Genomic DNA, 57,671 nt, shown 5'->3' on the forward strand with positions numbered 1-57,671 from the left:
GAGTCGGTCAGATTGGTAGAATACATTGGTGGTTCTTTGTTTCTACCAACTTACTGGCTCCTTACTGTATTGGCAACACCATTTTTAGACAGTCTCTAAACAAAATAAATTCTTATGTAAATCTAAACGATTGAAGGAAGCGTATTTTAGTTTATTTTTGTACGCTTCAATAAATTTTGTGTTATCGATATGTATTCTAACTTACATTTATAGTCAAGATGTGTTACTAATTAGTAATACTGTCTGATATATAGCTAGTTACCGTTTTAGGTTCCAGTTGCTTAGGCGGTGATTGGTGACCAATTCCTACTCCTCTTTTTTAATGCGATTGATCCGCTACTCAAGTAGCACAGATTTGATGCCCGACAACGGTGCATCGACCAACACAATTGATTTGTAGGCACAATATATGCTGTGCTAACAAATCTGTAGAGGGAGTCTAAACCGGATCGCGCTCCTGTACACGTATTTTTTGGCTTGGATGTTCTGCAAAATGGGACTGAAGGGGCGAAGCCATGAAAAATCAAGTAAATCGGTGGCCTAATCATAGGCATTTCCTGGCGTTCATGAAGCGGGTTGCGGACATGAAATCGAACTGTTACGTTTTTCGCTCGACCAGATCGTCTACTTCAAATCGAGTCTGTACACGGCGCGACTCAGGGCGACCCCGGCAGATTGCCAACCTGGTCATCGCGCTGCTTGCGGTCATTCAGTTTTCGGCTTGTACTACGGTAAAACCAACCCAGTTTGAGTACTTCCGAAGCAGAAGCCAATCCTACCCAAAATTGATAGAAACGGCCGTGCCACGGGTTTCCAGAATTCAAAAGGGGGACATTCTTGGGGTGATTGTCAGTACGCTCAACAAAGAGTCTAACGAGATTCTAAATTTTGCTAACGTTAACCAACTGCCGGTTTCTACGTTTTCGGGCGGAAGCGCGGGGAGCGGTAACCAACCCCTGGGCTACCGCGTTGACTCGGCGGGGTATATTTCGATGCCTATCATTGGCCGCCAGAAGCTGGAAGGGCTAACCCTGGAACTGGCCGAAGCTAAACTCCGGACCGACCTTGAAAAAACGATCGTTCATCCGTCGGTGAATGTCCGGTTTATGAACCATAAATACTCCGTGCTGGGGGAGGTGAGACAGGTAGGCAGCTTCAACCTGCTGGATGACGAAACCACTATTCTTGACGTTCTGGCAGCCTGTGGCGATCTGACGGAGTACGCGAAACGCGACAGCATTACCGTAATCAGGAATCGGAATGGCGTGCGCGAAATTGGTAAACTGAACATGCGCAGCCTGGACGTATTTAAGTCGCCCTACTTCTATATCCAGCACGGCGACGTCGTGTACGTCGAGCCCACCAAAGATAAAGTCATTCCACCCCAGCCGTTGAGCTCTGGTCTCCAGAAGGTTACGATTTATTTAGGTCTGGTAACATCAATTGCCTCCCTTATTTTCTTAGGGTCACGACTGTAGAAAGTCGCTGAGTAGCATGAACACCAACAACGACATTTTTTTAGCGGAAGATCAGGATACCGATTTCGACATCCTGAAGTATTTATTCAGTTACCTGCGCTACTGGTACTGGTTTGTGCTGACCATCGCCGTCAGCCTTGTGGGAGCTCATTTTTACCTCGAACGAGTCACGCCAATCTATAAAGTATTCGCCACCCTGCTGATCAAGGATGAGCAATCGCCCAGAAAGGCAAATGATATTGTCGAAGACTTTACGGCCACGGCCAACAAACGGATCGAGAACGAGATTGTGCTGCTGACCTCCATGCCATTGCTGGGAAAAGTCGTCGACGAACTGAACCTGACCGTTTCGTACTGGACCGAGTCGCCCAGCCGCGATATCGAGTTATACGACGACTCGCCGATAACGCTTATCGCCAGGGAGGTTACCGGTTACGCCTACGGAAATCCGATGTTTGTTGTCGGGAAGGGCGGCACTACGTATCAGCTCCTGGACGCTGAAGAAAATAGCATCGGCGTTTTCGAATATGGGGCACCGGTCGCGTCAAAATATGGCAACTTCCGGATAATCCGGAAAGACCCTAAAAAACGGGTGGTTAATACCCGCACGAAAGTAACTTTTGCCAGCCGCGAGGCCATGATCGATATGCTAATTGGCAGTATCGCCATCAGTCGGCTTAACGAATACAGTTCGTTTCTGTCAGTGAGTATCGAAACGGCGCTGATCGACAAAGGCAAGGCCATCTTATCTAAACTGCTGGACGAGTATGCGTTTGCTTCGCTGGAGGATAAAAACCGCGAAGCTACCAATACGCTAAGGTTTATTGAAGAACGGCTGAGGCTGGTTACGTCGGAACTGGGAACCGTTGAACAGAACGTCGAAAAGTACCGCCGGGCTAAAGGCATCACCGATTTAAGCTCCGAAACGACCTTGTTTCTGAAAGAAGAAGAGCAGAATAACGCCAAGCTCAACGAAGTTGATATTCAGCTCAACGTACTGGAAAGTATCGAACGCTACGTGAACGGAGCTAAACTCACCAATGTCGCGCCCGCAACCCTGATGGTGAACGATCCGGTCCTGAATGCCTACGTAACGCAGTTGCTGGATCTGGAAATTGAACGGAGTAAACTGGCGCAGAGCGTTCATCCGGGCAATCCCTATCTGGAGACGGTTCGGTCGCAGATGAATAACGTAAAGCAGGCTATCAAAGAAAACCTGACCAATCAGCGTAACAACCTCCTGGTTACAAAAAACAGCTTATTGGCGACCAAAAAGCGGCTGGAAGCGTCGATTCTGTCGGTGCCCACCAAGGAGCGGGAACTGGTCGAAATAAAACGACAGGCCGGGATTAAAGAAAATCTGTACCTGATGCTGTTGCAGAAGCGCGAGGAAACCGCCTTATCCTACGCGTCGACGGTGACGGATAGCCGGGTCGTGAATACGCCCTACCCCTCGGGTGGTCAGATACGACCCAACCGGCAGAATGTGTTTCTGGCTGCGGGCCTGATCGGACTGCTGCTGCCCATCTTCCTGATTACAATCAGGAACCTGGTCACTACGACTGTGCAGTCGAAGAAAGAAATCGAACGCAAGAGCGGGCTGAAAGTTTTTGGCGAGGTGGGCATCAACCCCAAGCAGTCCGGTACGATTATCGACGTTCGGAACAAAAGCTTTGTGAGCGAGCAGATCCGGACCATTCGGTCCAACCTGCAATACCTGTTAAGCGATTATCACCACACGGGCGGTCGCACGATCCTGATTACGTCCTCGACGGCGAACGAAGGAAAGAGCTTTCTGACGCTGAACATTGCCATATCGCTGGCGGCTCTCAACAAGCAAGTGCTTATTCTGGGGGTAGATTTACGAAAGCCGAAAATCAATCAGTACCTGAACGTCAGCAACCATATCGGCATATCGGACTACCTGATTGGCAGCGTCAATGCGCAGGATATTGTCCAGTCTACGTCGATTGACAACGTCTTTGTTGCGCCCAGTGGTCCCATTCCGGCCAATCCGTCGGAGTTGCTGTCTTCGATCCGCACCCGGAATCTTATCGACGAATACAGGCTCAGTTACGATTTTATTCTGCTCGATACGCCCCCGTTCAGCCTCGTTGCCGATGCCTCGATTCTGGCTCCCTACAGTGACATCTGTTTCTATCTGGTCCGGCACGAAAAGACGCCTAAAGTGTACCTGAACCACATTGCTGACCTGAACAATCAAAAGATATTCAAGTCGGTAAACATCATTTTCAACGCCGTCAATTACAAGACTTCACCTGATTACGGCTACGGCTATGAGTACGGCCCGGACGGATACTACGGGACCGGTTCGGTTAAGAACAAATTTCTCGGTCGACTTTTCGGCGGTCGGCATAGCTGATGCTACGTCCCCCAATCCGGGACTGGCGAATTCTCACGCGCTCAGCATTGCCTCCGATCAGCGCACTAGCTACCAATCGGGGGTAGCGAACAAACTAGGGATGGCTTCCATGAATCTGCCTTTATCTACTGAATTGGTACGTAGCGCTTTGTACAGCGACTACGTCGATTATGAACCGGCAGTCGATAAACTTCCGGATTTTTTACTCAACTACGCACCGGCTACGACCTGGGAAGTGGTTGATCTGGATACAATACTGAACAATGACTGGGCTTTATCCGGGAAACATATTTTTCTCCAGACTACCGTAACGCAACTTGGAGACCCCAATCTCGTGTTCGAGCGGGTACGCAACCGATTGGCTGAACATCAATATTTTGCGTTTAGCCTGGTTACGGCGGAGAACGTAAAGTCCAGCCTGAACAGCCGGTTCAATGCGTCGTTTTTTACCCTGTATTACCCGCTTTATTTTCTGTTAAAGCGGGTACTGCCCAAGCTGAAGAGGTTGCGCAGGCTATTTAAGCGGCTAAATATTGTCCCCGACGTGTCGAAAGCGGAAATTCTGGGACGGCTTATTTTTAAGGGCCTGAAGGTGATCGACATCTGCGAGAAAACCCATGAGACAACGCTTATCGTAAAACACAACCTGAGTCATGATCCCAGTCAGGAGAGTGCTGTTCCCAGCGAAGGATTCATGTTGAAAATGAAGCGCCTGGGCCAGTACGCCAAACCCATTTACGTGTATAAACTGCGCACGATGCATCCGTACGCGGAATACGTACAGGCCTATCTGCACGAAACCAACGGGCTTGACCGGGGCGGCAAGTTTAAAGACGATTTCAGGGTAATCACGGGCGGGAGGGTGATCCGTAAATACTGGCTCGACGAGATTCCCATGCTGTATAATCTGCTGCGGGGCGACGTGAAACTGATCGGCATACGGCCCCTTACCGACCATTACTTTAGTCTGTACCCGGCCTCCGCACAGGCGATTCGGATCAAGCACAAACCGGGGCTGCTGCCGCCCTTTTACGCCGACCTTCCCGAGACGTTCGACGAGATTGTGCAGTCTGAGTTAACGTATCTGGCGGCTTACGAAGCGGCTCCACTAGCCACGGACTTTCGCTACCTGATGCGAATTCTGACTAATATCCTGTTCAGGAAAGCCCGTAGTAAGTAAGCCGATGCTGGCCAGGAAATTTCAGGATCAGGGCGTGTCGGCCATTCAGATGGTTGACTTGAAAGGTCAGTACCTGAACATAAAAGCGGCTGTCGATGGGGCTATTCAGGCCTGTATCGACTCAGCTGCTTTCGTAAAAGGGCCACAGGTAGGCCAGTTTGAGAGCCAGTTGGCGGCTTTTTTGTCAATCGAACATGTGGTTTCCTGCGGCAATGGCACCGACGCCCTGCAATTGGCCATGATGGCGCTCAACCTGAAGCCAGGGGACGAAGTCATTATTCCGGCGTTTACCTATATTGCCGTGGCGGAGGTGATTGCGCTACTGGGTCTGACGCCGGTTATGGTGGATGTCGACCCGCAAACGTTTACCATTATTCCGGAGCAGATCGAGCGAGCCATTACGCCCAACACAAAACTGGTCGTGCCGGTGCATTTGTTTGGTCAGTGTGCTGATATGGCACGTATTCTGTCTATCTGCCAACGCCATCACGTTCGGGTTATTGAAGACGCAGCGCAGGCGATTGGCGCAGCGGTTCGTTTTGACGATGAGACGGTGGTTGCCGCCGGGGCAATGGGCGCGATGGGCATCACTTCGTTTTTTCCGTCCAAAAATCTGGGCTGCTTCGGCGACGGGGGCGCCGTTCTGACCCAGTGTGAGGACCTGGAACGTCAGGTGAGATTACTTGCCAATCACGGCCAGTCGCGGAAGTATCAGCACGAAGTTGTCGGGATGAACTCGCGACTCGATACGTTACAGGCGGCTATTCTGATCGCGAAGCTTCCGCACCTGCCTGCGTATACGCAGGCCCGGCAACTGGCAGCCGCGCTGTATGACGAACGATTAAAGGAGATCGATGCCATCGAGATTCCATATCGGACTACCTATTCGACGCACGTTTTCCATCAGTACACAGTAAAAGTACCGGCTGGCCAACGCGACCGCTTGAAAGAACACCTCCACCAGAGAGGCATTCCGAGCATGGTGTATTATCCCATCCCGGTTCCCGCGCAGAAGGCGTATCAAAACCAGGGTAGGGTAGTTGGTGATCTGGCCGTGACCCGTGAGTTATGCCAGCGGGTGCTTTCGCTGCCCATGCATACCGAACTGTCGGAAAACCAGATTGACTACATCACCGAGACGATTGCCGATTATTTTCAGTAGCATGGCCGAACCCGTTTCCATCCACCCAACGGCCGTCGTTGACGAAGGCAGTCAACTTGGCGAAGGAACCCGGGTCTGGCACTTTTCGCATATTATGCCCGGCTGCGTGATTGGCACTGACTGCAACATCGGTCAGAACGTGGTCATATCGCCCGGTGTGGTGCTGGGGAGTAATGTTAAAGTGCAGAATAACGTATCGATTTATACCGGGGTTACCTGCGACGACGACGTATTTCTGGGCCCGTCGATGGTCTTTACCAACGTCGTCAACCCCCGGTCTGCCATTAACCGAAAAGATCAGTACCAGAAAACCCACGTTGGGAAAGGGGCCACGATCGGCGCGAATGCCACCATCATCTGCGGAAACGACATCGGTGAATACGCCTTTATCGGCGCGGGATCGGTCGTCACCAAACCGGTACCGCCGTACGCCCTGATCGTTGGCAATCCGGGTCGTCAGCAGGGATGGATGAGCCAGTTCGGGCACCGGCTGACATTCGATTCCCAGGGTCGGGCCGTTTGTCCGGAAAGCGGCCAGCACTACCAGTTGGCTGAGAACAACGTGACACCACTTTTCTGAGCCGGCTTAGACCTGGGCAGGATGCTACGTCGGCAACAGATGAACTGAACTTTACGTACTCACGTATGAAACGATTTGCGTTAATAGGGGTGGCTGGCTACGTAGCTCCGCGACACCTGAGGGCGATTCGGGATACGGGCAATACGCTCGTAGCCGCTTTCGATAAATCTGATTCGGTCGGCATCATGGACAGCTATTTTCCGGAAGCCGATTTTTTTATTGAATACGAGCGGTTTGATCGCTGCATCGATAAGCTCCGGCGGCAGAAACAAGGCGTCGATTACGTCAGCATCTGTAGTCCCAATTACCTGCACGACGCTCATATTCGGTTTGGTCTGCGCAATCAGGCCGATGTGATCTGCGAAAAACCGCTGGTGCTGAATCCCTGGAATATTGATGGGCTGCGCGAAATTGAACAGGAGACCGGTAAAACGGTCAACAATATTCTGCAGCTCCGGCTACATCCGAGTCTGGTCGCGCTGAAAGAACGGATCGGCAAATGCCCCACCAAAGTGTATGACATTGATCTAGTGTACATTACGTCGCGGGGGCGCTGGTATAATACGAGCTGGAAAGGCGATACGGCTAAATCGGGTGGTATCGCCACGAACATTGGAGTTCATTTTTTCGACGTACTGATCTGGTTATTTGGCAACGTACGGCAAAACCTGGTGCATGTGCATGAGACCAACCGGGCCGCGGGGTATCTGGAACTGGAAAACGCCCGCGTTCGGTGGTTTCTGAGTACGGATTACGCTACGCTTCCCGAAGTTGTCAGGCTGAAAAACAAGCAGACGTACCGATCGCTACGTATCGAAGGGGAGGAGATTGAGTTCAGCGACGGATTTACGGACCTACACACGCAGAGTTACGAGCGCATTCTGACTGGACAAGGCTTCGGATTAGCCGAGGCTTACCCGTCGATTGAGGTTGTTCACCAGATCCGGAATGCCCGGCTCAGTCCCCTGACCGGCGATTACCACCCGATGGTGCAGGGCAACGAACCGGTAAATTCTCTCCGAAGCGAATAATACGGTGTCCGACGAACAGGCTACGTATACGCACTCGATTACGCCACAGAACAACCTGTTCGACCTGCGGCTGGGCGAAATCTGGCAGTATCGCGATTTGCTCATCCTGCTCGTCCGCCGTGACTTTGTGGCCAAGTACAAGCAGACGATCCTGGGCCCCGTCTGGTTTTTTATCCAGCCCCTTTTCCAGACGGTCGTTCTGGCGGTTGTGTTTAGTGGGATGGCGCGTCTGTCTACCGACGGCACCCCGCCCATCCTGTTCTATCTGTCCGGCGTAACGGCCTGGAATTATTTTGCGAACTGCCTCCGTGCTACGTCGACTACATTCACGGCGAATGCGGCCCTGTTCGGCAAAGTGTACTTTCCAAGAGCCGTGATGCCCTTATCGGTTGTGGTTAGCAATCTGATACAGTTCGGGATCGGTCTTTTTCTCTTTTTGGCCATCTATGCGTACTACAGCCTTAGCGGACAGGCTTTACAGCCGAATACAACGCTGCTGCTGGTACCCGTGCTGGTGATCATCATGGGATTTATGGGGCTGGGATTGGGGATGCTGGTCTCGGCCATGACGACCCGCTACCGGGATTTGTACTACCTGGTTGAGTTTGGCGTACAGCTCCTGATGTATGCCACGCCCGTCATTCTACCCCTGTCGGCGGTACCGGCAAAATACAAGTTGGTTATGCTGCTCAATCCAATGACCGGTGTTATTGAGGCTTTTCGGTATAGCTTTCTGGGAACGGGAGCCTTTTCCAGTTTGCTGGTATTGTATTCGGCGGGGTTCGCGCTGGTCGTGTTTCTGCTTGGTTTGGCGGTCTTCAACCGAACCGAAAAAAACTTTATGGACACGGTGTAATGGTAGCTCAGCTCGTGGGGTTCATGGGGTGCAGCCTTTGTTTCATAAGTATCGGATCTATTGTTAAAAAAATTGCGGCCTGGAACACGTCATGTTTCCATGATTTTTTGCTTGGATTAGCGGTATCCAACGCCTTTTTTACGCTCGTATCGATTGCGTATCCCATCACCAATACCGTTACGTTCGCGTTTATCGCACTCGTTTCGGGCGTAGGGCTGCTTAATGCAGACTATGTACGCCAATACTACCGCACCCTAAGCAGGCAGTTGGTGACGCGCGTACGAACGAATCCGGTGCTGGCGTTCCTGTTGTTTGTATTCATCGGAATTACTTTTTTTCAATCCTTATACAGCCCTTCGCTTCATTATGACGCTGGGTTGTATCATATCCCGGTTATAAAATGGACCGCCGAGCATAAAACAGTACCCGGTCTGGTTCATCTGAATAATTTTCTGGGTTATAATTTTAATAGTTTCTCGCTAAATGCGGCTTTTTACAATTTGTTTTCACAGCCTATCTACCCGATAAATTTTACAATCATTACGTATTACTCGCTGTATATTTTTGAAAAGGTTAGCTGGTCAATCAAGTTGGCTAATTACGTACTGGCAAGTAGTTACGTCTTTATCCTGTATTATTTAATCCAGAATTTCTGGCCCCATGTCTCCACGCCATCAACCGATACGTTGGTGTTTGTACTGATGGTTATTGTTCTAGGCTCTATCGTTGATATAAACAGAAACAGCGATACAATCTTTTCCATCATTGTTTTGTCGGTTTACGCAATTACACTAAAGCTATCGACCGCGCCTGTTCTGCTTGTCGTTTTTTATTTGCTCGGGATGACCTATTTCTGGAGCCGTAAAAAACAAGCGCTGACTACACTACTCATCTGCGGCTTTATCGTCTTTCCCTGGCTGGCGAAAAATGTCATGCTTACCGGCTGGCTATTGTTCCCGTTTCCGGCCATCGATTTGTTTTCGCCCGACTGGAAATTGCCAAAGCCCGACGTTACTCAGCTTCAACAAGCCATTCGTGCCTATTACGTTCCCCATGGCGATTCGGGACATTCTGGGTTACAGGGCTGGTTAGACAATCAGAGCGGGGTCGATCTGATCATGATCGCGAGTAGTGTACTGGCTCTACTCGTAGTTGCGATACGCCTGTTCAGTAACAGGCGCTCATTACCTCGCTATTACGTAGTGGCGTTGGGCGTATCCATCGCAGGCATTGCATTCATGGGCATAAATGCGCCGAGTCTTCGATACGGAGCCGCTTTCTTTGCCGCACTCCTTCTTGTATCCGTTCAGTCACTGAACGCCAAAGACACGATCAGTAAGTATGGGTTTTATGCATTTGGCCTGGTGATTACCTGCCTCTTTTTGAAAGATAACTGGTTTCATCCTTGGCATTTTACGAAACAGATCGGCCACCGATTCCTGCTGCCATATCCGCTGGAAATACCCCGGCAGAACCAGTTTGCTTATTTTCTCGTCGACAACAAAATCAAGTGCTACTATCCAATTGAGTCCGATCAGTGTTTCGATCACCCGTTGCCCTGCGCCAGCAAACGGATCGACGGGCTGCACCTTAGAGGGGAGGGGCTTGAGCAGGGTTTTTACCGAGACGCCCGGTGACGCCCGCTGGTACCACCCATGAGGCCCGTTGTTAAAATAGAAAATCTTTCCAAGCAGTACCGCTTAGGCACGGTGGGGACGGGAACGATCCGCGACGATGCACAACGGTGGCTGCACCGTTTTTTAGGGAAAGAAGACCCCCTGCTAAAAATTGGCGAGCCTAATGATCCGGCTACCAAAGGCACAGGTCAATACGTCTGGGCGCTTAAAGACATCAATTTCGACGTAATGCCCGGCGAGGTGCTGGGCATAATCGGCAGAAACGGAGCCGGTAAGTCGACACTGCTTAAAATTCTTTCGAAAGTGACCGGACCCACTACGGGCCGAATCGACTTTAATGGCCGTATTGGTAGCCTGCTCGAAGTTGGTACGGGCTTTCATCCGGAGTTGACCGGGCGGGAAAATATATTCCTGAACGGGGCCATACTGGGCATGAGAAAACGGGAAATCAAGGCTAAACTCGATGAAATAATCGACTTTTCGGGTTGCGAGCGCTACATCGATACGCCCGTTAAACGCTATTCCAGCGGCATGACCGTCCGGCTGGGATTTGCCGTAGCTGCCCACCTGGAACCCGAAATTCTGGTCGTCGATGAAGTGCTGGCCGTTGGGGATGCGGAGTTTCAGAAAAAAGCCATCGGCAAGATGAAAGCCGTGAGCCAGCACGAGGGAAGAACCGTGCTGTTTGTGAGCCATAATATGGCAGCTGTGAAAAATTTATGCACGCGAGGCATTGTACTCAATAAGGGGCGTTTCGCCTTTGAAGGAACAACCGCCAGCGCCATAGCGCATTATTTCGCTGATCCGAATTCGAGCGGCTCGCAAATTATTGAGAAGATTGCCACCCTGCACCCGGGCCTGTCCATTTCGGAAATCCGGGTCAATGGCTCGCCCGCCGATTACATCAGTATCTCGGGGAAAAGCGCTACGCTCGACGTTACGATCAAAGGTAATTTAGCCCAACCGCTGCCCCTTTGTTTTGAAGCGGTTTTCGTCGATGAGCATGACGTTCCTTTTGCGATTTATAACCCCGATTTCTCGCTCGGAACCCTGAAAACCAGCCCTGCCGGAGCGTTTGAGGTCCGTAAAACCATACAGCTTCCGGCCCGAATGAACAAAGGACGGTTTTACGTCAACTTTCTGTTCGTGGAGCCGCTGAAGGCTGTTTTTATGGCCATACCGCGCGGTCTAGTGGTCGATTGCGAAGGGTATGTGAATGAAGGCGGATACGTTTATTCTTTCCCGGACGGGGGATTGATCAATCTGAGTTAAAGGATAATGGGACGTATCACAGCAACCCTGAAAAAGCTTATTTATGCCGGCATTCCAGCGGGGTATAAAGAGTTTATCCGGCAGGAAATGCTCAATGAGCATTCGTATTACAAGTACTTACGTACGGGTTTTTCGCAGGAAGGCGAAGACCAAATACTTGCCCAATATTTTTACGGACTCGATACAGGGTTTTATCTGGATATTGGCGCGTATCATCCGATTAACTATTCAAATACCTATAAATTTTATCTGCAAGGCTGGCGGGGAATTAACCTGGACGCCATGCCAGGTAGTATGGCCGCGTTTAATGAAGTACGGCCGCGCGATATAAATGTAGAAACAGGTTTGGCCGAACGGGAGAGCACAGCAACGTACCACATATTTAGTCAGACCGGTATCAATACGTTCTCCGAGGAGTTTGCCGCCGAAATGGTCGCGAAAGGCTATACGCTTGTTCAAAAGAAAGTGGTAAAAATGCGGACCCTACAGTCTGTTCTGGCGGAGTTCCTGCCAGCCAACCAATCGATAGACTTCCTGTCTCTAGATGTCGAAGGCTTCGAGCTGGACGTACTTCGGTCGAATGACTGGTCTCTGTATCGACCCCGCTTAATCGTTGTCGAATCGCTGCAATTGAAGAACAAAGCCGCGTTAGACACGTATTTAGGTCAGGTTAATTACGAGCGTGTCGCTAATACCGTCAACAACTTATACTACGCGGATAAGGGGTAAACGCCCTGTACGGATACGTAATGGAAATCAGCGTATTGTTTATCATTTTTAATAAGCCAGACGAAACGCAACGAGTCTTTAACGCAATCCGTAGCCAGAAACCGGCGCGTATGTTTATTGCCGCCGACGGACCACGACCCGGTAAAGAAGGCGAAGCGGAACGATGCCAGCTGGTCCGGAAATGGGTACTGGACCACGTAGACTGGCCATGCGAACTGAAAACCTTATTCCGGGACGAAAACAGGGGCTGCGGGCGGGGGCCGTCGGAAGCGATAAGCTGGTTTTTTGAACACGTAGACGAAGGCATTATTCTGGAAGATGATTGCCTGCCCAACGCCACCTTTTTTCGATTCTGCGCCGACTTGCTCGAAACGTATCGGGATAATCGGCAGGTGTCCATGATCTCCGGGAATAACTTTCAGCTGGTGCAGCCCATGCCCATTGAGGCAGCTTATTACTTCTCGGTTTTCCCGAGTTCGAATGGGTGGGCAACCTGGAAACGGAGCTGGGAAGGCTTCGACTATACGCTTTCCAACTGGCCTCGAATCGACAAGAAGAAACTAAATAAATATCTGTTTGCCGAGAAGCCGTATTCGCGGTGGTGGCTGAACCACTTCGACTGGCTGTACCGCAACAAACCCGATGACATGTGGGATTTCCAGTTTCACTATCTCTGCATGACCCGGAACCAGCTGGCCGTAATTCCGAAAGCTAACCTGGTGTCCAACATTGGGTATGGCCCGTGCGCTACGCACTCACAGAACCCGGACAGCTATTTTGCCAACGTACCAACCCATGAACTGGCGAGTCCTTTTACGCATCCAGACCGGATTGAGAGGCACTACGAAGCCGATCTGTTTATCCAGCGTATGCTGTTCGGACAGGCCGATGTCGATAGTCAGTTCAAGAAGTTTAAACGCGTGGTCAAGAAAGTGATCCGATATAACCCGATGTGATACCGCTTTCGATCATTACGATAAACCTGAACAACGCGGTAGGCCTCAAAAAAACGGGGCAAAGCGTTATCAGCCAAACGTTCCGGGATTTTGAGTACATCATCATCGACGGTGGGTCGACCGATGCCAGCCGAAAGGTTATCGAACAGTTTTCGAGTCACGTTACGTACTCGGTATCGGAACGGGATCGGGGCATCTACCACGCCATGAATAAGGGCATCCGGCAGGCAACGGGTGAGTACTGCCTGTTTTTGAACTCGGGCGACTGGCTTGCTACGCCGACGGTGCTGGAAGAGGTATTCGCCAGCCGTCCGCAGGCGGATATTGTGGCTGGTGACGTTTATTTCTACGACAATCAGAAGCAGGAAATCCGGTGGCACGTGACCTCGCCCGCAAATATTACGGCCCGAACCCTGTTTCGGGGGACGCTGCCGCATCAGGCTACCTTCATCCGACGACGTTTGTTTGGGTCGGTCGGGCTGTATAACGAGCAGCTGAAAATTGCTTCGGACTGGCTGTTTTTCGTGGAAGCGCTGTTGGAACACCATTGCTCGTACGTGCACTTCCCCGGCGTGATCGCTTATTTTAACATGGATGGCATCAGTTGTGACCCGGCCACAAACAACCTGCCCCGGCAGGAACAGCGACTGATTCTGCAACAGCGCTACCCCCTGTTTCTGGCTGATTTCGAGCGGTTGGAAGCCCTCGAAACCGAACGAAGCCAATGGCTGTCCAGTCGGGAGAGCGCCGTCTACCGCTTTCTGGAACGTAACCAGGTTATCAAAGCAGGGGTATTTGTAAGGCGGCTGAAACGCTTTGTGCTTAGAATGATACGGCGTCGGCAGTGAAAGGATTTATAAAAAAGATTGCTCAGTATTTCGGGCATGACATTGTGCATTTACCCGCTGACCCGACCGTTCGGGAGTGGCTGGATCTGATGCGGTCAGCCAATATTGACGTGATCTTCGATGTGGGCGCGAACACGGGCCAATTCGGTAAACTGGTTCGGAAACTGGGATTTGCTGCGCCCATCGTGTCGTTTGAGCCCCTGTCGGAGGCTTACGAGCAGCTTCAACGCACGGCACTGGCTTACCCGTCCTGGCAAACGGTCCATACCGCCATCGGCGATTACAACGGAATGGCCGAGATCAACGTGTCCCGAAACTCGTATAGCAGCTCGTTGCTGAACATTCTTCCGCTGCACGTGGAGAGTGAAGCCAACGCGGTTTATGTCGGTACGGAAACCGTTCGCGTGCAGACGGTTGATTCAATTGTTGACCAGTATTGCCGTCCCCATCAGAACCTGTACGTAAAGATCGATACACAGGGGTTTGAACGTCAGGTGATCAAAGGCTGCGTTCAGTCGCTCGATCGGATCAAAGGGTTTCAACTGGAACTGTCGCTTCAGCCGCTCTACGAACAGGAAACGCTGATGCCCGAAATGATCTACGTCTTGAAGCAAGAGGGATATGCACTGAAACTTATTCAGGGTGGCCATCGCCATTACGAAACCGGCGAGTTACTACAGGTTGACGGTTATTTTTTTCGATGAATCCGGTCGTACTGTCCATCATCACCATCAATCTAAACAACAAAACCGGGTTGGAGACCACCATTCGAAGTGTCTTGAACCAATCCTTCAAAGCGTTTGAATTTCTGATTATCGACGGCGCATCGGAAGATGGCAGCGTTCAACTCATCGAAACGTATTCCAATCAGCTTACGTATTGGGTTTCCGAAAAAGATCAGGGCATCTACCACGCCATGAATAAGGGCATACGCCGGGCCAAAGGAACGTATTGCCTGTTTTTGAATTCGGGCGACTGGTTAATTGACGGTTCTGTGCTGGGAAAAGTGTTTTGCGTAAAGCAAACGGCCGATTTGCTGATCGGCCGCTGCCGGGTTTCGAAAGGCAACGAGCAGGTTTACGTCACTAAGTTACCCGAAACGCTCACTTTGAAGTCGTTTATTGGTAATACCTTGCCGCACCAGGCCACCTTTATCAAAACGGCGCTATTCACACAATTTGGGTGCTACGACGAGAAATACCGCATTCATTCGGATTATGCCTTCTGGATTCGCAGCGTGATCGTGGGGAATTGTTCGACAGCCGCGCTCGATGTCCTGGTTGCCGATTACAATCTCGATGGTATATCCAGCAGCATCGAGCAGCATCCGGATCGGCCCAGCGAAATACCGCTTATTCTGCGCGAGTATTTTCCGGAGCGTGTAGTTCAGGATTATCAGGATTGGGCGGTAGAAAAGCAGGAGCTGGTGTATTTTGACTGGCTGAAATCAAGAAAATACTTGTATGCAGTGCTGAAAGTCCTGTATAAGATTTCAAAAAATATTACGAAGGCGGTTGCCTACTTTAGGCCAGTAAACGATAAAACCTAGCAATTCGGCCGAATGCAGTTGATAAAACGTATAGCTCCTTTCCTTAAAAAGAAACTCGTATTCGCTAAACGATACGAACAAAAAACCTATACCGGCTGGCTGGCGAAAAACTACGATCATACCCCACAAATAAGTTTTGTCATACAGTCGCATAACAAGTCGGAAAACGTCATTTATCTGGTCAATAAATTAAGAACAATTCAGCGCAGCGAGATACTCGTCATCGACGATGGCTCGGAATTCGAGCATACCCTTCGGCTCACTAAATTTCTCAGTAATGCCAATGAATTTTTGCTGCGCTGCAATGACCTGTACGAAATAATAACTTACGGAAGGGCCTTGTATTTCGCCCGAGGGAAATACGTAGTGCTGCTGCAGGACGACGATGATTTTGAGACGACCGAGTGGGTAAATGGAGCCCTGAACTGCTTTGAGCAGGACGATCTGCTGGTTATTCTGGGCGGTCGGGATGGAGCGCGGCTGCGACCTGTGCCCTACGATAGCACCGGTACAAGAGGGCCTTTCATTCAGGAAAACAACAAGGTATACCGGGCCAACTCATTCAAAATAGAACTGAGTAAGGATAGCGAGTCGGCACCGGGTCTAACCTATATTCAGTACGTAGATCGGGCACCGATGTGGCTCCGGCGTGACGTATTCATCAACGTACTGCGTGATTTTGACCCCCAGTTTGCTCCTTTTCAGTGGGACGATGCCGAAGTTTGTCTCCGGGCCTGGACACTTGGCCTGCGCGTTGGGCACTACCCGGCCAAGTTTAAGATTGGCGGATTGGGAACCGGTGGGATGCGAATCTGGAATAACGAGTTGCACCATCGGCAGGACGAAGTGAATATCAAGCGAGTGTATGCTTTATACGAAGACAAACTCGACTACATTGATTCGCTGGTAGATAGCTGCAATCGATCACTGAGCCACCGTTGATGTTCACGACGCCCATTCTGCTTATGGTGTTCAACCGGCCATCGATAACGCAGCAGACGTTCAACCGAATTCGGCAGATAAAGCCCCAAAACCTGTTTGTGGCGGCCGATGGGCCAAGGCCCAACCATCCCCCCGATGCCGAACGATGCCGGGCGACCCGGGCGATCATCGAAACGCAGATTGACTGGGACTGCGAGCTTCGGACGTTGTTCAGAACCGAAAACCGGGGTTGCGGGCGGGGTCCGGCCGAAGCCATTACCTGGTTTTTTGCGCACGTGGACGCCGGTATTGTGCTGGAAGATGACTGCCTGCCCGAACTAAGCTTTTTTGGATTCTGCCAGCAATTGCTGGAGCGATATGCTGCCGACCCGCGCGTGTACATGATTACGGGTACCAACGCTATGAAATCCTGGTTTCCGTCCCGGCAGTCCTATTTTTTTTCGTACATGGGGCACAGCCTGGGCTGGGCTTCGTGGCGCAGGGCCTGGCAGGCGTTTGATTACGAACTGGGCGGTGCTGATACGCTGCCGGTACAAAACCAGATACGGACGACCCTGGCTAATGACCAGCACGCCGATCAGTACGTAGCTCAGTTTATAACGTATCAGAAAACGCAGCCGAGTGACGTGTGGGACTTTCAGTGGCTGTTTGCCCGCTGGACCAACGGTGGCTGCACAATTGTGCCGTCGGTCAATCTAATTTCCAACATCGGCTTTACGGCTGAGGCCACCCATTCGTTCAACGAAGATGATTTGCTGGCGAACCTGCCTGTTTTCCCGATTTCGTTCCCATTAACGCATGCAGCCGTAAAGATTGACCGCTTATTCGACTGGGTGGTTTTCGAGCGATTTGTGAACCCCGCCAAACGGCCGCTCTGGAAAAAACTGCTCTTAAAAAGCATCCGCCTGCTGGCTACGTAGCGCCCGACTATGCAAACCAATCCAAAAACTGTACTGAACTTATCCGCCATGGACTATAGCGGGGCCGGTGCATTTGCGGTTGAGTTTGATGCGCTCTTAAAAGAGAGTGGCCTGCGGTCGTATCTGCTCGTCAAAGAGTCGAAGAACAAGTCGAGTCAGGCGATTGTGTACAACAATGCTCCGTATGAGAACGTAGCAGGTAAGCTGAAGCGCAGCCTGAATAAAAAGCGGTTCTCCGACGCTCGGTTTGCCCACGACTATTATTTCTACAACCGGCACGAACAGTGTACAACCGTCTCGGCCCAAAAAATACTGGCGCAAATTCCGGCGAAACCGGATGTCATCATTACGTATTGGATCACGGATTTTATCAATACCCATACGCTGAGGGAATTGTTCGAACTGACTGGTGCTCAGATCTATTGCTTTCTGGTCGACAATGCTCCGTTGACGGGGGGCTGCCATTACCCCTGGGATTGCCAGGGGTTTAAACAGGCCTGCGCCGACTGTCCGGCTATTCTGGCTGAGGCCGACAAACAACTGGCGTCGGAGAACTTAGCGTATAAGCTGAACTACCTGCCCACGTCGTCCAAAGCGGTGGCGTTTTCGGACAGTGATTTTAACCGGGCCACGCAATCCGCTCTTTATCGGGACAAAGAAGTTTTAAAATGGATCGGCTTTGTCGACGAAACACGATTTGTGGAGGGAGACCGGCAGTCGGCAAGGGATTATTTTTCGCTGCCTGCCGATAAGCGGGTTATTTTTTTCGGCGCTTCGGCGGTACAGGAAAAACGAAAAGGAATGGCGCTGCTGATCCAGGCGATTTCTGTTTTACAACCGGATGCAGTCTGCTTACTGATCGCCGGTGACTGTTCACTGCCCCTGGATGGCTTTCCCATAAAGCAGGTGGGTTATCTGACTGAACCGGAACTTATCCGGGCGTATCAGGCCGCTGATGTGTTTGTCTGCCCGTCGCTGGAGGACTCTGGACCCATGATGGTCAATCAGGCGCTGATGTGCGGCACGCCGGTGGTGGCCTTTAACACAGGCGTCGCTCAGGATCTGGTAATAACGGGCGAAACCGGTTACAACGCGCGACTGGGCAATGTCGCTGACCTGGTGCGGGGTCTTAAATTCGTATTGAATCTCCCGGAAGAGCAGTACGAACGTATGGCCGCGAACTGCCGGAATTTCGCCGAAAAAACCTTTGGTAAAGCGGTTTTTCGCAATCAGTTAACAACGTTTATGCAAGCACTATGACGCCTGAGCTACAGCCTCTTTCCTGGGACACCCGTTTCTTTGGGTATACCGTCGGCCGGATCGATCTGTATCCTTACGACGAAACCAGACTGGCAACGGTTCTGGAACGGGCAAGCCAGCAAGGGGTTAAACTGCTGTATATGTTCACCGACAAGGACGGTATTCCGGGGCAGGCTATTGCCAGTTCGTATACGATCAGGCTGGTTGATACGAAGGTCATATACAGTTACCCGTTAGGTCGATCGGTAGTTCCAGCGCCAGTATGGCCTATCCGAAGGTTCTCAGTTGCTGATAACGTAGCGCAGTTGTATGAGCTGGCGTATCAAAGTGGCGAGTATTCCCGATTCAGGGTTGATCCAGCGATTGGCGAAGAGAAGTTCAGAGCGCTATATCGTCGCTGGGTTGATAACAGTTTATCGGGCCAGGCGGCCGACGATACGTTCGTATACGTAGTGGATGAGGTGATTAGCGGGTTCGTCACCGAAAGCAAACAACCGCCAATTGCGTCTATTGGACTGATCGCTACTGACGAAGCCCAACGGGGGCGGGGTATTGGCAGCGCCCTGCTCAACTACGTCAAACATGAGTTGCAGGCAACGTCGGCGATTCGGCTGGAGGTAGCCACTCAAAAAAGGAATACGATTGCCTGTCGGTTCTACGAACGAAACGGATTTGCCGTCAGCGACGAGACGAACGTGTACCATATCTGGCTATGACGACCTACGCCATTCCGTTCAATAAACCGTATCTGTCGGGTAACGAGACGCAGTACATCGTTGACGCGGTGAGGTCCGGCAAAATTTCGGGGAATGGGATCTTCACGCAGCGCTGCCACGAATTTTTCCAGACCCGATACGCTTTTCCCAAAGTTCTGCTGACGACCTCCTGCACAGATGCGCTGGAAATGGCGGCTATCCTGGCGGATATTCAGCCGGGCGACGAAGTAATCGTCCCTTCTTATACGTTCGTGTCGACCGCGCTTGCTTTCGTGCGTCAGGGCGCTACGATCGTCTTTGCCGATAGCAGTCCGGAAAATCCGAATCTGGACGTAACCCATCTCGAATCGCTGATAACGCCCCGCACCAAAGCCATCGTTCCGGTGCATTACGCGGGTGTCGCCTGCGACATGGACCCGTTAATGGACCTGGCGAATCGAAAAAACCTGCTGGTTATCGAAGATGCCGCGCAGGCCATTGATAGTTATTACAAGGGCCGACCGCTGGGCTCAATCGGGCATCTGGCGGCTTTTTCCTTCCATGAAACCAAAAATATTATCTCGGGGGAAGGCGGTATGCTGGTCGTCAATGACGAGCGGATGTTCAAACGGGCCGAGATCATCTGGGAAAAAGGCACCAACCGAAGTGAATTTTTCCGGGGCGAGGTCGATAAATACGGCTGGGTGGATACGGGCTCCTCGTTTTTACCCTCGGAGATTGTTTCGGCGTTTCTGTACGCGCAGCTCGAAACGCTGGATAAGATTCAGGAGCGACGCCTGGCGCTCTGGAACTATTACTACCAGGCGCTGGAGCCGCTAGCCGGTGAAGGGGCGTTTCGCCTGCCGGTTATTCCTGATTACGCCCGTAACAACGCCCACCTGTTCTATCTGGTTTGCCCGAATACCGCCGAGCGTTCTAGGCTGATTGAGTCGCTGAAACAGGAAAGCATCCTGGCCGTATTTCATTACCTGAGTCTGCACCGAAGCCGCTATTATCAGGACAAGCACGACGGGCGGGACTTACCATTCGCCGATCACTATGCTGATTGTCTTGTCCGGCTGCCGCTGTTTTACGAGCTGTCGTTCGCCGAAATCGACCGCATCGTAGACCTCATCAAGACCCTTTACCGTCGGAATCTCCATGCCGAAACTGTCGATCATTACGGTAAATTATAACAACGCCCAGGGGTTGGCGAAAACGATTGACAGCGTGGTCAATCAGCAAAGCGCTGATTTTGAGTACATCGTGATCGATGGGGGGTCAACCGATGGGAGCAGAGACGTAATCAAACGGTTCGCCGATAGGATCGACTACTGGATCAGTGAACCGGATAGCGGCATTTATCAGGCCATGAACAAAGGTATAGTACGCGCTAAAGGCGAATACTGCCAGTTTCTGAATTCGGGCGATTACCTCGTCGATCCTGGTGTTACCGGGCGTATGCTGGCAGATATACCCGCGACATGCAGCATTCTATACGGCAATAAACTAAGGCGGTACAACGGCGTGGATCGGGTCGAGAAAAGTTACGCGGGTCGGCCGATTACCTTGTTTGATCTGTACGTTTCTACGCTGTTTCACGCGCCAGCTTATATAAAAAGATCGCTTTTCGACCGCTACGGTCTCTACGACGAAACGCTGAAAATCGTGTCCGACTGGAAATTTTATCTCATCGCCGTTGGACTTCATAACGAGTGCGTCGTCTACAAAGACATCAATGTGGTGTGGTTCGATAGTCAGGGCATCAGCAGTACCCAAAAAGCGCTTGATAAACAGGAGCGGGAGCAGGTGCTGGCGGCTGTCCTGCCCGAAAGTATCGGGGCTGATTACCGCGAATTTGCCCAGGATCTGGTTATCGTCAGAACGCTGAAAAAACTGCCCGGCTTCTGGTTCTTTATCCTGAATCTGTACCGGCTCGTTGTCCGGTTCGATCGTTACGTAGCGCAACACCGTTAAACCGCGTTCGCCGACCATGAAAAAGTTCATCGCTGCGTTGCTTGATAAATTAGGGTTTATCCTGATTTCCAAGAAAAAATTGAGGACGTATCAAACGGCGCAACTGGAAGAAACCTACCCTGAATTACAGGATAAAACCGATTTTTTGCGGGCAAGAGCCAACAAAGGATTACGGGAGAAATTGATCCACGAACGGAAAACGAAATGGCTGGAAATAGGCTGCGGAGGTACGTTTGAAGAGAACTTTGTTTACGTCGATTTATTTCCCAAAAGCCTGGTCGATAAAAAAGGCACGTATTATCGGCTGGATATTGTCCACGCGACCGAGGAGGAGTTTGCTCAACTGGGTAAATTTGACTTAATACGTATGCAGCACGTATTTGAACATTTCTCGCCGGAAGATGGGCTAATTGCCCTGAAGAATTGTGCTAATCTGCTGAATCCTGACGGATACATTTTGATTTCTGTACCCGATTTGCGGAAATACATAGGTTTTTATTTAACCGACCAGATTCGGAATAATTATGATTGGGCGTTGAATCGAATAAAAAAAGACAGCCCGAACAGTTTTTATTTTTCCGTCTTTACGCATAGTGTGCAGCACGAACGGCACGAGTGGTGTTATGACGCTGAAGGATTAATCTACCAACTGGAACGAACGAAAAAATTCAAAGCCATTCGCGAGCTCGCACTGACCGATGAACTGGCGAATATTCCTTTCACCCACAATCGCCCAAACGAGGATGTCTGTGTAATTGCACAGCTTTCTTAACCGCTGAAAGGACGTGATTCAGGATTTTATTATTCTTGTTTTTCGGCTTTTAAAAAAGTTGAACTTACTTCACCGCATCGCAGTCAACGTTCCTGTCGTATTTACTAAACAGAAAATAAAACTACCGATACGTAACGGAGTCGGCTACCCAAATTTGTTTCTCGACGAAGATTTTTTGCTCACGTTGTTCCGTCTTTTTCTGCCAAAAAAGCGAGGACTTTTTGTTGACGTTGGCGTTAATATCGGGCAGACGTTACTTAAAGTAAAAGCTGTTGATCCGGGTAGGCCCTATATTGGTTTCGAGCCCAATGCGGTTTGCGCTGAGTACGTAACGGATTTGATCGCGTTAAATCACTATGCGAACTGTACGATTCACAACTACGCACTTTCCGATCAACGTGAGCAGGTTGAGTTAGCGCTGAACGAGGCAACGGATGCAGCCGCTTCGATTGTAGCGAACCTCAGACCCGGTTATTTCAGCGAACGCGTTGCGGTCGACTGTATTGCCTTCGATGAACTAGACCTGAAAATGGCTGTATCGGTCGTAAAAATAGACGTTGAGGGCGCAGAGCTGGACGTCCTAACCGGTATGCGAAACGCTATTGACAGCGCTCATCCCTTCATTATCTGCGAGGTATTGGACAGTTACGGCCCGGACGTGCTCGCGTTTACGCAGGACCGGGCCACCTGCCTGTGTAAGCTGCTGGAAACGCTCGACTACCGCATATTCCGGGTCCACCACGATCACACACATATCCGGAATGTTGAACGAGTTGACGAGATCCGGATACAGCTTTGGTCGAAAGACAGTTATTTCTCGAATGATTACGTGTTTTGCCACGCAGATGACGAGAAAGAACTGATAGAAATGCTGAGCCAGTTGACGTATGGCGAAGGTATTCGTTGATCCGCGTTGCAATATCGAGTACAGTGCTTTTTACCTGGAAGGACTTTATCGCCTTTTTGAGAAACGAAACGTTTCGTTTGACAGTCGTTATTTTCTGGATGCCAGCAATGCCGATAATTTAAATTTTGTTATAAAAGACGTTGAGAAACAACTGCGATTCAGCGTCGATTATAACGATAGCCCTTACATAAATCAGGAGTTGTATAGCTGGTGCACGCATTACGGGAAAGTGAATTTCAGAGCTTCCTTTTTGCCAGCGGGGATAGGTGAAAAAATCATCAATATGACACCGTCTTTTGGTATCCGTATCTGGAGTTTGTCTGAAACAATTTTGACGGCCTTCCGGAATTACGCGCAGGTTAAGCCCAAGCCAGTTGCCCTTAAACGCTTTTTGTCGGGTTACGTCAAACAGCTTCGGCACCTTCCGGTAAGCCGTTATCAGCCAACTCCGCCTTCGACTGATTACGTATTTTCGATCAATACGCTCTGGTTCAGCAATGAATGGATCGATACGGATAAAACCGTTAATTACATGCGCCTTAACTTTTATAAGGCGGTTTCGGCGCTTTCATCTATTCGTTCGGAAATTGGGTTTGTCTACAGCCAGAAGAAGAATGAGAATCCGGTTTTTCAGGAGTATATACTCGAAAAATGGATGCCTAAGAACGAGTACCTGCGAAAAACGCAGCAGTCGGTTGTTGTGTTCAATACACCCGCCTGGGATTTGTGTCATGGCTGGAAATTAGCGGAATACCTGGCGCTGGGTAAAGCCATTATATCGACTCCATTCCATAATGAACTGCCGGTTCCGCTGGAGCATGGAAAACACATTCATGTTGTGGATGGATCGGTTGAGCAGATTCAGGACGCTGTTCAGCGGCTGCTGACCGATACAACGTATCGGCAAAATCTTGAACAGCAAAGCAGGACGTATTACGATGCGTATGTGCAGCCCGCGGCCGTTGTGCGCTATCTGCTCAAAGACGTTACGGTATAACCGCTCAAACCGGGTTCGCTTCAACCTCGCATGTTTTCGGTAATTATTCCGCTTTATAACAAAGCCGATCACATCGAAACCGCCGTGGCATCCGTACTCCAGCAGACCTTTTCGCGGTTTGAGCTTATTGTCATCAACGATGGGTCAACCGACGGGAGCGAACAACGACTGGCGGCTGTCAACGACCGGCGGCTGACCGTAATCAGCCAGCCGAACGCGGGCGTATCGGCGGCTCGAAACCGGGGCGCTTCGGTAGCCCAGTACCCGCTGCTGGCGTTTCTGGATGCCGACGATTGGTGGCACCCGGATTTTTTAAAAGAATTGCACGCCCTGATCACCGACTTTCCTGATGCGGTGCTGTATGGCAGCAATTATTATTACGTCAAATACGGTCAGAACCGGATCGAGGACAAAGGATTGGCGCCTGGTTTCACGGCTGGCTACATCGACTACGTAGCGTTGTACGCATCCAGGTTTTGCGTGCCCATTAACTGTTCGTTCGTAGTAGTTCGCAAAATGGCGTTTGAGGCAGTGGGCGGTTTCAAAACGGCATTACGTATGGGTGAAGATTTTGATTTATGGATTCGGCTGGCGCTGTATGGGCGGGTAGCCTATGTAAACAAGGCGCTGGCGTATTCGAATCAGGATGTTGCCAACCGCGCTACTGGCGAAACTCACCTATACCCGCCACAGGCTCACGTTACGTTTAATCTGTCTTTTCTCCGGCAGACCGAGGAGACATTGCCGGTGTTGAAAAAACTCACCGATGGGCTTCGCGTTCGATCGATGCTTCCGTATTATCTGGCGGGTCAATATACCGAATCGGTAGCGCAGGTACTTCGGCAAGTGAATTTTTCTGAGCAACCTGTTCGGTTTCGGCTGCTATACCGATTGCCCAAAAAGTGGGTACAAGCCTATTTTCAGGCCAGACAACTAGGGGCTGCGGCCAAACGAATCCTGGCCAGTCTAGGTCGGTAACAATATTCTATACATGAAAACCCGACTTCTGTTTGTGTTTGGTACCCGGCCCGAAGGAATCAAATTGGGTCCGCTCATTCAGGAGTTCCGAAGGTATCCATCGCGCTTCGAGCTGATAATCTGCGTGACGGGGCAACACAAAGAAATGCTGGCACCGGTGCTGGACCTGTTCGCGATCACGCCCGATTATGATCTGGCAATCATGAAAGACGGCCAGGATCTGACGGAGATGACAGCCTGTATTCTGGTTCGTATGCGCGATGTGCTGACCGCTAGTAAGCCAGACCTGGTGTTTGTACACGGAGACACCGTTACGTCGATAACCGCAGCTTTGGCGGCATTCTACCAAAAAATAGACGTAGCGCACATTGAAGCCGGGCTGCGAACCGGCAATCGCAACAGCCCCTGGCCGGAGGAAACGTATCGTGAGCTCACCAGTCGGATGGCTACCTATCACTTTGCGCCCACCCAACAGGCACAGCATAATCTGTTGAAGGAAGGTATTCAGCCGCAGCAGATCATCGTTACGGGCAATACGGTTATTGACGCCCTTCAAACGATCGTCCGGCGGATTGATGCCGACAATACAATCGAATCCGGACTGCTGGAAACCATTCGGCAGGCGGGTTATGATGCCGGTCGGCTCAAGCGGGAAAAACGGCTGGTGCTCATTACCGGGCACCGGCGCGAAAATTTCGGTCAGGGAATGCGGAATATATGCTGCGCGCTTAAGGCCCTAGCCACACGCTATCCCGACACCGATTTTGTGTATCCTGTTCACCTAAATCCTGTGGTCCAGCAAACGGTTCGCCAAACCCTGGGTGCGCAGCCCACGGAGAACATTTTTCTTATCAAGCCACTGGATTATCTGGCTTTTGTGTACCTGATGAAAACCTCGTATCTGATCCTGACCGATAGCGGTGGCATTCAGGAAGAAGCGCCGAGCTTGGGAAAACCGGTGCTGGTCATGCGCGATGCCACCGAGCGGCCCGAAGCGGTGGATGCCGGTACGGTTAAAATCGTGGGTACCGATCCTGACCGGATTACAGACGCAGCCCGTCTGCTGCTCGATGATCCATCTGCGTTCGCAAAGATGGCTACGGCGCGTAACCCCTTTGGCGACGGTACAGCCTCCGCAAAGATCGTGGCCTATTTCCAGGATCGTATTCCAACGTGATTCCTAAAATTATTCATTACTGCTGGTTTGGCCGGGGGAAGATGCCCGCCAGCGCAACGTCTTGCCTGGAATCCTGGAAAAAGTTTCTGCCCGATTATGAACTTCGGCTTTGGAATGAAGATAGTTTCGATGTCCAGCAGGTGCTGTACGTAAAGCAGGCCTACGAAGCCCGGAAATTTGCCTTCGTCACGGACTACGTACGGCTTTATGCCCTGTATCATGTCGGGGGCATTTACATGGACACGGATGTGGAAGTGCTGAAAAGCCTTGATCCGTTGCTCCATCTGCCTGGCTTTTCCGGTTTTGAGAGCGATACCGAGATACCGACCGGTATTATGGCGACTGAGCAGCATAACCCCTGGGCGAAAGAACAGCTTGATTACTATTTCGACCGGCCTTTCCTGAACCAAGACCAGTCAATTAATTACACCACTAACGTTGAAATCATTTCCCGATCGATGCAGGCCAACGGCTTCGCCCTGAACAATACGTATCAGGTCTACAACGGCTGTATGCACATCTTTCCGAAGGACTATTTCTGCCCCAAAACCAGAGCGGGCGAGATCATTCTGACGGAGCATACGTACTGCATTCACCATTTTGAAGGGTCCTGGCAGCCCGTCCGGCATAAGCTTAAGAAGTTCATCGTTCGGCGGCTGCTGGGCGTTGCTCTGACCAAGTTCCTCGTCCGGGCCAAACGCCGGCTCGTAAAACGCATTTCATGAACAGCGAAGCCTATAGTCTCGTCACGCACGTTCCGCGCTATTTCACCCGTAAAGGCATTACGGCGTTTGTGGCGATAACGGTTCTGACGATCGTGCTTTTTTTTCATCGGATTATCCCTATACCGTCCCTGGTTTTCAACCTCGTTGAGGTCATTTTTTTCTTTCGGCTGTCTTCGACCTTGTCCGTGCGCTGGGCGGACTTATCGACGCTTACGTTCACGAAGCGGCTCACGAAAGTGGCCTTTGCTATCCGCCTGGCCTGGGTTGTGTTCAGCTATTTCTATTACCAGTTCACTACGGGGCAGCCCTTTGAGTTCCAGAGCGCAGACTCGCTGGGCTACCACAACGAAGCCATCTGGCTGGCGGGTCTGTTGAAAGACAATAAATGGCCGGTTTACGTCGCCTACATTGGCAAGAACTATTCCGATCTGGGGTACCCGACCTACCTCGGAGTTCTGTATTACGCCTTTGGGGATTACGTCCTGATTCCGCGCCTGATCAAGGTGCTGTTGGGGAGCCTGACCTGCCTGCTGGTCTATAAAATCGGCAAGAACAACTTCGGCGAAAGTACCGGACGGATGGCGGGTATAATGGCGATGCTGGTGCCGAATCTGATCTATTACTGTGGCCTGCACGTCAAAGAAACCGAAATGGTGTTCCTGACCGTCTGGTTCGTGTATCTGGGCGATAAGCTGATCCGGAATCGCAAAATAAAAGCGGGTGATCTGAGCCATCTTTTTCTGATCGGGGCGCTGCTGTTTCTGTTCCGAACCGTTCTGGCGGCCTGCCTGATCGGCTCGCTGGGGCTGGCTACGTTGCTGACCTCCCGGCAGGTGTCGATCCTCAGCCGACGCGTCAGCCTGCTCATGGTGCTGGCCGTGGCGTCGCTGCTGATTGTCATTACGCCCGTTGGCGACAACATTACCGAGTACCTGCACGCCAGCGATCAGAGCCAGAGCAAGCAGATGTGGAGTTTTTCGGTGCGGGAAGGGGCCAACAAACTGGCGCACCACGGATCGAGAGGGGTATTTCTGCCGTTTATGCTCATGGCTCCGTTTCCCACTTTGGTTTATATCTACGACCAGCAAAATACGATGATGCTCGGGGGCGCTTACTTTACCCGGAATGTATATGCCTTCTTTGTGTTTGTGGCCTTGTTTATCCTCTACAAACGAAAACAGCTGAAAGGACACGTCTTGCTGCTGGCCGTTATCTTTTCCTATGTGTTCGTGTTAGCGTCCAGCGGGTTTGCCCTGTCGGAGCGCTTTCACCTGCCCCTGGTTCCGTTCCTGCTCGTGCTGGCGTCCTACGGTGTGTCGCAGATGAACCAGCAGAACCGACGCTACTACGTTCCTTATCTGATCCTGATCGGGCTGCTGGTGATAGGCTGGAACTGGTTTAAACTGGCTGGTCGCTCGTAGGGGCGTATGCGTATCTTAATCGTTTGCAGCGGTAATCGGCCTGATTTCGATGTGCAGAAACATCAGGCGTTTATCTACGATCAGGTCGAAGCCCTGAAAGCTGTGGATGCCAACCTTGCATTCGATTACTTTTTTATCACCGGCAAAGGGGTACGGGGGTATCTGAAGTGCTTCCCGCAATTAAAGCGACAACTGACGCGTGGACGTTACGACCTGATTCATGCGCACGTTGGCCTAGCGTCGCTGCTGGCGAATCTGCAACGGCGCGTGCCGGTGGTGTCTACATTTCACGGCTCGGACATCAACGACGCCCGGCTGAGATTCCTGTCGCTGCTGGCGGAGCTGTTAAGCCGAAGCACAATTTATGTCAGCCCGTATCTGAGACAAAAAGCGATCTACGCCAGCCCTAAAACGAGTCATGTGATTCCCTGCGGGGTTAACTTTTCGTTGTTCAGACCGAGGTCGAAACCACAAAGCCGTCAGCGATTCGGGCTATCTCCCGACAAAACGTATATTCTGTTTTCGTCGGACTTCGCCAACCCGGTTAAAAATTATAAGCTGGCGAAACAAGCCATTGACCAACTGGATGACGCTTCGATTGAGTTGCTGGAACTGAAAAATTACACGCGCGAAGACGTAGCGTTTCTGTTGACGGCCGTCGATCTCGCCCTGATTACGTCGTTTTCGGAAGGATCTTCGCAGTTTTTGAAAGAAGCGTTAGCCTGCAACTGCCCGGTGGTGTCGACGGATGTCGGCGATGCCTGGCTGGTCATGCAGGGCATCGCGGGCTGCTACGTCACTACCCACGAGCCGGAGGCCGTAGCGGCTGGTATACGTAACGCCCTGGCGTATACAGGTCCCATACAGTCACGCGACCATATCGCCCGGTTTGATAATCAACACATTGCCCAGCAAATTCGCGATGTCTATTACCAGCGCTGATCACGAGCCTTCTGACCTGGTCATTATCGACTACGGGGCGGGAAACCTGCGCTCGGTCGAGAAAAAATTCGAGCGGGTTCATGGGCGGGTTCGGGTGTCGTCGGACCCGCGGGTCATTGCAACGGCGGGTAAACTGGTTCTGCCGGGCGTCGGGCATTTTGCCAGTGGCGTGAGAAGATTAAAAGAATCGGGCATTTGGGATGCGCTGAACAAAGCGGTGCTCATTGATCAAACGCCTATACTGGGCATTTGTCTGGGTATGCAGCTCATGGCCCGTCATAGCGAAGAAGGAAACGCCGAGGGCCTGGGCTGGTTCGACGCCGACGTCGTTCGGTTTCGGGTGAGCGACAAGCTGACCCACAAAGTACCGCACATTGGCTGGAACACGGCCGAGCCGACCAAACCGTCTGCCTTGTTTGCCAACATCGCCGATGCGGCTTCGTTTTACTTCGCCCACTCGTATTACGTTGTCTGCCACAACCCGCAGGATGTAGTAACGCAAACGACCTACGAAACGCCTTTTGCGTCGGTCATTCAGAAAGGGAACATAGTGGGTACGCAGTTTCACCCCGAAAAGAGTCACGATCTGGGTGAGCAGCTGATCCGAAATTTTGTCGATCTGTAAGCGGATCATTTGCTTATGAGTTGTTAGGGCTTTATCCCAGATGTTCAGACCGCGCGTTATTCCGCTTTTACTGCTTAGAAACAAGGGATTGGTTAAATCGGTCCGGTTTAAAAACTACACCTACATCGGTGATCCGATCAATGCCGTTCGGATTTTCAACGACCGCAAAGCCGATGAACTGGTGCTGCTCGACATTCTGGCTACGAGCCAGAACCGCTTCATCGACCTGGACGTAGTGCGGGCGGTTGGCGACGAAGCGAACATGCCCGTTGCTGTGGGCGGAGGTATCCAGACGATACAGCAGATTAAAGCGTGTATCAACGCGGGTGCCGAAAAGGTGATCATCAACTCAGCCGCCATCCAGAACCCTGCCTTTATTAAAGAAGCCGCCGACGAATTCGGCAATTCAACCATCGTGGCTGCTATCGACGTCAGGAAAAATCTGCTTGGCCGGAAACGCGTGTACGCGGAAGGAGGCAGCCGGTCGACGGGGCTCGATCCGGTTCAGTGGGCGCAGCAACTGGCCGCCAACGGTGCCGGTGAACTGCTGGTAACGTCCATTGACCACGATGGGATGATGCAGGGGTACGATCTACCGTTGATTCAGACGCTGGCGGCTGCCGTCGAGATACCCGTGATTGCGGTTGGCGGAGCGGGTTCGCTGGCCGATCTGAAAGCGGCTACGCAAACGGCTTATGCCTCGGCTGCGGCTGCCGGTTCGCTCTTCGTCTATCATGGTCCCCGCAAGGCCGTGCTGGTCAATTACCCCGGCAACGATACGTTACAAACCTTGTTTAGCCCATCATGAGCGTTTGCGCAAAAGGAGTCTGGGACGAAACCATTCCCGGAATTTCGTTCGACGAACGGGGCGTGTCGAACTTCTGTGTCTTGCAGGAGAAACTCATGTCCGATTACCCACGGGGCGCAACCGGACAGGCCGACTGGGCTGAACGGGTGCGGGTCATGAAGGCCGCCGGTAAGGGTAAGCGGTATGACTGCGTTCTGGGCGTCAGTGGCGGTGTCGATAGTTCGTATTTAATCCACTTAGCAAAGCAATACGGGCTGCGGCCGCTGGCCGTTAACCTCGACAACGGCTTCAGCAGCGAAATTGCCGTGCAGAACATCTTCAACGTAACGTCGGCACTGGGCGTTGATCTGGAAACCTACGTAATCGACTACGAAGAAATACAGGATTTACTGCGGGCGTACATGAAAGCGGGGTTGCCCTGGATCGATGCGCCCACGGACCTGGCCATCAAAGCAACGATGTACAAGGTGGCGCGCTCAGAAGGCATTCAATACATTCTGCGGGGTAATGATTTTCGGTCGGAGGGGAAGCAGCCGAAAGAGTGGACCTACGCTGATGCAAAACAACTGCGGTTTATTCACCGGAAGTTTGGCGTGCCCGTTCCCCTGAAAACTTATCCCCTGCTGACCCTGCCCCGGCTGATTTACGCCGGTCTGGTGAAGGGCATACAAGACATTCGCCCATACTATTACCTTGACTATACCAAGCAGGAGGCCCGCAAGGTTCTGATGGATCGCTATGACTGGAAAGACTACGGTGGACACCACCACGAAAACCTGTTCACCAAGTTCGCGATGACGTACTGGCTGCCCCAAAAATTCGGCATCGACAAACGAAAAATCACGCTGTCGGCCCAGGTGCTGAATCAGGTCATCAGCCGGGAGGAAGCGCTGGCGCAGTTAGCGCACCCCCCCATAACGGACAGCGAAGGAGAACAACTACGGGCGTACATTACCAAGAAGCTGGCCTTGTCTCCGGACGAATTTCAACGCATCTGGTCGGCACCCGTTAAGAGTCCGTTCGACTATCCGTCGGATTACGCCCTGATTTTTGGGCTGGTCAAGCGGTTTCGGCCGCTTATCAAACGAGTTTATGCCTTCACGCCCATGTCGGTTTCAGCTAACGACATAATCGAAGCCAAGGGGTAATGGAGAAAGGGGCAATGAATACCGATAAGGCAGTTTGGGCAGTTTCTAGGCGGGCGATGGGCGAATCCTACCAGTATAGCACCCTAACGGAGCTAACGTCTGAGCTGGAAACGCAGATTTCGGCCTTTCTGGAAACCTGTCCTGGCTTTCATTATTTTCAATCGCCCGCTTTTTTCAACGTTTGCCATGCATCGAAGAAGCTCAGGCCGTACTACGTCATTGCCTGGCAGGACGGGGCCATTACAGGCGTGTTACTTTATTTCAGACAAAGACAAATTGCCCTGCCGGTAGCGGATTTCCTGACGAGCCGAATCCTGATCTGGGGAGGGCCGGTGGTCCGAAACCAGGTCTCGGCGGTAGCGGACGGCCTGCTTCGTCACTACCAGAACACTGGCCCGAACGTCATGTACACGCAGGTCCGGAATCTGGTCGATACGTCTGTCTACCGGGATCAGTTCAGGCGGTATGGCTTTTGCTACGAAGAACACCTAACCCTTATTGTCGATCTGAACCGGTCCGAGACTGCGCTTTGGCAGGACGTATCGACGAAACGGCGTAACCAGATCCGACGGGCTGAGAAAGAAGGCTGCATCGTCGAAAGACAAGATTCGCTCCCCGCGCTGAGGGCCAGTTATGCCATCCTGAAAGAAGTGTATGAACGAGCGAAGTTACCCCTGCCGGATTTTAGCCATTTTGAAGCGTTGCACCAGCAGGCCGATGCTTATTCGGGGTTACAGGTCTTTACGGTAAGCTGGCAGGGCGAAATCATCGGTTGTATGCTTTGCCTAGCGCATGGGAACTGGCTATTCGATTACTACGCGGGTGCCTACCGCCAGCATTATAACAAATACCCCAATGATCTGCTGCCGTGGTGGGTACTGCTGTGGGCCAAGGAAAACGGGTTTACGCAGTTCGACTTCGGCGGGGCTGGCAAACCCGGAGTGCCCTACGGGGTGCGTGATTACAAAAAGCAGTTTGGCGGAGCGCTGGTGAACCACGGCCGATACGAACGTACTACGTATCCCCAGCTGTTCGCCCTAGTTACCAGTGCGTTCAGGCTGTGGCAACGGTTTTTCTAATGATTCCGCGCTTTACTACGTCATTTTCGATTCGCGATGCCTGGGGGGCAGTGGAGGCTTTGTGGGCAGACGAATTGCCGGGGACTCCACTGTATGTGCCTTTATTTCCGGCGGCAGCGACCTATGAGGTCCGCAGCGCCAGAGCCGGAATGACGTACGCGCTAGGGGCGCTGCAGCTCAAGCCCGGTGCTCGCATCGGCGTTCAGCCCTACACCTGCTCATCGGTGATGAACGCCATTCAGGCGGCTGGTTTCAGGCCGGTCTTTGTTGATGTTGATGAAACGCTCACGCTGGATATCAACGATTTAGTCCGTAAGGTCACTCACCTGGATGCGCTTATTGTTACGTACACGTTCGGTAGGGTGGCCAACATCGAACAGATCAGGGCGCTAACCCAAAACATACCGGTTATCGAAGATTGCGCCCACGCTTTTGGCACCCGTTACGAAGGTGTACCGGTCGGCAATTTCGTTGACATGGCCGTTTTTTCGTTTGGTCTCGGCAAATTTCCGGCCCTCGGCGGGGGAGGGCTGCTGGTTGTCAACAACCGGCAATACGTTCCGTCAGTCAGCGAACAGGTACGTCAGTTTAAACCGATCCCGATGCCTGGTGAGCTGGCTTTCATCGGCCGCCAACTGATCAACTCCCTGTTGTATTCGAGAGCGGGGTACGAGTTGATGTACCGACTTTTCAAGACTCGTTTGATGAACAGAGGAAAGCAGCCGGACAACCAGGCTGACCTGGGAAACGCGATGCCCAGGGTCGTGCAGTGGTGGCTACGGTCGAACACCGATCGGGTTGAAGCCGCCTTTGCAAAGCAGCGACGAAACGCGCTGGCGATTATTCGCAAACACAACGCTACGTTCCGATTTGTCCAAAATCAGGGTCCGGACAGCGGCTGTTTCGCACTGGTTTGCGTAACCGAGTCGCGGGATGCCCTGTTCGATCACCTCGTTGAGAGCGGTATCGCTGCCGGGAAACATTTCCAGTACGCGCCGTTGTGGGCGGCTCAGTTCGGCTACCAGCGTGGAGACTGCCCAACGTTTGACCGGCTGGCCGAACAGATTGTTACGATTCCCTGCCATGATGCACTGACCCAAGACGACCTATCTAGCATTGACGAATCGCTCGCCCGATTTGCAAACAGCAACCTGGTCAAGCAGGAATCGCCTTCTTTTTCATGAAACCGAAACGGATACTGGTCGATATCAATCACCCAGCTCACGTCCATTTGTTCCGGCATTTTATTGGCGAGATGCAGGCGGCAGGCTACGAGGTGTTTGTTACGGCTAAGCAGGTGCCGTCAATTGTTGACCTGCTCACCCATTACGAAATCCCGTTCACGCCCGTTGGCCGTAAGAAAGATGGGATGATGAGCAAATTCATCGCCGAGTTTTTTCATCTGTTGCGCGTGTTGCGGCTGGTTGTTACGAAACGGATCGGGTTGGGCATTGGCGTGTCGATGGTGCTGCCCCTGGTGTCGAAGCTGACCAGCATGAAATCCATTTGCCTGGACGACGATGACGTAGCGGTTACCCCGTTATTTGCTCGCTTTGTTGCGCGGGCGGATGTGATTCTGACGCCCAGCGCCCTGGCTTACGAGCAGCGGGGAGCCAATCACATCAGCCACCCCAGCTTTCATGAACTAGCCTATCTGCACCCGAATCGGTTTGTGCCTGACCCCGCTGTACTGGACGAGGCAGGGGTTTCTCTGGACGAGCCTTTTTTTGTGCTCCGATTCAATGCCTTCAAGGCGCACCACGACGAAGGGGCGACCGGACTGTCGATACAGCAAAAGCGGGCGCTGATCGCGCTGCTGAAACCGCACGGTAAAGTCTTTATCACCACGGAGCGTGCCATTGATCCGGAACTGGAGCTATACCGACTGCCGGTTGCCCCCGAGAAAATTCATTCGCTCATGTACTACGCTACGTTGTTCGTCGGCGACAGCCAGACTATGACTTCGGAAGCCGCGGTACTGGGTACACCCGCTGTTAAGCTGAACACCTTTGCGGGTCGCCTGTCGATACCCAACGAACTCGAACAGCGCTACGAACTTTGTTACGCCTTTCTGCCGCCCGATTTTGACCAGATGCTCGCTCGCCTGAAACAAATGCTGGAAACGCCCGACCTGAAAGCGGAGTGGAGCCGCCGACGGGCTGCGATGCTGACGGATAAGGTTGATCTGACTGCCTTTCTGGTTGCGTTTGTTACTCACTACCCCGAGCGTTCCAGATCAGATGCCCCGCCTGTGGCTCAGCAGTCGATCTCCTGATTTGCCGACGGAGTAAGTCCATACCGTTCTTCCAGTCGCTTTGATGGATTTTACGCTGAAGAAATACCAGGCTTTACTGGCATGCTTGGGCGAAGCGAAGTACTCGTTTCAAACCTTCGCCGACTTTCTGAGCGATGCCTGTCCGAAAGCGGTCATTCTGCGGCACGATGTTGACCGGCGACCCGAATTTGCCCTCCGGTTTGCCGAACTGCAACGGGCGATGGGGGTGCGGGGAGTTTACTATTTCAGGGCCGTACCACAGAGTTGGGACGAATCAATTATTCGGAAAATTGCTGCGTTGGGGCATGAAATTGGCTACCACTACGAATGCCTGACAACCTGCAAAGGCGATGTAACACTCGCGATTCGGGATTTCGAGAAAAATCTGACTGCTCTTCGTCGCCTGACCCCGGTTGTTACGATCTGTATGCACGGCAGTCCGATGTCGCGGTTCGATTCCAGGGACCTTTGGAAAACGTATAACTACCGCGATTTTGGCGTGATCGGCGAACCGTATTTCGATCTTGATTTCGCAAACATATTATACCTAACCGATACCGGGCGCCGATGGGATGGCGGGGCGGTCAGCGTTCGGGATAAGGTAAATTCGGGTTTTGATCTGGTGTTTCGCCAGACGGACGACATTATCGGGGCGGCCCGAACGCAGCGCCTGCCGAAGCAGATCATGTTTACGTTTCATCCCCAGCGCTGGAGCGATGACCCGTTCGTCTGGCTGGAAGAGGTCGTTTCTCAGAACGTCAAGAACGTAGTGAAAACGCTTTTTTTCGTCAAAGCCTAGCGGAAGAACTTGTGCTACGTATACACCCATGAATACCGAAATAATGAATCATCGGCCGCCGTTTCGCCATACGTTTATCGGCCTGCATCGATCCGGTAGCAATATATCTTTATCCAATAAGGCTCTCAACGTTTTGAATCAACCCAGTACCCATCAGCACAATCCGGTTAATCAGTGTTTTAGATTTGTAATCATCAGTTCGTGTCCGGAAGACTGGGGAGGCAGTGAGGAGTTATGGGGCGGCAGTGCGCAGTTGCTGGCTGAGGCTGGCCACCGGGTATTCGTCTTCAAGACAAAAGTAAACGCGCAGCACCCACGCATAATCGGTTTGCGGGCGGCAGGCTGCATCGTTACCGATCTTTACCACCTGTCACCTCTGCCGGAAAGCTTGTCGGCCGAAACGGACTGGACCCTCCAAACCCTCGATCACAATCTGCGGGCGATTCAACCGCACCTGACCCTAATCGCCCAGGGTAGCAACTTCGACGGAATGGCCTTCGCCGACCTGTGTCGACGCATTAATACGCCCTTCGTCATCATTGCCCAGAAAGCGGTTGACGCCCTATACCCGCCGGACAGCGAGCGGTTACGGTATCAGCAGGCGTACCAGGCTGCTGCCTGCGCTTTCTTCGTTTCCCAGCACAATCTCGACCTGACCCGCCTTCAACTGGCCCTGCCCTTGCCGAATGCTAAAGTTATTCTCAATCCGGTAAACGTACCGTATGCGGTTGCCCCCAACGATACGTTCCCGGCAATGGACGGCGCAGTCCGTCTGGCCTGTGTAGCGCGCTTGTTTATCCTCGAAAAAGGGCAGGATATGCTGCTGCGGGTGCTGGCTCAGGACAAATGGCGGTCGCGGTCTCTTTACGTTACGTTGTTTGGCGAAGGACCTAACCGCGTCGCTCTGGAGGAGATGGCTCGTTTTCTGAACGTAACGGACCGGGTTCAGTTTGCGGGGCAGGTGGCTGATCCGGCCACTATCTGGCAAACGCATCACGCCCTAATCCTGCCCTCACGTAGCGAAGGGTTACCGCTGGCCCTCGTTGAAGCGATGCTGTGCGGACGTCCGGCCATTGCGGCCAGCGCGGGCGGCATTGCCGAAGTGCTGGTCGACAACGTAACGGGTTTTCTGGCGGTTACTCCATCCGATACTGCACTTGACGACGCCCTCGAACGGGCCTGGACCCAACGGACCGAATGGCCAGCGCTGGGGAGAGAAGCTGCTCGGCACATCCGCGCCGTAACCCAACCCAACGCCCTGCAACAGTTTACGGAGCAGATACTCGATTTAACCCGCGAACTGAATCCTCCGGCCGATCCTAACGTGATTGCGGACCAGCCGCTCGTCTCGATTATTATTCCGACTTATAATCGGGCAGATCTCATCGAACGGGCCATCCGAAGTGTCAGGAGGCAGACGTACACTAGTTGGGAACTGATCGTTGTCGATGACGGATCGACGGATGATACTCGTCAGCGAATAAGTAAGGTTAGTGACGTAACGTATCATTACCAGGAACGCCAGGGGCAGGGGGCCGCCCGCAATACCGGGTTACGCCACAGCCGGGGTGAGTACGTTGCCTCGCTCGACTCCGACGATGAATGGTACCCGAACTTTTTGGCCGAAAGCATCGCCATGCTGCAAAAACACGAGTTAGACTTCGTATTTTCAAATTACCTAAACAGCCTGGGCAATGATGCCTGCATGAATTTTCTGAGGCAGCCCGATGGTCGGCAGCGCTACTGCACCCAGTCCGACGAGAACTGGTGGCTGCTGAAACCAGATCAGGCTCGCCACCTCATGATCGAATCCTGCCCGGCCATTTCTTCGTCCATGGTCATGCGCCGAAAAACGATGCCACTGGCCTGGAACGAAACCATGCTCATTGCCGATGACTGGTGTCTGTTGTTGGACATGGTGCTGACCCGGCCCTGCAAGGTGGCCTTCACACTGACCCAGAATTGGTACAAACACATCCACGACAGCAACATTTACGACCAGCGGGATGCGGCCCAGGTAGCCCAGGAATTAGGGTTTCACGACGAAAAACTGCTTCTCAAACGGTTTCAACACCTGCTACAGCCCACCGAACGGGCCATCTTCTGCAAACGGATCGGGTTTCACCATCTCAAATATGCGTCCATGAGCCGAAGGCGGGGAGCGCCATTGATTCAGGTGGTGAAGCACGTTGTCATCGGTCTGAGCATGGCCCCAGCGCCGATGAGCCGCCGAATTCTCAAAAAAATATGGGTTCGGGCTCGTCCATTCCTCAAAAAACAACTGACCTTCTAGACCCGTATCGGGTACCGGTTTGCATTAGTTGAACTGGCGGGAAACCACATTCCGAAGGGTTGTCAGCAAACGCTTCGCTTCGCGGGCGGTAGCCAGCGCATGTGGCCCGAAAAGCAGGCTGTGCAGCACCAAAACCGCGACATCCGCCGGATACCGCAGGCATTGCGTAAGCAGCAGGGCTACGGGGAAAAAGATGCTGTAATACTCATCGAACACGATCCGCTGGTTGGGGTCGAGGATAACCGGCCACAGTCGCCAGAAGCGAACACGTAATGCTTCCAGCCCCCCATAAAAGACCAGGAACAGAACGGGCATTGCCTGCCCCAGCTCTGCCAGCATCACCCCAAAGGCAAGCACCTCCACCGGAAACGCAACCCAGGCTCCCAGCCGATGAGACCGGTGCCACCCCCACCGGCTCACGAGGGTCCGCACGCCAGCTCGATTGTCAGCGGACGCATCCCCCAACTGATGTTTAAGAATATTCCGAATGCCGCAGGCTATTGACCAACTGCAAACGGCTAGCCACCAGGTCAGCGGTACGGGCTGGTTCGCCCAGTGCTCGACTAGCGAGACGATCAGCAGTTGCGGAAACACATGAGCCCCCAGGGCATCGGCCAAAACGCCCGCCAGACCCCGTATTTTGAGCCGGAACGGAGCGAGCGAGTAAAGCGAATACGCGACCCAGCTGCCCAGATACAGCAGTCCACTCAAGGGAGTTAACCGCCAGAAATAAAGCGTGAATCCAAGGCCGGCTGCCAGGCAGAGCCCTAACAGGACTTGCACGAACAGCAGCGACTTATCGACCAGTCGGTTCCTTTTTCCCGCCATTCGGTCATCCGTCCGATCGGTCCAGTCGTTGAGTACGCTGACGTATACCGCTCCGATCGTCAGGGCCAGAACCAGCAGCAGAAAGTCCGTAATTAATGGCCAGAGCGGCTGATTTAGCACCCCCACGGTAGCGTAACCAACAGCCAGCAAAGGTGCCATCTTATACCCCCACCATTCCCCAGCGCGCGCAACCGAAATAGCCCCTTGGCTACGCTGTAGGATGCGCTTACGAATAGGCAGTTGGGGATGGGACATAAACATCAGGTAGGCAGACGTGAAACAAAAGTAACCTGTTTTTTTATTTACGGAAGACCGGGCCACTAGTAGAGATTGGCCTGTTTCCATAAAATCCGGCCTGATAATTGACTGAACAAGCCCGTATGCGTACCCTAGCCCTCCAACTAACCAGTTTACTGAAACAAACGACAATCGGTAACCTCGCCCGCCGGTTGATCAGGAAAACGATACGCGTGGTTTCCGGAAGAATAAACCGGTTGAGGCCGAAGAAGCCTATTTACCCGTCGATCGCTGCGCCTGTTACGAACGAAGTGGAAGCTTACTATGATCAGGAAACCGATTCGTACCTGAAGACATACGGAAAAATAATTCAGTCGGCCCGCCCGGCTTCCGATGATGATCTGATCGCTTATTTTGCGAACAGTATGGGCATTCGCGATGGGATGCACCTGCTGGATGCGGGTTGTGGGGTTTGTGGCCCGGCGGTGGGCCTGGCGAAACTCCATAAAATCACCCTTGAAGCCATTACCATTAGTGACGTTCAGGTTCGGAAGGCCCGGCAATACGTAGCGGAGAACCAGCTTGAGCAGTCGATTTACGTATCGAAAGCGGATTACGCCAATCTGGCGGAACTGTATCCACCCGGCAACTTTGATCTGGTTTTTTTTCTGGAAACGCTAGGCTATGCCAACGACGTTGGTGCCGTGCTAAACGCGGTGACAACCGTGCTTAAACCCGGCGGGTCCGTGTATATAAAAGACTTTTTTCTGGTGCCCATTCTGGAAGACGATAAGCGGGCCGTGCAGCAGACGTACACCGAATCGATCCGCAGGGAGTACCTGTATCGGATTCCGAATCTTACCGATCTTATCGATACGTTACGGGAGATGGGCTTATTTCTCGAATTTATACGGCCCATGGCGATCACCGAAGATTTTACGCGGGCCGCTCTGTTTGAGACTGTAAATACCGCTCATTCTGTCTACACGAAAACGATGCACACCCCGTTCCAGCTTTTTGAATCGCTGGAATTGAAATTCAGAAAAGTGTATCCGTAACTCTAGTGTAGCTCATCAACCACCGATCCCGTGCTCAAACTGCTCACCATTATCGGCGCCCGACCACAGATCATTAAATCGGCCGCGATCAGTAGAGTCATAAAAAACGAGTATGCCGATTGTGTTCGAGAAGTAATCGTTCATACGGGGCAGCATTACGACCCGTCCATGTCGGCGGTATTTTTTAGTGAGCTACACCTCCCCGAACCTGACTATAATCTTCAGGTTGGCTCCGATAGCCACGGTGTTCAAACGGCCCGCATGATTATCGGTATCGAAGAGGTTATTCAGGCCGAAAAGCCTGATTGCCTTATTATTTACGGCGACACAAATTCGACGCTTGCGGGGGCCATTGCAGCCGCCAAACTGCACGTTCCCATCGTGCACGTTGAAGCGGGGTTACGCTCGTTTAACAAGCAGATGCCGGAAGAAATAAATCGGATTCTGGCGGATCATGTTTCCACGTTTTTGTTCACCCCCACACAAACGGGCTACACCAATTTGCTTAGCGAAGGGTTTCGTATCGATGCGCAGCCGCCCTATACGGTCGATAATCCGGGGCTATTTCAGGTCGGTGACGTCATGTATGACAATAGCCTGTACTTTTCAGCAATAGCCGCTGAACAATCGACCATTCTGCACGAAAACCAACTTGAGCCGAACCGCTACGTACTGGTAACCATCCATCGAAATGCGAATACAGATCAGGCTGATCGGTTGAACGCCATTTTTACGGCTCTACAGCTCCTGACTACCAGCTATGGGGCCAAACTGGTGATACCAGTCCATCCGCGCACTGCAAAGCAGATGGCGGCCCACCTGGAACCGAAGCTTTACCAGAGCATTCTATCAAATCCGGCGATTGTACTTCTGTCACCCGTCTCGTTTCTGGATATGATCTGTCTGGAGCAACACGCCAAACTAGTAATAACCGATTCGGGGGGCGTGCAAAAAGAAGCATATTTCTTTAACAAATACTGTTTGGTTCTGCGGGCCGAAACAGAATGGGTCGAACTCGTGGCGCAGGGAGCTGCCAAGCTCTGCGACGCCGATCCAGACAAGATTGTGGCGGGGTTTGTGGCTTATTACCAGGCTGATAACGTAATGTTTCCGGCTTTGTACGGCGATGGGCAGGCCGCTCGAAAAATTATTGATATCCTTATCCAATCGGTTTAGTTAAATTCTTCGTAGGTATCTTCTAGTTTATAATACATGCATATTATAAATTTGGTGTTTTTTTATACACTTTACCTGCAAGCTGATATTACTATGCCTTGGTTTGTACTATACACGAAGTCAAATACAGAGAAGCGCGTGGCGGAGGGTCTTCGGCAGCGAAACGTAACTGTGTATTGCCCTATTATAAAGGAGAAGCGGAAATGGTCGGACCGGACGAAGCTGATAGAAAAGCCGCTGTTCAGATCGTACTGTTTCGTGCATGTCGATGAAAAAGACCGCAACCGGGTGTTTGGCGTGGCTGGGGTAGTAGGGTACCTCTATTGGCTGCAAAAGCCGGCCATCGTCAGGGAAGAGGAGATCGACGTAATCAAAAAACTTCTCAACGATTTTGACCACCAGGCCATTCAGGTTCAGCAGTACAACGTATCGGATAAGGTACGTATTGGTTCCGGCTTGTTTATGGAGCAGGAAGGTCAGGTTGTAGCACAACAAGGTAAAAAGCTGGTGTTACGTATCGAATCACTGGGGGTGAGTATTTCCGTCGATACAGGCAGAACTCTTATCGATAAATTAGGAAAACCACTACGTTCTTAATTCCTAGAATTACTGCCGGTATAGGGCAGTAAGGCACGGTTTGTGGTAGAGCAGTAAAGCATTCGTCTGTTTACACACCTAGTTAGTTTTGAGCGTTGAGGGTTAATCAGATTTGTTACCGGATTTTGTTAATTTCCGTTGGTCTTGTGCTGGGCAGCCTGGACGGAAACGCACAGACTATCGGCAATAAGACGCAGTATCGCGTAGAGGCTGGCCTGTTTCTGGCAACGGCGGAGACTAATCCATTTTGGGTACGTTCCAATCAATACGGCGAGGTTCCGCTGGAGTCGCCGGGGTTTACCGTGCGGGCTCAGGCAACTGGCAATTTTGCCCCGCTAGCTGACAAAAAAATCTCGTATGGGTACGGAGTTCGGGGCGTATTAAACGCAGGGGCAACAAATCAGTTTTTGCTCTCGGAGGCTTACGGCAAGGTTTGCTACGGCGCTTTTGAATTTTACGCGGGCCGACGGCGCGAAGTCTTCGGGCTTGCCGATTCCGCATTGAGCGCGGGTTCGTATATCTGGTCGGGGAATGCCCTGCCGATGCCGAAACTACAGCTTTCTATCCCGACCTATACACCGATACTCAAAAATGGCCTGCTTGCCATTCGGGGCAATTACGCGCATGGCTGGTTTGGGCGGTCGGATTCAGTGGCCAATTATTACCTGCACCAGAAAAGCTTCTACGTGCGAATTGGCAAACCCGACTGGCGCATCAAGATTCAGGCCGGTTTTAACCACCAGGTGCAGTGGGGGGGCACTGTATTGTATCCCCGGTTTGACAGTGGCGTACGGATCACCCAGTTTGGATCAGACTGGCAGTCGTACGTGTTTGTGGTTACGGGTAAGTCGCTCTATGAACTCGATACGCTGACCATCAGCAATAACGCAGCCTCGGCCGAAGGCGGAAACCGGGTTGGAAATCACCTGGGCACCTTCGACCTGGGAATTGACTACGAAGACGAGCAAAACCACTGGTTCATCTATCGGCAGTCGATTTACGAAGCAGGCGCTTTATTTTATCTCAACAACATTGCCGACGGCCTGACCGGTTTATCCCTGACTCGCAAACAGGCGAAGCAGGGCATTCAGCGGATTGTGCTCGAATACCTGCATACGTCGAATCAGGGCGGGCCCCTTCCATCGGGAAGGGCGGGTGGGACGCCCCAACTGCGGGGGTACGAAGATTATTTCAATAATGGCCGGTACATTGATGGTTGGGTGTATAAACGCCAGACGATCGGTACGCCGTTTATTATGCCACTTAACTATACCACTGGCTTACCCCAGAATCTGGCTAAAAATCCTCATTACATCGTTAACAACCGCGTCAATGCGCTCACGCTGGGCGTCCAAAGCCGGTACGGAGCGCTTGATCTGCTGACCCGAATTTCGCTCAGCAATAATTTAGGGAACTACAGTACGTCGTTAAGCTATACCCAGTTGTCTATTCAGCAGCAGCTTATGTTTACCATCAAGGAAAATCGACTGACGGCTACTATTGGCTACGATGGAGCCGGGGTTCTCAAACAAACTGTTGGTATCAGTCTGCTCGCGAGTCGGAATTTTTAATCGTTGTTTCATTCATGCCCGTATTTCGTGAACTAATTATACGTACCCTGTTGCTGCTTTTGGCCGGATCAGCGCTCTTGCCGACTACGGTTTGCGGGCAATTTAGTTCACGGCCTGTATTAGCGGAGATACGGGCTGGTGCCGAAGGGAACATAACACGGTCAGTTCGAACAGATTCGTATAGTGAGCCGGATTCCCTCTGGACGAAACGGAGTTTTTTCTCGACGGCGGTCATTCAGCACGGTAACCGGTTGAGTCGACGTTCCATTAGTCAATTGCTAAGTGAGAATAGTCAGGCTCAGGCATTCTACCAACGGGGGCAGTTACTGAAGCCAATCGGGCCCCTGTTGGGCGTATCTGGGATAGTTGTCAGTTATATAGCTCTGAAAGGTACCCAAAAAACTGCCTATGCCAGAGGGGTTGGTACGCCCGCTAACCCAAGCCCTCCGGACGTACTGGTTGCGTATACCAGCCGGAGTTTGCCTGCGTTGCTGGGTGGCGTAGGCTTGTTAGTTAGCGGCTTGTGTCTGATCGAAATTTCAAACGGATTAACGGCCAAATCAATTAATGTCTACAATGCCAGCGTCTTGTCGAATCGACCCACTTCGGGCTTGCAAGCCGTAAGACTGGGCGTGACAACCGCTGGAAACATTGGCCTTGAAGCCAGTTTCTAAGCTGCCAAATCTTACGCTGTACCGCAGTGGCATGTTATAAACCCAATCCCTGAGAAAGCTGAGGCCCTTTTCCACAGAGTCATTCGTTTGACATAACGCGCTGGCATACAGGTCAACTTGCAAAAGATTAGCTGCCCGCTTAACGGTGCCATTTGGCACCGTTAAGCGGGCAGATTTATTACAATACATTAATACTCGTTCGAGGTAAGTATTGGGAGCTTCTTATGCTCCCTTGCTCAAGCGCTGTTGTACCCCTCCCGACCTCCCCTCGAAGGGGAGGAGCAGAACTAAACTAGCTTGCAAGAAAACTCTTCCCCTTCGAGGGGAGGTTGGGAAGGGTACAACACAGGCTATGTTTCGGTTAAAGAACTTACCTGATTTAGTCACAGGCCATTTTCATACTAACCTCAGTACCTATCCCTCCTGATCTTAACAGAACGTGTTGTCCGGAAGGCCACAATGCATGAGGCCAGAACAACAGGCGCTTTTTGCTCCTAGGCACACTCAACACATAGCACATTAAGCTATTCGGATAAATTATTGTATTATATTAAGTGATTGGTTAGTTAAAACGCTTTAGTGCTCTACACACTTAGTACGTTTCTAATATCTTCTAATTTTCCTCTCATACGGTTCTAATGTCACCGGCTTGTTTTGTATCACTAAACACAAATACAAGCTATGCAACGTCGGTATTTTCCCTCGATTTTGCTTTACAGTTTTGGACTCGCACTGGCGCTCTCGCTAGTGTTCAATGGCTTTCTGCTGTATGAGCAAAGCCACCAGCGAAGCATTTATGAATTTGATCTAAGCAGTTCAGGCCATACCGTAGATAATATGGTCTGGCAACAGCAGCTTTCGGATTGCCAACGGGCTAATCTACAGAAGGACAGTGTAATCTATCGATTGGAGCAGGCACCTAACGCTCCTCCTGGTCAGGAAGTCACCGTTCAGCGTACCGCTTCAAAATAATAATATCCAACAGTACAAACCCCTTATAATCAAGCCATGTCACTTAAGATTCTTATGAATAGAATCCTCATCCTCCTGAGCGTATGTGCCCTAGCGGGCAACATTGGCTGCTCAACGAAGGCCGAAGAACAGAAAGAAGAAGAGGTCCAGTTCCAGGTTACGAGTCCGTTGATAAAAGATACAACGGCGGTTAAAGAGTATGTGTCTCAAGTCCATTCCATTCAGCACATTGAAGTAAGGGCTTTAGAAAAGGGCTACCTGCAAAAGATTTTTGTGGACGAAGGCCAGTATGTTCAGAAAGGACAACTGATGTTTCAGATCATGCCTGTAGTCTACAATGCTGAGCTGCAAAAATCGCAGGCAGAAGCCAACTACGTGGGTATCGAATATCAGAACACGAAACGCCTGGCCGATAGCAACATCGTATCCAAAAATGAACTGGCGCTGGCGAAGGCCAAGTTCGACAAGGCAAACGCTGAGGTCTCGCTGGCTAAAACGCATTTGCAGTTTACCCAGATACGGGCCCCGTTCAGCGGTATCATGGATCACTTCCAGGTTCGGTTGGGTAGTCTGGTCGACGAAGGCGATCTGCTGACGACACTGTCGGACAACAGCAAAATGTGGGTGTATTTCAACGTACCGGAAGCCGAATACCTCGACTTCAAAACGCGCACCCAGAAAGATAACCAGACGCACGTGAACCTGATGATGGCGAATAACGAACTGTTCCCATATCCCGGCATCGTACAAACCATTGAGGCTGATTTCAACAACGAAACCGGGAACATCGCCTTCCGGGCTACGTTCCCGAATCCGAAAGGTCTCCTGCGTCACGGCGAAACAGGTAACGTCCGGATGACGGTACCGCTTAAACATGCTTTGATTATTCCGCAGAAAGCCACTTTCGAAGTGCTGGAAAAGAAGTACGTGTACGTAGTGGACAAGAACAACGTAATCCGGTCGAGAGAGATCAGCATTGCAGCCGAAATGCCCCACATTTTCGTCGTGAAAAGCGGGCTTAGTAAAAACGATCGAATTCTGCTGGAAGGCTTACGGCAGGTGAAAGAAAACGAAAAGATACACGCCAAATTCGTTCAGCCTGAGGATGTTGTCTCGCATCTGAGTCTATACGCCGAATAAGTTAATCATCTAAACATCGGACGGCGCGGTTGAACCACCGTGCGGAAATCCCGCGCCGAAACAGCAGTATATATGTTCAGTAAATTCATACGCAGACCCGTATTCGCTATCGTAATATCGGTCATGATCGTCTTTGTGGGAATACTGGCTATCACCCGGTTGCCGATCTCACAGTTCCCCGATATTGCCCCCACCACGGTCAATATATTCATTGCGTATCCCGGTTCCAGTGCCGACGTACTGGTTAAATCCACGCTGATTACGCTGGAACAGGCGATCAACGGGGTTCAGGATATGCGCTACATCGCGACCGATGCCACCAGCGCCGGTGAAGCAACCCTCCGTATCATATTTGAGCCCGGTACTGACCCCAACGACGCCGTTATCAGGGTAAAGACCAGGGTGGACCAGGTAATGCCGCTGCTGCCCGAACTGGTTCAGCGCGAAGGGGTTATCATTACACCAGTTCAGCCCAGTATGTTGATGTATGTCAACCTCTATTCGAAGGAAAAGAGCATTGACGAAAAATTTCTGTTCAACTACGCTACGGTGAAAATGATCCCGGAGATCCAGCGGACCAAAGGGGTAGCCCGGGCGCAGATCTTGGGTAGTCGGCGCTATGCCATGCGGATCTGGTTAAATCCCGAGCGCATGCGGGCCTATAACATCTCCACCGAAGAGGTGATGAAAGCCATCGGGGAACAGAGTATCATCGGTCGGCCCGGTCGGATCGGTCAAAGCTCCGGTATCGCGGCTCAGTCGCTGGAGTACGTACTTACCTATAAAGGCCGGTATAACAAGCCCGAAGAATACGAAGGGATTATTATCCGGGCAAACTCAGCCGGGGAAAGCATACACCTGAGGGATATTGCCAAGGTTGAATTAGGCAGCGAATTCTTTGATATCTATTCCAACCTGGATGGTCATGCGTCGGCCGCTATTGTCTTACGGCAGAACTACGGCAGTAATGCTAGTGACGTTATTGCCGAAGTGAAAAAGAAGCTTGAAGTCATGAAAGGCTCTTTTCCGCCGGGCGTTGATTACAAAATCAGCTATGACGTGTCTCAGTTCCTGGATGCGTCGATCGAGCAGGTAATCCATACGCTGCGCGATGCGTTCATCCTCGTAGCCTTTGTGGTGTTCATCTTCCTGGGCGACTGGCGGTCTACGCTGATCCCGATCCTGGCGGTTCCGGTATCCCTGATCGGAGCGTTTTTTGTGATTCAGTTCTTCGGAATATCCATCAACCTGATTACGCTCTTCGCCCTCGTACTGGCCATTGGTATCGTGGTCGATGACGCCATTGTGGTGGTGGAAGCCGTGCACGCCAAGATGGAAGAAGAGCCGCATCTGACACCCTTCGGCGCGGTTAAGAAAGTGCTGGGTGAGATCAGCGGGGCCATTATCGCCATCACCGCCGTCATGGTATCGGTGTTCCTGCCGATCTCATTTATGTCGGGGCCGGTCGGTACGTTCTATCGGCAGTTCTCCATCACCATGGCCAGTTCCATTGTGATTTCGGCCCTGATCGCTTTGACGCTTACGCCCGTGTTGTGCGCCATGCTGCTGAAAAACCACCATGGACACGCCCGGAAGAAGAACCTGCTCACCAAAGCGCTCGACAGTTTCAACCGGGGATTCGATAAAATGACGGGTCGCTACGTAGGGCTGTTGAAAATAATCGTTAGCCGACGCTTCGTTACGTTCGCCATCCTGATCGCTTTCTGTCTGGGAACCGTATTGGTGAATAAAATACTGCCAGCGGGCTTTATTCCGAATGAAGACCAGAGCACGATTTACGCCATTATTCAAACGCCACCGGGCTCTACGCTCGAAAAAACTAACGAAGTGTCTCGCCGACTTCAGCGGATATGTGAAGAGGTGCCCGGCATTGAATCGGTCTCTTCGCTGGCCGGTTACGAGATCATGACGGAAGGTCGGGGCTCCAATGCCGGTACGTGTCTCATCAACCTGAAACCCTGGTCGGAACGCGATCATAATGTGAAGGAGATCATGGAAGAGCTGGAGGAAAAGTCGAAAAATCTGGGCGCTACCGTTGAGTATTTTGAACCACCAGCCATCCCCGGCTTTGGTACGTCGGGTGGGTTCTCCATGCGTTTGTTGGACAAAACAACCGACACGGACTACCGGGAGTTCGATAAAATCAACAAGGAGTTCATGGATAATCTGGGCAAGCGGAAAGAGCTTACGGGCTTGTTTACCTTCTTTGCCGCGAACTATCCGCAGTACGAACTGGAGATCGACAATAAGCTGGCCATGCAAAAAGGCGTATCGATCGGAAAGGCGATGGATAACCTCAACATCATGATCGGTAGTACGTACGAACAAGGGTTTATCAAGTATAACCAGTTCTTTAAGGTATACGTACAGTCTGATCCTAGCTTCAGACGGCTTCCCTCTGATCTGCTAAAGCTGTTTGTGAAAAATGATGAAGGAGAAATGGTGCCGTATTCGGCCTTCATGAAGTTGAAGAAAGGGCAGGGACCCAACGAAATTACCCGCTTCAACCTGTATAATTCGGCGGCCATTCAGGGGCTTCCGGCTAAAGGCTATACCACGGCCGATGCCATCCAGGCCGTACGGGAAGTGGCTGCCAAGACGTTGCCGAAAGGATATGACATCGCTTTCGAGGGTCTTTCCTACGACGAAGCGGGCCGGGGGAATGAAGCTCTTTACGTGTTCCTGATTGTCTTGGCCTTCGTGTACTTTGTGCTGGCCGCTCAGTACGAAAGCTTTATCATTCCGCTGGCCGTGGTGTTCTCCCTGCCAGTAGGGGTATTTGGTTCGTTCCTGGTGCTCAAGATGATGGGGCTGGAAAACAACATCTACGCTCAGATCGGGCTCATCATGCTGGTTGGTCTGTTGGGTAAAAACGCCGTCTTGATCGTCGAGTTTGCCGTGCAGAAGCGACAGCAGGGCGAAACGATTCTGAATGCGGCCATCGAAGGCGCGAAAGTTCGTTTCCGTCCGATTCTGATGACTTCATTCGCCTTCGTGGCCGGTCTGATCCCGTTGATTATTGCCACGGGGGCCGGTGCCATTGGGAACCGTACGATCGGCGCGTCTGCGCTGGGAGGCATGCTGTTCGGTACCATTTTCGGGGTCATCATCATCCCCGGCCTGTACTACATCTTTGGTACGTTGGCCGATGGTCGGAAGATGATCCAAGACGAAGAAGATGATTCGCTGTCCGACAATCTGGTTCACCAGTTAGATACGTTTCCCGTAATCGAAGAAGAAAGTACGAACCATGTTTAGAAAACTCATATCAATAGGACTGGGCCGCGTCGTTGTACCGATTGCCTGCATGACGTTCGCCATAACGTCATGCAAAACCCCGGCATTGGTTGGACGGACCGAGAACCGAACCGTTCCTACAAGTTATAACGCAGTTCAGGATACCGTTAACTCGGGTAAACTTAAGTGGCGGGAATTTTTCACTGATCCATACCTGGCTGCCCTGATCGATACGGCCCTAAGCAACAACCAGGAGCTGAACATTACGTTGCAGGAGATTCAGGTCGCCCAAAACGAAATCAGAGCCCGGACCGGGGAGTACCTGCCGTTTGTAAATCTGGAAGCGGGCGCGGGCGTCGACAAGGTTGGCCGGTATACGCGGCCAGGGGCGATTGAAGAAAGTACGGAGATCGCACCCGGTAAGCGTTTCCCAAATCCACTACCCGATTTTTTGCTGGCCGCCCGCGTATCCTGGCAGGTCGATATCTGGAATAAGCTGCACAACGCAAAACGAGCTGCGGCAGTCCGGTATCTGTCCAGCATCGAGGGACGGAACTTCACGGTCACGAACCTGGTTGCCGAAATCGCTAATTCCTATTACGAACTGCTGGGACTCGATACGCAACTGGATATTGTCAGAAAGAATATTGACATTCAGACCAATGCCTTATCCATCGTTCGGATCGAGAAGGAATCGGCTAAAGTGACAGAACTGGCGGTACGTCGGTTTGAAGCGCAGGTGTTACGTACCCAAAGCCTTCAATACGACATTCAGCAGCGAATCACCGAAACGGAAAACCGAATCAATTTCCTGGTGGGTCGCTTTCCGCAACGCGTTCAACGGAGTTCGCAGGATTTCAATGCGTTAGTGCCCGAAGCCATGCACGCCGGTATTCCCTCGCAACTGTTGCAGAACCGGCCTGACATCCGGCGGGCCGAACGCGACCTGGAAGCCGCCAGGCTGGACGTGCAGGTGGCTCGGGCCAACTTCCTGCCTTCGCTGGACCTTTCTGCCGCCGTCGGATTTAACTCGTATAATCCTGTCCAGTTGTTAACGCCCGAATCTTTTCTGTATTCGTTGATTGGGGGCTTAACCCGGCCGCTGGTCAACCGGAATGCGATCAAGTCACTGTATTACAGTGCCAATGCCCGGCAGATTCAGGCGGTTTATAACTACGAACGGACCATATTAAACGCTTACATCGAAGTAGCCAACCAGTTGGCCAGCATCAACAACCTGCAAAAGAGCTATGATCTAAAAGCCCGGCAGGTGGACGCCCTGATTCAGTCGACAAACATTTCGAATACGCTGTTCAAATCGGCCCGGGCGGATTATATGGAAGTTCTGTTAACGCAACGCGACGCGCTAGAATCACGGTTCGATCTCGTCGAAACGAAAATGCAGCAACTGAATGCCATGGTGAATACGTACCGGGCATTGGGTGGCGGCTGGAATTAACAAGGGAATCGAATAGCTGAAAGACCTTCTTTAAACGGATTTGCTGACTAGGGCAGCCCGTTCGAAGAGGGTCTTTTTTGGGCTGTCGAAAGCAGAAATCGTGGCTGAAATTCGATGAATAGACTACTAGTACGTATGTCGCTGTCGAACTTACCACAGCATAGAAGGGACATCCGTCAGTAAGCCGATGAGCACAGCCAGTAGGAACAAGCCAGCCATGAGCCATAGCAAATAATCGGGACGCCGGGAGGACTGAGACCGTGAAGAGGGCTCGCTATGTTCAGGTTTATCAATGAGTTGTGCCATGGTTCAAAACTAGGCCTGAGTGCTTAGATACGCCTAAGGAGCGGCTTAGAATTTGCTTAAAATAGGTCGCTGCGCGGTAGTTCAATCCGAAATATTGTTGGCTCATTCGCCGACGAACTGACAGTGAGTCGACCCTGGTGCAGGCGGATAATTTGCTTGACCAGCGAAAGCCCCACGCCATAGCCCCGGACGTCGGCGGTTTGCCGGGACCGGTAGAAGGGTTCAAAAATGTAAGGCAAATCTTCGGCTGGAATCGACTCGCCGTTGTTACGGACGCTGATGCAGGCCACTTTATCCTCGAACGTAACGTCAATGAACGCCTGACTGTCGGACGAAAACTTGCAGGCGTTCTCGGTCAGGTTTTTCAGGGCAGTTCGGAGCAAGGCCCCATTGCCGGGTACTGTCAACTGGTCGAAATCGTCGGGCAGCTCACCGAGGTCAACCTTTACGGTATAGCGGGGATTGATGGTATTTATCTCATCGCGAACATCCCAAACAATCTCGTCTAAACGCACCAGATCCGTCAGCAGGCCCGCAGCATCGGCTGCGTTGACCTGGGAGAGCTGAAGGAGTTCACGCGTCAGGGTCGACAAATTGCCTACATCTTCGAGGACCGAGCGAATCGTCTGCTGGTACGATTCGGGTTCGCGACGGTTAAGCAGGCTTACCTCCAACTGCGAACTGATCTGGGTGAGCGGGTTTTTCAACTCGTGCGATACGTTGGCCACGAACATGCGCTGCAACCGAAACGACTCTTCAATGCGGTCGAGGAGTCGGTTGATGGTCGCCGATAACCGGCTGATCTCGTCGTTCTCCTCACTGACGCGCAGCCGCTCGTGTAACGTACGCGGAAAAATGTCACTCAACTGTTCTTCGATTTGTTGCATCGGTTGCAAGGCGTCACCGGCGTAGAGCCGCCCGGCAAAGGCTACGATCGCACAGATCGCCAGAAAGAGCAGCCCAAACGTAACGAGCAGGGTGCGCAGAAATTCATCGCCATATACGTTCCGGGCGCTGGCAATCACTACGTAGGTACCAGTGGGCAATTTATAGCGAATGCCGGATACGTAGTACCGCTGCCACCTGAAATCGCGTAGCTCCTTACGCCGGACTGCATCCAGTTCGCGGGCGGGCATACCAAGCGTTATGGCATCGTTGGTGGTAAAAATGGGCGTGTTCCGAATGTTATATACGGTTATTTTTTGATCGGGCAGTTGATCTTTCCGTAAGCGGCTCATTCTTCGCAGCAGTTGAGGTTCCATCCGTTGCCGTAGGAAGAGTTCGCCGTAGGTATGCGCTTTTCGGTCGAGCCGATGGTAAAAATCCGAGGAGATGTAATACCAGCAGAAGCCGTAAATACTGGCGAAGGTCAACGCGAGGATAGCCGACACCAGGCCCGTAAACCGTAACGTTAACCGTGAGCGGATGGTCATAGATCGAAGAAGCGGGGCTGTATGGTTACTCTTCTTTCAGCACGTAGCCCATGCCAAACAGCGTATGGATTAGTTTCGTCGGAAAGTCTTTGTCCACTTTTTTGCGGAGGTAGTTAATGTAGACTTCAACGACGTTGGTACCTGTATCGAAATTAATGTCCCAGACGTGTTCGGCAATTTCGGGCTTCGATAAAACCCGTCCCTGATTGCGCAGGAGGTATTCCAGCAGGGCAAACTCGCGGGCGGTCAATTCAACGACCTGCCCGGCCCGGGTAACACTTTTCGTGTCCAGGTTCATTTCCAGATCGCTGTAGCGCAGCGTCTGAGAGGTCATGGACACCTGCATTCCACGTTTGGTCAGGGAACGGATGCGGGCCAGGAGTTCGGCAAACTGAAATGGCTTGGTCAGGTACTGGTCAGCCCCTGAATCGAAACCCACAATTCGGTCGTCGCTTTCGCCGAGGGCCGTTAACAACAGGATCGGCGTCGTTACGCCCGCGGCCCGCAGCTGTCGGCACAGTTCGTAGCCGTTCAGGCCGGGTAAGATAACGTCGGTGATAATGGCCGCGTAATTGTTCTTAAGGGCCAGCCGCTTGGCGATCAGGCCGTCGTAGGCAATATCTACATCAAACCGACTTTCTTCTAAACCCTGCTGAATGGCTTGTAAGGTTTTCGGCTCATCTTCAACGACTAACAGTTTCATTATAATGATAAGTTAAGACTCCGGCCGCTAACACGCCGACGGACCTGTTTCTGATACCCATAACCGACAGGCCTCGCTGGTCTGATATACTGGTTCTGGGTAGCATGTATCACAAACTTTGCTTCTGGTAAATGGTTGACTATAGAGAACGTATTGATGAGGCAATACGCCGTCCAACTATAAACTCAACCGGTATGCGCCCGTTCCTGTTTCTTCTTGCCAGTCTGTATACATCCGTCTGTTTCGCCCAGAACGATTCGACCAAACAAACCCAGGGTCCTGCCCAGACGCAGGTCTTGATTCCAGGCATCGATTCGCCGGTCTCTTCGCCAGGGGCGCTGATGCAATCGTCGCCCCGTCCGAACGCCGTACCGGCAGCGCAGCCTGCCCAGCGCAAAGGGAAAGTCAGAACGGCTCCGCCCAGTGACCCCCGCGCCTTCGGCGTTGGCATACCGGTAGGCAAACCCAAAAAAGATACGCTGCGACGCTGACCCGCCCGGCCGATGAGCCGAACCGTACCACTGGCCTGAGAAATGACTCCGGTTAGACTCCGCACGTATTAAAACGCTAAAAAACGAATTATAGCACAATAGTAGTAGCGACTTGAAAGATTAAGGGAAAACCCTATATAATTTCGTGGCCCACTGTTGTATCTTTGAAAGAATAAACAGAATTCTAGATACAAGTTTGTGGAAAGACGTAATGCGTTAAAAACAATGGCTGTAGCGGTTGGCGGACTAATCAGCCTGCCCGCCTGGGCATCTGGCTGGACCGCCGAAACAGTTCGCTCCGCCGATCCGTTTCTCTCCCCTGGTCAAGATACGCTGCTCGCCGACATCGCCGAAACGATCATTCCGGCCACCGATACACCAGGCGCTAAGGCTCTGAACGTTCACCAGTTCATTCAGAAAATGGTCGCGGATTGCTACGACGCGAAGGCGCAGGATGCGCTTCGGAACGGCCTGACTACCACCGATGAACTGGCCAGAAAAACGTTCGGTAAGCCCTTTGCCGAAGGCGACGTAACGCAGCGTACGGCGCTTCTGACTCAACTTGCCCAATCAACCGATTCGGCGCAGAAAGATTTTTACGGACTGGTGAAAGGGCTGACCATTCGGGGCTACATGAGCTCGGAGTACGTAATGACCAATCTGACGCACTACCAATTTATGCCCGGCCATTACTACGGCTGTGTACCTGTTCCTTCCAAGGCGATTTCCCAAACAAAATAGACGTCGTTCATTGACATTTGCCGTTAGTCGTCATGAATCGTTTACAACGAATGACTGTCTAATGACCAATGGCTAAGTAATGATTACTTCCGATTATGGCATACCTGAATATAGACGCCCAGGCCCAGAATACCTACGACGCCATTGTGATCGGCTCGGGGATCAGTGGCGGCTGGGCCGCAAAAGAATTAACTGGTAAAGGTCTGCGGACGCTCGTGCTGGAGCGCGGCCGCGACGTTCGGCACGTAACGGATTACCCAACCACGATGATGCAGCCGTGGGAGTTTGAACACCGGAACCAGTTACGCCGGGAAGTGCGCGAGGCTAACCCCATCATCAGCAAGTGCTATGCGTTTTACGAAGGTACCGAGCAGTTCTTCGTAAAAGACGCTGAACACCCCTACGTTCAGGAAAAACCGTTCGACTGGATTCGGGGCTACCAGGTAGGGGGGAAGTCGCTGATGTGGGCCCGGCAGACGCAGCGCTGGAGCGACTTCGATTTCGAAGGTCCCGCCCGTGATGGCTTCTCCGTCGACTGGCCGATCCGGTACGCCGATATTGCGCCCTGGTACAGCTACGTGGAACGATTCGCCGGGATCACCGGCAACAAAGATGGGCTGGCTACCCTGCCCGACGGCGAGTTCCTGCCCCCCCATGAGTGGAACTGTGTGGAAAAGCATTTTCAGAAAGCGGTATCCGATCGCTACAAAGACCGCTATGTGATCATGGGTCGGGCCGCTCACATTACAAAGCCGCAACCCATTCATACCCAGCAAGGCCGCGCCCAGTGCCAGCACCGCACCATCTGCGAACGCGGTTGCCCATTCGGTGGCTACTTCAGCAGTAACTCATCAACGATTCCCTGGGCGGCCAAAACGGGTAAGATGACCCTGCGCCCGAACTCGGTCGTTCATTCGATTATTTACGACGAAACCAAAGGCCGAGCAACCGGGGTACGGATTGTCGACAGCGAAACGAAGCAGATGAAGGAGTTCTACGCTCGCATCATCTTCCTGAACGCGGCCGCATTGAACTCAAATCTGGTCTTGTTGAACTCTACCTCAAACCGGTTCCCGAACGGTCTCGGCAACGACAGTGGGGTGCTGGGTAAATACGTAGCGTTCCATAATTATCGGGCTGGTATCTCGGCGCAATACGACGGGAATCTGGACTCAACCACCGATGGACGTCGCCCCAACAGCCCATACATCCCCCGATTCCGGAATGTGTTCAAACAGGAAACGGACTTCTTGCGGGGCTATGCCGCTGGTTTCTCGGCCGGTCGTCAATCGCGCTCCAATCAGGATGGCATCGGAGCTGATCTGAAAAATAGTCTGTTAAACCCTACGCTGGGCGGCTGGCACGTTGGCTCGCACATGATGGGCGAAACCATCCCGAAAGAAACCAACTACCTAGTCCTGGATCAGTCGCTGAAAGATCCGTTCGGCATTCCGCAGTTGAAAATATCCATTGAGTACGACGACAACGACGACAAGATGGTGAAGGACTATCAGGAGCAGATGACCGAAATGTTCACGGCGGCTGGCTTTACCAACATCCGGGTGCGTGACGACAAACGGAACCCCGGCCTGGATATTCACGAGATGGGCGGTGCCCGGATGGGTAAAGATCCTAAAACCTCCGTGCTGAACAAGTGGAATCAGCTGCACGCGGTGAAGAACGTGTTTGTGACGGATGGAGCCTGCATGACCTCGACGTCTACGCAGAACCCCTCGCTGACGTACATGGCCCTGACGGCCCGCGCGGCTGACTACGCGGTGAAGGGTATTAAGAAAGGATTGGTTTAAACCTTAATGTATCCAATTGATACAAGGTCGCCTGCCTATGTGGGTGACCTTGTTTTTTTATACTTACTTTGTGTAGCAAGAATTCAAATCGCACGTGCTTTATTAGGTGACGTCGATTAAACCCGCTTACTAATCTCATGAATAACTCCAGAAAAATGACCCGCCAGGATTTCCTAAAAATCAGTGCCTTAGCTACGTCGGCTGCTTTACTGCCTTCGGTCAATGCGTTTGCCGCTTCGTCCAAAAAGGTTGGCTTACAGCTGTATACCCTACGCGAAGCAATGGGTAAAGATCCCGACGGAACCCTGAAAAAAGTAGCTGATATTGGCTACAAAGAAGTGGAGTCGTTTGGCTATGCCGACGGTAAGTTCTTCGGTAAGTCGCCGAAAGACTATGCGGCTTTGTTAAAAGATCTTGGGTTGTCGTCGCCCAGTGGTCACTACACAACCGGTAACGTAGTGGTAACCGGAAAAGGAACGCTGAAGAACGACTGGAAACGCGCCGTTGACGATGCAGCCTCGATCGGTCAGAAATACATGGTTTGTGCGTACCTTTTCCCGCAGGAACGTACCAAGCTCGATGATTACAAGCAGTTTGCTGATTTATTCAACAAATCGGCCGAGGTGTGTAAATCGGCCGGAATCCAGTTCGTGTACCACAACCACGATTTCGAGTTTAAGGAAGTCGACGGTCAAATTCCGTACGATGTCTTATTGAAAGGTACTGATCCGAAGCTCGTTCAATTGGAACTGGATTTGTACTGGGCAATCATCGCGGGTCAGGATCCCGTGGCCTTGTTCAAGAAACACCCCGGCCGG

Annotated in this window: 53 protein-coding genes (1 of these 53 running past the window's edge); 49 read left to right on the top strand and 4 right to left on the bottom strand. The window is 51.9% G+C overall.

Going from position 1 to position 57,671, the window contains the following annotated elements; genetic code table 11:
• Nucleotides 1-515: 515 nt before the first annotated feature.
• The 36 genes from ACYVIY_RS27590 to ACYVIY_RS27765 all read left to right on the top strand — a co-directional run bounded on the left by ACYVIY_RS27590 (nucleotide 516) and on the right by ACYVIY_RS27765 (nucleotide 38,401).
• The gene (locus ACYVIY_RS27590; RefSeq protein ID WP_460979862.1) at nucleotides 516-1,478 is read left to right on the top strand and encodes a polysaccharide biosynthesis/export family protein; all 963 of its coding nucleotides are present in this window, start codon (nucleotides 516-518) and stop codon (nucleotides 1,476-1,478) included.
• A gap of 16 nt (nucleotides 1,479-1,494) precedes the next feature.
• Entirely contained in the window at nucleotides 1,495-3,861 is a 2,367-nt protein-coding gene (locus tag ACYVIY_RS27595; RefSeq protein ID WP_460979864.1) for a GumC family protein, read from the top strand.
• Nucleotides 3,776-5,041 (top strand): sugar transferase, encoded by a 1,266-nt coding sequence (locus tag ACYVIY_RS27600; RefSeq protein WP_460979866.1) that lies wholly within the window; start codon nucleotides 3,776-3,778, stop codon nucleotides 5,039-5,041. The genes ACYVIY_RS27595 and ACYVIY_RS27600 overlap by 86 nt, the downstream gene beginning before the upstream one ends.
• Before the next feature lie 4 nt (nucleotides 5,042-5,045).
• Complete coding sequence (locus tag ACYVIY_RS27605; RefSeq protein ID WP_460979867.1) at nucleotides 5,046-6,203, top strand: DegT/DnrJ/EryC1/StrS family aminotransferase; 1,158 nt, start codon at nucleotides 5,046-5,048, stop codon at nucleotides 6,201-6,203.
• A 1-nt stretch (nucleotide 6,204) separates the two neighbouring features.
• On the top strand, nucleotides 6,205-6,783 hold the full coding sequence (locus tag ACYVIY_RS27610; RefSeq protein ID WP_460979869.1) for an acyltransferase: 579 nt from the start codon (nucleotides 6,205-6,207) through the stop codon (nucleotides 6,781-6,783).
• A 65-nt stretch (nucleotides 6,784-6,848) separates the two neighbouring features.
• Complete coding sequence (locus ACYVIY_RS27615) at nucleotides 6,849-7,814, top strand: Gfo/Idh/MocA family protein (protein WP_460979871.1); 966 nt, start codon at nucleotides 6,849-6,851, stop codon at nucleotides 7,812-7,814.
• 4 nt (nucleotides 7,815-7,818) lie between these two features.
• On the top strand, nucleotides 7,819-8,670 hold the full coding sequence (locus ACYVIY_RS27620; RefSeq protein ID WP_460979872.1) for an ABC transporter permease: 852 nt from the start codon (nucleotides 7,819-7,821) through the stop codon (nucleotides 8,668-8,670).
• 23 nt (nucleotides 8,671-8,693) lie between these two features.
• Nucleotides 8,694-10,307: an LIC_10190 family membrane protein gene (locus ACYVIY_RS27625; protein ID WP_460979939.1), complete on the top strand. Its 1,614-nt coding sequence runs from the start codon at nucleotides 8,694-8,696 to the stop codon at nucleotides 10,305-10,307.
• An 18-nt stretch (nucleotides 10,308-10,325) separates the two neighbouring features.
• On the top strand, nucleotides 10,326-11,579 hold the full coding sequence (locus ACYVIY_RS27630) for an ABC transporter ATP-binding protein (RefSeq protein WP_460979873.1): 1,254 nt from the start codon (nucleotides 10,326-10,328) through the stop codon (nucleotides 11,577-11,579).
• A gap of 6 nt (nucleotides 11,580-11,585) precedes the next feature.
• Complete coding sequence (locus ACYVIY_RS27635; protein WP_460979874.1) at nucleotides 11,586-12,308, top strand: FkbM family methyltransferase; 723 nt, start codon at nucleotides 11,586-11,588, stop codon at nucleotides 12,306-12,308.
• Nucleotides 12,309-12,328: 20 nt separating this feature from the next.
• Complete coding sequence (locus ACYVIY_RS27640; protein WP_460979875.1) at nucleotides 12,329-13,264, top strand: nucleotide-diphospho-sugar transferase; 936 nt, start codon at nucleotides 12,329-12,331, stop codon at nucleotides 13,262-13,264.
• A complete protein-coding gene (locus ACYVIY_RS27645) occupies nucleotides 13,261-14,112 on the top strand; it encodes a glycosyltransferase family 2 protein (RefSeq protein ID WP_460979876.1) in 852 nt (283 codons plus the stop codon). The genes ACYVIY_RS27640 and ACYVIY_RS27645 overlap by 4 nt, the downstream gene beginning before the upstream one ends.
• On the top strand, nucleotides 14,109-14,816 hold the full coding sequence (locus ACYVIY_RS27650) for an FkbM family methyltransferase (protein WP_460979877.1): 708 nt from the start codon (nucleotides 14,109-14,111) through the stop codon (nucleotides 14,814-14,816). Before ACYVIY_RS27645 ends, ACYVIY_RS27650 begins: the two co-directional genes overlap by 4 nt.
• Nucleotides 14,813-15,661: a glycosyltransferase family 2 protein gene (locus ACYVIY_RS27655; protein WP_460979878.1), complete on the top strand. Its 849-nt coding sequence runs from the start codon at nucleotides 14,813-14,815 to the stop codon at nucleotides 15,659-15,661. The genes ACYVIY_RS27650 and ACYVIY_RS27655 overlap by 4 nt, the downstream gene beginning before the upstream one ends.
• Before the next feature lie 12 nt (nucleotides 15,662-15,673).
• Nucleotides 15,674-16,603: a glycosyltransferase gene (locus tag ACYVIY_RS27660; RefSeq protein WP_460979880.1), complete on the top strand. Its 930-nt coding sequence runs from the start codon at nucleotides 15,674-15,676 to the stop codon at nucleotides 16,601-16,603.
• Nucleotides 16,603-17,523 carry a glycosyltransferase family protein gene (locus tag ACYVIY_RS27665; protein WP_460979881.1) on the top strand — a complete coding sequence of 307 codons (921 nt, stop codon included), beginning with the start codon at nucleotides 16,603-16,605 and terminating at the stop codon, nucleotides 17,521-17,523. Before ACYVIY_RS27660 ends, ACYVIY_RS27665 begins: the two co-directional genes overlap by 1 nt.
• Nucleotides 17,524-17,532: 9 nt before the next feature.
• Nucleotides 17,533-18,783 (top strand): glycosyltransferase, encoded by a 1,251-nt coding sequence (locus ACYVIY_RS27670; protein WP_460979882.1) that lies wholly within the window; start codon nucleotides 17,533-17,535, stop codon nucleotides 18,781-18,783.
• Complete coding sequence (locus ACYVIY_RS27675; RefSeq protein WP_460979883.1) at nucleotides 18,780-19,499, top strand: GNAT family N-acetyltransferase; 720 nt, start codon at nucleotides 18,780-18,782, stop codon at nucleotides 19,497-19,499. Before ACYVIY_RS27670 ends, ACYVIY_RS27675 begins: the two co-directional genes overlap by 4 nt.
• Nucleotides 19,496-20,674: a dTDP-4-amino-4,6-dideoxygalactose transaminase gene (gene rffA / locus ACYVIY_RS27680; RefSeq protein WP_460979885.1), complete on the top strand. Its 1,179-nt coding sequence runs from the start codon at nucleotides 19,496-19,498 to the stop codon at nucleotides 20,672-20,674. The genes ACYVIY_RS27675 and rffA overlap by 4 nt, the downstream gene beginning before the upstream one ends.
• Nucleotides 20,640-21,455 carry a glycosyltransferase family 2 protein gene (locus ACYVIY_RS27685; protein WP_460979886.1) on the top strand — a complete coding sequence of 272 codons (816 nt, stop codon included), beginning with the start codon at nucleotides 20,640-20,642 and terminating at the stop codon, nucleotides 21,453-21,455. The genes rffA and ACYVIY_RS27685 overlap by 35 nt, the downstream gene beginning before the upstream one ends.
• A gap of 16 nt (nucleotides 21,456-21,471) precedes the next feature.
• Nucleotides 21,472-22,227 (top strand): class I SAM-dependent methyltransferase, encoded by a 756-nt coding sequence (locus ACYVIY_RS27690; RefSeq protein WP_460979887.1) that lies wholly within the window; start codon nucleotides 21,472-21,474, stop codon nucleotides 22,225-22,227.
• Between the two features lie 175 nt (nucleotides 22,228-22,402).
• Nucleotides 22,403-23,134, top strand: coding sequence for an FkbM family methyltransferase (locus ACYVIY_RS27695; RefSeq protein WP_460979888.1), 732 nt, complete (start codon nucleotides 22,403-22,405; stop codon nucleotides 23,132-23,134).
• Nucleotides 23,115-24,131 (top strand): glycosyltransferase, encoded by a 1,017-nt coding sequence (locus ACYVIY_RS27700; RefSeq protein WP_460979889.1) that lies wholly within the window; start codon nucleotides 23,115-23,117, stop codon nucleotides 24,129-24,131. The genes ACYVIY_RS27695 and ACYVIY_RS27700 overlap by 20 nt, the downstream gene beginning before the upstream one ends.
• Before the next feature lie 30 nt (nucleotides 24,132-24,161).
• Nucleotides 24,162-25,109: a glycosyltransferase family 2 protein gene (locus tag ACYVIY_RS27705; protein WP_460979890.1), complete on the top strand. Its 948-nt coding sequence runs from the start codon at nucleotides 24,162-24,164 to the stop codon at nucleotides 25,107-25,109.
• A gap of 13 nt (nucleotides 25,110-25,122) precedes the next feature.
• On the top strand, nucleotides 25,123-26,286 hold the full coding sequence (wecB, locus tag ACYVIY_RS27710; RefSeq protein WP_460979891.1) for a non-hydrolyzing UDP-N-acetylglucosamine 2-epimerase: 1,164 nt from the start codon (nucleotides 25,123-25,125) through the stop codon (nucleotides 26,284-26,286).
• Nucleotides 26,283-27,011 carry a glycosyltransferase family 32 protein gene (locus tag ACYVIY_RS27715; RefSeq protein WP_460979892.1) on the top strand — a complete coding sequence of 243 codons (729 nt, stop codon included), beginning with the start codon at nucleotides 26,283-26,285 and terminating at the stop codon, nucleotides 27,009-27,011. Before wecB (ACYVIY_RS27710) ends, ACYVIY_RS27715 begins: the two co-directional genes overlap by 4 nt.
• Nucleotides 27,008-28,432 (top strand): glycosyltransferase family 39 protein, encoded by a 1,425-nt coding sequence (locus tag ACYVIY_RS27720; RefSeq protein WP_460979893.1) that lies wholly within the window; start codon nucleotides 27,008-27,010, stop codon nucleotides 28,430-28,432. Before ACYVIY_RS27715 ends, ACYVIY_RS27720 begins: the two co-directional genes overlap by 4 nt.
• 6 nt (nucleotides 28,433-28,438) lie before the next feature.
• Complete coding sequence (locus ACYVIY_RS27725; protein ID WP_460979895.1) at nucleotides 28,439-29,374, top strand: glycosyltransferase; 936 nt, start codon at nucleotides 28,439-28,441, stop codon at nucleotides 29,372-29,374.
• Entirely contained in the window at nucleotides 29,355-29,999 is a 645-nt protein-coding gene (hisH, locus tag ACYVIY_RS27730) for an imidazole glycerol phosphate synthase subunit HisH (RefSeq protein ID WP_460979897.1), read from the top strand. The genes ACYVIY_RS27725 and hisH overlap by 20 nt, the downstream gene beginning before the upstream one ends.
• Before the next feature lie 40 nt (nucleotides 30,000-30,039).
• Nucleotides 30,040-30,807 carry an AglZ/HisF2 family acetamidino modification protein gene (locus ACYVIY_RS27735; protein WP_460979898.1) on the top strand — a complete coding sequence of 256 codons (768 nt, stop codon included), beginning with the start codon at nucleotides 30,040-30,042 and terminating at the stop codon, nucleotides 30,805-30,807.
• Nucleotides 30,804-31,955: an N-acetyl sugar amidotransferase gene (locus ACYVIY_RS27740; protein WP_460979899.1), complete on the top strand. Its 1,152-nt coding sequence runs from the start codon at nucleotides 30,804-30,806 to the stop codon at nucleotides 31,953-31,955. Before ACYVIY_RS27735 ends, ACYVIY_RS27740 begins: the two co-directional genes overlap by 4 nt.
• Nucleotides 31,955-33,034, top strand: coding sequence for a lipid II:glycine glycyltransferase FemX (locus tag ACYVIY_RS27745; protein WP_460979900.1), 1,080 nt, complete (start codon nucleotides 31,955-31,957; stop codon nucleotides 33,032-33,034). Before ACYVIY_RS27740 ends, ACYVIY_RS27745 begins: the two co-directional genes overlap by 1 nt.
• Entirely contained in the window at nucleotides 33,034-34,218 is a 1,185-nt protein-coding gene (locus ACYVIY_RS27750) for a DegT/DnrJ/EryC1/StrS family aminotransferase (protein ID WP_460979901.1), read from the top strand. The genes ACYVIY_RS27745 and ACYVIY_RS27750 overlap by 1 nt, the downstream gene beginning before the upstream one ends.
• Nucleotides 34,215-35,309 (top strand): DUF354 domain-containing protein, encoded by a 1,095-nt coding sequence (locus ACYVIY_RS27755; RefSeq protein WP_460979903.1) that lies wholly within the window; start codon nucleotides 34,215-34,217, stop codon nucleotides 35,307-35,309. The genes ACYVIY_RS27750 and ACYVIY_RS27755 overlap by 4 nt, the downstream gene beginning before the upstream one ends.
• A 43-nt stretch (nucleotides 35,310-35,352) precedes the next feature.
• Nucleotides 35,353-36,108, top strand: a complete 756-nt coding sequence (locus ACYVIY_RS27760) for a polysaccharide deacetylase family protein (protein ID WP_460979904.1) — start codon at nucleotides 35,353-35,355, stop codon at nucleotides 36,106-36,108.
• A gap of 28 nt (nucleotides 36,109-36,136) precedes the next feature.
• Nucleotides 36,137-38,401: a glycosyltransferase gene (locus tag ACYVIY_RS27765; RefSeq protein ID WP_460979905.1), complete on the top strand. Its 2,265-nt coding sequence runs from the start codon at nucleotides 36,137-36,139 to the stop codon at nucleotides 38,399-38,401.
• Between the two features lie 24 nt (nucleotides 38,402-38,425).
• On the opposite strand, the gene ACYVIY_RS27770 is transcribed toward ACYVIY_RS27765, so the two are convergent.
• Entirely contained in the window at nucleotides 38,426-39,484 is a 1,059-nt protein-coding gene (locus tag ACYVIY_RS27770) for a UbiA family prenyltransferase (RefSeq protein WP_460979907.1), read from the bottom strand.
• 125 nt (nucleotides 39,485-39,609) lie between these two features.
• On the opposite strand from ACYVIY_RS27770, the gene ACYVIY_RS27775 reads away from it, so the two are divergent.
• The 9 genes from ACYVIY_RS27775 to ACYVIY_RS27815 all read left to right on the top strand — a co-directional run bounded on the left by ACYVIY_RS27775 (nucleotide 39,610) and on the right by ACYVIY_RS27815 (nucleotide 51,371).
• Nucleotides 39,610-40,524, top strand: a complete 915-nt coding sequence (locus ACYVIY_RS27775; RefSeq protein WP_460979908.1) for an SAM-dependent methyltransferase — start codon at nucleotides 39,610-39,612, stop codon at nucleotides 40,522-40,524.
• 30 nt (nucleotides 40,525-40,554) lie between these two features.
• Nucleotides 40,555-41,700: a non-hydrolyzing UDP-N-acetylglucosamine 2-epimerase gene (gene wecB, locus ACYVIY_RS27780; RefSeq protein ID WP_460979909.1), complete on the top strand. Its 1,146-nt coding sequence runs from the start codon at nucleotides 40,555-40,557 to the stop codon at nucleotides 41,698-41,700.
• 93 nt (nucleotides 41,701-41,793) lie between these two features.
• Entirely contained in the window at nucleotides 41,794-42,297 is a 504-nt protein-coding gene (locus ACYVIY_RS27785) for a UpxY family transcription antiterminator (protein WP_460979910.1), read from the top strand.
• Between the two features lie 125 nt (nucleotides 42,298-42,422).
• On the top strand, nucleotides 42,423-43,868 hold the full coding sequence (locus ACYVIY_RS27790) for a capsule assembly Wzi family protein (RefSeq protein ID WP_460979911.1): 1,446 nt from the start codon (nucleotides 42,423-42,425) through the stop codon (nucleotides 43,866-43,868).
• 14 nt (nucleotides 43,869-43,882) lie between these two features.
• Entirely contained in the window at nucleotides 43,883-44,542 is a 660-nt protein-coding gene (locus ACYVIY_RS27795; RefSeq protein ID WP_460979912.1) for a hypothetical protein, read from the top strand.
• A 681-nt stretch (nucleotides 44,543-45,223) separates the two neighbouring features.
• Nucleotides 45,224-45,514, top strand: a complete 291-nt coding sequence (locus tag ACYVIY_RS27800) for a hypothetical protein (RefSeq protein ID WP_460979913.1) — start codon at nucleotides 45,224-45,226, stop codon at nucleotides 45,512-45,514.
• Nucleotides 45,515-45,568: 54 nt separating this feature from the next.
• The gene (locus ACYVIY_RS27805) at nucleotides 45,569-46,654 is read left to right on the top strand and encodes an efflux RND transporter periplasmic adaptor subunit (protein WP_460979915.1); all 1,086 of its coding nucleotides are present in this window, start codon (nucleotides 45,569-45,571) and stop codon (nucleotides 46,652-46,654) included.
• Nucleotides 46,655-46,726: 72 nt separating this feature from the next.
• Nucleotides 46,727-49,933: an efflux RND transporter permease subunit gene (locus ACYVIY_RS27810; protein WP_460979916.1), complete on the top strand. Its 3,207-nt coding sequence runs from the start codon at nucleotides 46,727-46,729 to the stop codon at nucleotides 49,931-49,933.
• Entirely contained in the window at nucleotides 49,926-51,371 is a 1,446-nt protein-coding gene (locus ACYVIY_RS27815) for a TolC family protein (protein WP_460979917.1), read from the top strand. The genes ACYVIY_RS27810 and ACYVIY_RS27815 overlap by 8 nt, the downstream gene beginning before the upstream one ends.
• A 150-nt stretch (nucleotides 51,372-51,521) precedes the next feature.
• Here the strand turns inward: ACYVIY_RS27815 and ACYVIY_RS27820 are convergent, their stop codons facing one another.
• From ACYVIY_RS27820 to ACYVIY_RS27830, 3 genes are read right to left on the bottom strand one after another with little or no spacing between them, the layout of a single operon-like run.
• On the bottom strand, nucleotides 51,522-51,677 hold the full coding sequence (locus tag ACYVIY_RS27820) for a hypothetical protein (RefSeq protein ID WP_460979918.1): 156 nt from the start codon (nucleotides 51,675-51,677) through the stop codon (nucleotides 51,522-51,524).
• Between the two features lie 56 nt (nucleotides 51,678-51,733).
• Nucleotides 51,734-53,110 carry a sensor histidine kinase gene (locus ACYVIY_RS27825; protein ID WP_460979919.1) on the bottom strand — a complete coding sequence of 459 codons (1,377 nt, stop codon included), beginning with the start codon at nucleotides 53,108-53,110 and terminating at the stop codon, nucleotides 51,734-51,736.
• Nucleotides 53,111-53,135: 25 nt separating this feature from the next.
• Entirely contained in the window at nucleotides 53,136-53,813 is a 678-nt protein-coding gene (locus ACYVIY_RS27830) for a response regulator (RefSeq protein ID WP_460979920.1), read from the bottom strand.
• Between the two features lie 194 nt (nucleotides 53,814-54,007).
• Here ACYVIY_RS27830 and ACYVIY_RS27835 point away from each other — a divergent pair, with 194 nt between their 5' ends.
• From ACYVIY_RS27835 to ACYVIY_RS27850, 4 genes are all read left to right on the top strand, one after another.
• Complete coding sequence (locus ACYVIY_RS27835) at nucleotides 54,008-54,304, top strand: hypothetical protein (RefSeq protein WP_460979921.1); 297 nt, start codon at nucleotides 54,008-54,010, stop codon at nucleotides 54,302-54,304.
• A gap of 225 nt (nucleotides 54,305-54,529) precedes the next feature.
• Entirely contained in the window at nucleotides 54,530-55,045 is a 516-nt protein-coding gene (locus tag ACYVIY_RS27840) for a gluconate 2-dehydrogenase subunit 3 family protein (protein WP_460979940.1), read from the top strand.
• A 95-nt stretch (nucleotides 55,046-55,140) separates the two neighbouring features.
• On the top strand, nucleotides 55,141-56,853 hold the full coding sequence (locus ACYVIY_RS27845; RefSeq protein ID WP_460979922.1) for a GMC oxidoreductase: 1,713 nt from the start codon (nucleotides 55,141-55,143) through the stop codon (nucleotides 56,851-56,853).
• A 137-nt stretch (nucleotides 56,854-56,990) separates the two neighbouring features.
• Nucleotides 56,991-57,671, top strand: the 5' portion of a protein-coding gene (locus ACYVIY_RS27850) for a sugar phosphate isomerase/epimerase family protein (RefSeq protein ID WP_460979923.1). The gene runs 210 nt beyond the window's last position; 681 of the gene's 891 nt are visible here — the first part of the coding sequence; the start codon lies at nucleotides 56,991-56,993; its stop codon lies beyond the right edge, outside the window.

Source organism: Spirosoma knui (assembly GCF_054780635.1).

Coding starts and splice junctions, on each gene's coding strand:
- ACYVIY_RS27590 (WP_460979862.1), top strand. CDS start 516: ATGAAAAATCAAGTAAATCGGTGGCCTAATCATAGGCATTTCCTGGCG.
- ACYVIY_RS27595 (WP_460979864.1), top strand. CDS start 1,495: ATGAACACCAACAACGACATTTTTTTAGCGGAAGATCAGGATACCGAT.
- ACYVIY_RS27600 (WP_460979866.1), top strand. CDS start 3,776: ATGAGTACGGCCCGGACGGATACTACGGGACCGGTTCGGTTAAGAACA.
- ACYVIY_RS27605 (WP_460979867.1), top strand. CDS start 5,046: ATGCTGGCCAGGAAATTTCAGGATCAGGGCGTGTCGGCCATTCAGATG.
- ACYVIY_RS27610 (WP_460979869.1), top strand. CDS start 6,205: ATGGCCGAACCCGTTTCCATCCACCCAACGGCCGTCGTTGACGAAGGC.
- ACYVIY_RS27615 (WP_460979871.1), top strand. CDS start 6,849: ATGAAACGATTTGCGTTAATAGGGGTGGCTGGCTACGTAGCTCCGCGA.
- ACYVIY_RS27625 (WP_460979939.1), top strand. CDS start 8,694: ATGGGGTGCAGCCTTTGTTTCATAAGTATCGGATCTATTGTTAAAAAA.
- ACYVIY_RS27630 (WP_460979873.1), top strand. CDS start 10,326: ATGAGGCCCGTTGTTAAAATAGAAAATCTTTCCAAGCAGTACCGCTTA.
- ACYVIY_RS27635 (WP_460979874.1), top strand. CDS start 11,586: ATGGGACGTATCACAGCAACCCTGAAAAAGCTTATTTATGCCGGCATT.
- ACYVIY_RS27640 (WP_460979875.1), top strand. CDS start 12,329: ATGGAAATCAGCGTATTGTTTATCATTTTTAATAAGCCAGACGAAACG.
- ACYVIY_RS27655 (WP_460979878.1), top strand. CDS start 14,813: ATGAATCCGGTCGTACTGTCCATCATCACCATCAATCTAAACAACAAA.
- ACYVIY_RS27660 (WP_460979880.1), top strand. CDS start 15,674: ATGCAGTTGATAAAACGTATAGCTCCTTTCCTTAAAAAGAAACTCGTA.
- ACYVIY_RS27665 (WP_460979881.1), top strand. CDS start 16,603: ATGTTCACGACGCCCATTCTGCTTATGGTGTTCAACCGGCCATCGATA.
- ACYVIY_RS27670 (WP_460979882.1), top strand. CDS start 17,533: ATGCAAACCAATCCAAAAACTGTACTGAACTTATCCGCCATGGACTAT.
- ACYVIY_RS27675 (WP_460979883.1), top strand. CDS start 18,780: ATGACGCCTGAGCTACAGCCTCTTTCCTGGGACACCCGTTTCTTTGGG.
- rffA (WP_460979885.1), top strand. CDS start 19,496: ATGACGACCTACGCCATTCCGTTCAATAAACCGTATCTGTCGGGTAAC.
- ACYVIY_RS27685 (WP_460979886.1), top strand. CDS start 20,640: ATGCCGAAACTGTCGATCATTACGGTAAATTATAACAACGCCCAGGGG.
- ACYVIY_RS27690 (WP_460979887.1), top strand. CDS start 21,472: ATGAAAAAGTTCATCGCTGCGTTGCTTGATAAATTAGGGTTTATCCTG.
- ACYVIY_RS27700 (WP_460979889.1), top strand. CDS start 23,115: ATGGCGAAGGTATTCGTTGATCCGCGTTGCAATATCGAGTACAGTGCT.
- ACYVIY_RS27705 (WP_460979890.1), top strand. CDS start 24,162: ATGTTTTCGGTAATTATTCCGCTTTATAACAAAGCCGATCACATCGAA.
- wecB (WP_460979891.1), top strand. CDS start 25,123: ATGAAAACCCGACTTCTGTTTGTGTTTGGTACCCGGCCCGAAGGAATC.
- ACYVIY_RS27720 (WP_460979893.1), top strand. CDS start 27,008: ATGAACAGCGAAGCCTATAGTCTCGTCACGCACGTTCCGCGCTATTTC.
- ACYVIY_RS27725 (WP_460979895.1), top strand. CDS start 28,439: ATGCGTATCTTAATCGTTTGCAGCGGTAATCGGCCTGATTTCGATGTG.
- hisH (WP_460979897.1), top strand. CDS start 29,355: ATGTCTATTACCAGCGCTGATCACGAGCCTTCTGACCTGGTCATTATC.
- ACYVIY_RS27735 (WP_460979898.1), top strand. CDS start 30,040: ATGTTCAGACCGCGCGTTATTCCGCTTTTACTGCTTAGAAACAAGGGA.
- ACYVIY_RS27740 (WP_460979899.1), top strand. CDS start 30,804: ATGAGCGTTTGCGCAAAAGGAGTCTGGGACGAAACCATTCCCGGAATT.
- ACYVIY_RS27745 (WP_460979900.1), top strand. CDS start 31,955: ATGGAGAAAGGGGCAATGAATACCGATAAGGCAGTTTGGGCAGTTTCT.
- ACYVIY_RS27750 (WP_460979901.1), top strand. CDS start 33,034: ATGATTCCGCGCTTTACTACGTCATTTTCGATTCGCGATGCCTGGGGG.
- ACYVIY_RS27755 (WP_460979903.1), top strand. CDS start 34,215: ATGAAACCGAAACGGATACTGGTCGATATCAATCACCCAGCTCACGTC.
- ACYVIY_RS27760 (WP_460979904.1), top strand. CDS start 35,353: ATGGATTTTACGCTGAAGAAATACCAGGCTTTACTGGCATGCTTGGGC.
- ACYVIY_RS27765 (WP_460979905.1), top strand. CDS start 36,137: ATGAATACCGAAATAATGAATCATCGGCCGCCGTTTCGCCATACGTTT.
- ACYVIY_RS27770 (WP_460979907.1), bottom strand. CDS start 39,484: ATGTCCCATCCCCAACTGCCTATTCGTAAGCGCATCCTACAGCGTAGC.
- ACYVIY_RS27775 (WP_460979908.1), top strand. CDS start 39,610: ATGCGTACCCTAGCCCTCCAACTAACCAGTTTACTGAAACAAACGACA.
- ACYVIY_RS27785 (WP_460979910.1), top strand. CDS start 41,794: ATGCCTTGGTTTGTACTATACACGAAGTCAAATACAGAGAAGCGCGTG.
- ACYVIY_RS27795 (WP_460979912.1), top strand. CDS start 43,883: ATGCCCGTATTTCGTGAACTAATTATACGTACCCTGTTGCTGCTTTTG.
- ACYVIY_RS27800 (WP_460979913.1), top strand. CDS start 45,224: ATGCAACGTCGGTATTTTCCCTCGATTTTGCTTTACAGTTTTGGACTC.
- ACYVIY_RS27805 (WP_460979915.1), top strand. CDS start 45,569: ATGAATAGAATCCTCATCCTCCTGAGCGTATGTGCCCTAGCGGGCAAC.
- ACYVIY_RS27810 (WP_460979916.1), top strand. CDS start 46,727: ATGTTCAGTAAATTCATACGCAGACCCGTATTCGCTATCGTAATATCG.
- ACYVIY_RS27815 (WP_460979917.1), top strand. CDS start 49,926: ATGTTTAGAAAACTCATATCAATAGGACTGGGCCGCGTCGTTGTACCG.
- ACYVIY_RS27820 (WP_460979918.1), bottom strand. CDS start 51,677: ATGGCACAACTCATTGATAAACCTGAACATAGCGAGCCCTCTTCACGG.
- ACYVIY_RS27825 (WP_460979919.1), bottom strand. CDS start 53,110: ATGACCATCCGCTCACGGTTAACGTTACGGTTTACGGGCCTGGTGTCG.
- ACYVIY_RS27830 (WP_460979920.1), bottom strand. CDS start 53,813: ATGAAACTGTTAGTCGTTGAAGATGAGCCGAAAACCTTACAAGCCATT.
- ACYVIY_RS27835 (WP_460979921.1), top strand. CDS start 54,008: ATGCGCCCGTTCCTGTTTCTTCTTGCCAGTCTGTATACATCCGTCTGT.
- ACYVIY_RS27840 (WP_460979940.1), top strand. CDS start 54,530: ATGGCTGTAGCGGTTGGCGGACTAATCAGCCTGCCCGCCTGGGCATCT.
- ACYVIY_RS27845 (WP_460979922.1), top strand. CDS start 55,141: ATGGCATACCTGAATATAGACGCCCAGGCCCAGAATACCTACGACGCC.